Here is a 57671-nt window from a genome sequence, read left to right as displayed (position 1 = left end):
AAAAGACTACCTTATGCTAATCGCTTTTATTTGGTCTTTGCCAATAAGCCTGTATATGCTGGGAACACCAGCAATCTTCCATTGATTTTTTGCTCCATGTATTGATTATTTTATATGTTTTCTACTTTTGTAGTTTTCTAAGATAAAAGCAAGAACCAAGTTTGATATAAGATGATTTTAACGAATTGTTTGATTCGATTTGGGGAATTTCCGAATAAGGAGGATATAAAATGTCATTAATTACTCCAAAATGTATGAAATGCAATAAAGTAATAGAAGATGATGAAGAAGTATTAATACAACTTCGATATCCTAAGAGAAAAGGAATCACTGAAATTAAAGCGTATTTAAATCTTGAAGGCAAATTTATTTGCAGCAATTGTTCAAAGAAAATGAATATCTAAATCTGTGTGAGTTAAGGAAATTTAAGATATGAGAAGATTAAGAGATGTATTTTATATCAATGCCAATTTAGAAGAACAATATTTTATTTACTATGGAATGGAATTTCATGAATTTATTCAGTATTGCCCGGTAAACTTAGAAAATTTACTAATTACAGATGGGCAATATATTGCCAACGGTTTTAATGTTCATTGGTTTTTTGAAACGGCAGTGGGGAAAGAGGGAATTTTAGAGTTAGCAAGAGAAGATATTTACGGTTTAGGTAATTTTCATTGGATTGATTACAACAATGAAGAAGATTTAAACCAATGTACACCGGAAGAGAAAGCGGAAGTATTGTATTTGTCTCATTTTGGCAAGCCATTAAATTCGCCATTTTTTGATCGAATCAAAAATCAATTTGTTTATCTCGCCCACGATGATGGATGGTATTGCAAACTATATTGCAGAGATATTTTAGTGTTTAAGGAAATACTCGCAAATAAAATCATTGGAACTGTTTCCACAAATAAAAGAAGAAAAATCTATCCAATGGCTGAGGAAATAAAAAATCAACTATTTGAATTGACAAAAGAAGGTTTATTAATCGATTTTTCGAATATTTACCGGGATAGTCAATCAATTGGGCTAAGATTTTATGTAATAGGTCACTATGAAGATATGGATGAAATGTATAACAATCTTGAACGTAATAAGCGTAAAGCGAAATTCAGTCGGTTTTTAGAACATAAAAATAAGCAGTGGAAAATTTGTAATGGGTAACATTTTATAGCTGCAATGCTCCAAATCCTTTATGTGTTTTTATATTAAACATAGTAAAGGATTTTATATTTATAAAGAAAAAATAGATGATTCAGTAAATTTATAAATAACTGAAAAAATCACATATTTTGCTATTCTATCTGCATATCAATTATACTAATCCTGTAAGATTTATTGCATAGGAGGTATTTGTTATGGCAAAGGTTGCATTTTTACTAGCAAGTAATTTTGAGGATTCTGAGATGAAAAATCCATATGAGGCAATTAAAGAAGCTGGACACCAAGCAGTCATCATTGGTTTGGAAAAAGGAGCAGAGTGCAAAGGTAAAAAAGGAACAGTTTCATATACAGCAGAGATCAGTGCGAAAGATGCAAAAGCAGATGAATTTGATGCTGTTGTAATTCCAGGCGGAAGTTCTCCAGAAGCATTGCGCGTCAATGATGATATCGTTCGCTTTGTAAAAGAAGCCAATGAACAAGGCAAATTAATTGCGGGTATTTGCCACGGACCACAAGTGATGATTAGTGCGGACATTTTAAAAGGAAAAGCGGCAACATGCTATATCGGCATTCGAGATGATGTAAAGCTAGCTGGTGCAGACTATCGTGATGAAGAAGTCGTTGTGAGCGAAAACATCATCACATCCCGTACTCCGAAAGATGAACCTGCATTTATCCGGGAAATTTTAGAAAAACTGAAATAATTAATATGCTGGTAAGTGCAAGATTAAATTATAGTCTAATACTAGGTTGGATTCAAAATAAAAACCGAACGATACTGAATCTTTTTGTTATAGTAGAGATTCAAGTAATCGTTCGGTTTTTATTTTGGCAGTACACCTTTTCCAAACCCGTTTATTTTAAAAAGAAGAAGTCATAAAAAGCAAAATTAAAACATTTAGATAATATGTAAAAGACAATAATTCAATATTTATGGAACCCTGTTTATATTCAACTGAAAAGATATGTAAAAGTGCAATCTAAGAATAATCTTATTTTTTTCTACCCATAATGGGATTGTTAACAATCAATAGGAGGCAGTCTTATGATAATAAATTGTCCTTCGTGTAATAGAAAGATAAAAATTAAAAAAAATGGTCATGGCAGATGTAAATGTGGAGCACATGTAAAAATAATTAAGTGAATTATAAAGATAAAAAAATTGAAAAATACAAATAAAAGTAGAATTTTTAAAATTAAAATGTAAAAATATTAAAAAAGTTACATTTTCAGTGTCAAAAGGAGGTATGAATCATGAGATATTTATATAAGTTTTTCTATGAAGTAGAAAAAAATGAATTTGAAGATAAATATATACAAAGAATAAATTCAGATGCTGCCAAACGTTTAATGTTATTTATAAAACCAATGAATCAGCCAAAATCATTTCAACTATTCTATGTTCCAACTAATTATATAATTGATATTGTAGCTAAAATTTATAAATTATCCGGAGAATTAAATTTTATCTTTAATCAATTACCTAAAGTAGCAAAAGACCATTTCATTCTTGAATGTTTAGTTGAAGAATTATTTAATACCAATGAACTTGAAGGGGTAAAAAGTTCAAAAGAAGAAATTGCTAGAAGTGTTAAAAACATTAAAATGAATAAAAATGTTAATAATAGATTTAATAGTATGGTAAAGTCATATATGAATTTAATTAATGGAAATACGTCGCTCCCTGCCAGTCCAGTAAATATAAGGAAAATATATGATGAAATAACTGAAGGTGAAATTGAGGAAAGTGAATTACCAGATGGAGAAATTTTCAGAAAAGAAGTTACACATGTATTAAAAAAATCGGGTACCGGTAAAGTTATACATAGAGGGTTAACTCCGGAAGTAAAGATTATAAATGAAGTAGAAAAATTATTAGTTTTTATGAATCAGTCTGATGAAGTTCCAGAAATAATAAAAGTAGCAATAGGACATTACTTTTTTGGTTATATACATCCTTTTTATGATGGAAATGGGAGAACTTCAAGATTTATTAGTAGCTTATATTTATCAAAAACATTAGGCAATATCCCCTCACTTTCTTTATCAAGGGGTTGTAACAAATATAAGACAAACTATTTAAAAGCCTTCGAAATTACTAATAGTATTGCAAATAGAGGGGAAATGAATTATTTCATTGATACATTTTTAGAAATTATTTTAAAAACTTTAAAAGAAATGCTTTTTGAATTAAAAGAAAAAGTTCAATTAATTGAAAGCGCTTATGATAAATTAACAAAAGATACTAGGATTAAAAAAGAAAAAAAATCTTTTGAATTTATGTTTATTTTAGCACAAAATCATTTCTTTCATTTTAATAATGGTCTATCTGTTAAAGAACTGTCCAATGAAATGAATATTTCTGAAGTAACTGTTAGAAAAATTGCAAAAGATTTACTGGAAAAACAATTAATTAAACAAGTTGGAAAAAGGCCAGCATATTATATCATTGATCCTATTTATTTTGAAGAAACCTGAATAGGTTGCTTTAATGTCTGTTACCCTTAGTGATTAACCTGTAATTATAAGGCGAATTTTAGAAAAAATGTATGAAGATTTTTATAAGTAGAGGGAGATTCCGGCCACCCCTCTCCTTTTTTATGATAAAAAGTATCAGTGCATGTGAACTGTTTAACGTTTTTGATTAAGTATTAATTAAGCTTAAAAGCAGAGGGTTGCATTTTTCTATCCAATCCTTATTGGACCGGGATAGTGGATGGTCCCCATTATCATCGATGATGTGCGTTTATATGGCATAATAAAAAGATTATAAGATGGTGAAGTCTAATGATCAGAAAAATGAAAAAAGAGGATGCGGATATTTTCTATTATTTGGCGGAGCAATTTTATGCTTCTGATGCCGTACTGCATCCCATCCCGAAAAAACATCACATTGATGCGTTCAATGAAATCATGCGCTCCAGTGTGTATCTGGAAGGGTTTATTTTTGAATATAATGACCAGCCTGTCGGATATGCGATTACTTCAAAAATGTATTCCCAAGAAGCGGGAGGAATTATGCTCTGGATTGACGAAATTTATATTTTGGAGGAATATCGTTCAAAAGGATTGGGGAAAGAGTTTTTCCATTACCTCAAAACAACACTTGATTCTTCAATTGTAAGATTGAGGCTGGAAGTGGAAAAAGAGAATGAAAGGGCCATTGAATTATACAAAAGTTTGGGTTTCGGTCCATTGGCATATGATCAGATGATTTTGGATATAAAAGATGGGTCAAGGAAATAAAATAATGGAACATCTTGGATACATCTCCTCTGTTTTTATCTGGAGGTGTTCTTTTTATAAGGAAAGAATACATACGAAAAAATCCAGTAATCATGCGGGTTGCAACCGCCAGTTGACATATTTCCAATCCCGCTTTATAAAGTGCAACTGCACTTTTGAGTAGGATGTGATTGAACAAAGGAAAGACAATCAAAAAAATATAAAAAAGACTTTAGATTCATAATATAGGTGGATTTTAATAAAAATTCCTGGTCTTTTCGTAATATTATGTTTGTTATTACAACAAGATGTCAGTAAAGTTAAAAGGGTTGGTATCGTATGTCAATGAATTATGATTATTACGAAAGTAAAGTTGTATGCAATTTTTGCAAAAAGAAATATACAACGTATAAAGTGCGCCCCGGCCGTTATAAAGCCGCGGGGCAAGATTCGGATTTTATGCCGATTTACGAAGGGTTAAATCCACTTTTTTACGAAGTCGCCGTTTGTTCCCATAATGTGCTTTTTTCTTTATTCATAAATGAAAGAAATTGAATGAAGGCGATAAAATTCATAGAAAGGATGAAACGTCCGGGAAACTGCAACGTCTTAAATGTAAAGTTATTGGGAGGGTAGCGATGGGTAAATTTGGATTGCAAATGATCATAGGAATGGCACTTTTTGTTCTTTCCACATTTTCCGCCTGGTATGAAGGAAGCGGAATAGTGGAAAACCCGTTTGAATGGAAATATTCAACTCCGTTTCCACATTTAATGATGCAAGAAATTACGGATGGACGGAATATCAACCAATTGGATTATTTTGTTTATGCATTAAAATTTAGACCTTTATTTCCTGCCATGATGATTGTGAGTTTCATTTATATTTTAAGTGTGGCAGGCATTGTTCTGACAAAAATGAAATCGAATTGGGCAATCTGTTATTGGGGCAGCCTGGGATTGATTTTGTTATTTTTCAGTATTATCGTTTCCGATTCCTTCACTGTTGGTGGCAGTCCTTTCTTTTGGATTCCATTGATCACCGGACTTTTCTTCATGGCGGCTTCATTTTTGCAGTGGGTACGAAAAATGCAACAGCAGAATACGGAAATCACAAAGGTGATATGAAATGGGGAAAGGAGGATCTTGTAAAGCCATTTGGGTGTTTACAAGGTCCTCCTTCCTTTGACTGTTCATTCCTCATAGATCATTTTTCTTGTCATTCCACCATCCACAACAAGGTTAATGCCTGTCACGAAATCATTTTCCTTCGCTGTTAAATAGAGACAAGCGCGCGCAATATCGTCTGGTCTTCCGACACGTTTTGATAAATGCTGCTCGTGATCAATTTTACGTAATTTGGAATAATCGCCTGTTTCAATCCAACCTGGGGAAATCGCGTTCACGGTAATTCGATCTGCACTAAATGATGCTGCAAGCGCATGAGTTAATGCAACAATTCCACCTTTTGTTGCTGCATAGGCTTCTGAATTCGGTTCAGACATAATGGCCCGTGTGGAAGCAATATTAACGATGGAGCCGCCTTCTTTATTATTTCGCATATATTTTGCGGCTTCCCTTGATGCTAAGAAAACACTTCGTAAATTGGTGTTGATAATATCGTCCCATTCTTCGATTGACAATTCATAAGGGGACTTAAATACTGATTTCCCTGCATTATTGATTAAAATATCAATTTGACCGAATGTAAGGTTTGCAATTTCCATTAAGCGGATGATGTCATCCTCAACTTTTACATCGGTTTTTACAAAAAGCGCGTTTCCCTCTTTTTCTTTAATTACATCAACTGTTTTTGATCCGGCTATTTCATCAATATCCGCTATCACAACATTTGCACCTTTTTCTGCATAAAGCAAAGCGATTCCTTTTCCAATGCCCTGTCCAGCGCCGGTTACAATCACCGTCTTATTTAAAAAATCCATGTTTTTTACACATCCTTAATGAAAAATTCTCCATATTTAAGGTAGCACAAAAAGTGAACACCGTAGAACTCCCAATAATAAAAACAATTAGTCACATGTAGAATGCTTTAATTTAAACAAACATATTTAAATGAATGAGGCTTTTACAGAGGAGGGAAATATTGTCGATTGTCAATCCTCAATATGGATTTTTAAAGGCTGATTATCTAAATCCTAATTTAAGGCAAAGGAACAAGACTGTTGATGCTGCTTCATCGAAGACACAAATTAAAGATGAATCTGTATTAACAACGGATATAAATGCAAAGTTAATCTTTATTTATAATTGGTTGATGATTATATCAGCTGATTTATATTGTGCAATTATTTTTGTTTTAGCCAATTTCTTTTGAAACTTTTACATGGTTTAAAGAGTCCAATTTATAAAATGGCACTATTGGAATTTATTAACTTAAAGTTTCAAGTCCAAACGTGTGGATTTGAAGCTTTATTATTTTGAAATTCATCTAATACATAAGTTGGGGGTGGTCTTATGAAAAAAGAATGAGTTTTCGTGGTTAGATTTAAATTATAGCAAGGAAATATGGAGCTGTTTGAATGTGATTTTTTACCAGTTATTTTAAGGTGTTTAAGGAGGAAGCATTTTGAGACTATCTGAAATTCATCCATTTTTTTATCATGCAAGAATCGAGCAAAAAAGACTTTTTAGAACATTAACAGATTTAAAAGACAGAAATCGATTTGCAAAGCAAAGGGACTTAACGAATACATTTCCATTCACTTGTAAAAAACATCAATCCTTATTGAGAAGGAAATTAGGAAATAGCGATCCTCAGTTACAAGAAAATAAAATTACAAACTTAAAAATTGCAACAGGTGAAATTGATGGTGTGATTATTAAACCGGGTGAAATTTTTTCTTTTTGGAAACTAGTTGGTCGAACATCAAAAGAAAAGGGCTATATTGAAGGTATGCAGCTCAAAATGGGAGAAGTGAAAACGGGTATTGGCGGTGGAATTTGCCAGCTTGCTAATTTACTTTATTGGATGGTTTTACATACTCCTCTCGTTGTTATTGAAAGACATCACCATAGTTTTGACCCGTTTCCTGACTCCGGGAGGACACTGCCTTTTGGAAGCGGAGCAAGTGTTTTTTATAACTACGTAGATTTACGTTTTTATAATCCAACTAACCAATCTTTCCAAATAAAAGTATGGGTAACAGATAAACATTTAAAAGGTGCTATTTTTAGTAATGAAGAAATGCCATATTCCTACCATATCGAAGAAAGAAACCATCAATTTTTACAAAAGGACGGAAAAAACTATCGTCAAAATGAAATTTGGAAAAAGACATATGATAAAGTAACCGGACAAATGGTCAAAGAGGAACTACTAATCAAAAACTTTTCTGAGGTTAAGTATCCAATACCTATAAATAATGAAGAAATTTCAATGAATAACTAAGGAATTCAAAATAATAAATATATGGACATTGAAAACGATAATAAAACTGCATAACAATCCCCGCTGCGATATAATCTGACATAGTTAAAATTTCCCCTTCAATTTCATCGAAAATTTCGATATCCATTTGATAGTTTTTTTGAATCATCGTCACAGCTTCGTTTTTCGTTAACTTTAAATGAGAATAAAACATTTCTTGCAGAATTTCTTGAGAACAATGATTTTTAAAAAATATTAAAAAAATTTAACATTCTATCCACAGATAATCATAGGAATGTTTTGTAAAATATAATTACTACTTTTTGGTAGTAAATATTTGAATTGGAGTGTGATACTCGTGAAAGCGGCACTTTGGTACAATGCAAAAGACATTCGTGTAGAAGACATTAATGAACCTAAAGTAACACCAGGACGTGTAAAAATCCAAGTTGCGTGGACAGGCATTTGTGGAAGCGATCTTCATGAATATGTGGCGGGTCCAATTTTTATTCCTGTTGAAAAGCCTCACCCAATAAGTAAAGAAATGGCTCCAATTGTAATGGGGCATGAATTTTCTGGAACAGTTGTCGAAGTAGGTGAAGGGGTTACAAAGGTAAAAGTAGGAGACAAAGTAGTAGTAGAACCCATTTTAGCTTGTGGTCAATGTCCAGCATGTTTAAAAGGAAAATATAATATTTGTAAACATTTGGGGTTTCATGGTCTATCAGGAGGCGGCGGAGGCTTCTCGGAATATACTGTAGTGGATGAACGTTGGGTGCACAAAATGCCAGAAGGGTTATCACTTGAGCAAGGTGCTTTAGTAGAACCAGCTGCAGTGGCGTTACATGCAGTTCGCATGAGCAAATTGAAAGCGGGAGATAAAACGGTTGTATTTGGTGCAGGGCCAATTGGTTTATTAGTAATTGAAGCATTAAAAGTAGCAGGTGCATCAGAGATTTATGCAGTCGAACTTTCAAAAGAGCGCAGAGAGAAAGCTTTAGAACTTGGTGCAACTGCTGTAATGAATCCAGTTGAAGAAGAGGATGTAGTAGCTAAAATTAAAGAGCTTACAAATGGTGGGGTAGATGTTGCATTTGAAGTAACAGGTGTACCAGCAGTATTAAAACAAGCAATTGATTCAACAACATTTGAGGGTGAAACAGTAATTGTTTCTATTTGGGAAAAAGAAGCATCACTCCAACCAAATAATATTGTGTTATCAGAACGCACTGTAAAAGGAATTATCGCATATCGAGACATTTTCCCAGCGGTTATGAATTTAATGACAAAAGGATACTTCCCTGCTGAACAATTAGTTACAAAACGTATTAAAATTGATGATATCGTGAAAGAAGGATTCGAAACATTAGTTAACGATAAACAGCAAATAAAAATCCTTGTTTCTCCAAAATAAGACTAAAAAACATCATTTTCTCCTTTTGAGAAAATGATGTTTTTTTGATATGCACATCTTTATAAACGGAATTTACTACTATTTTTTTACAAAAAAAGCTGAATATATTCATAACTTATATAGTAAACATTTTCTATTGAAAGATTAATTGAGAATGATTTTCATTTGTTGTATATTTAAAATAGCAAACATTTTATGAGTAAGGAGAATTTAAATGCAAATTCATTGGATCAAAATTAAAAAAATCGTTGATGAAACACCTGATATAAAAACCTACTTCCTTGAAATTCCTGAAGGATATTCTTGGGAAGAAGGGGCTCATCTTCACTTAGCTCTTGAAGGTTTTAATGTCGGAGAAAAGCCAAACAAAAGTCTAGTCCGTCATATGTCAATATCTACTTTGCCGAATGAAAATGCGATTGGTATTACAACACGTATTAGACAACAGTGCTCAGAGTTTAAAGCGATTTTAAGAAATCTACAAGTTGGAGATCAAGTGGCGATTTTTAAAACTCATTCCAATGTGCCGCTTAGACGGGAAAATAAAAACATTTACCTATTGTCATCAGGGGTAGGTTTAGCAACTTTCAGACCAATCGTGTTGAAATATTTTGAGCAACCAGAAAATGTTCCGCAAATTCATTCCTTGAACATTGACTCTTCAAAAAACTATTTATTTACTAATATTTTTGAAACAAATCATGATAAAAATTTCACCGCTCATTTTGTAGATAACCGTGAAGAATATTATGATAGAATAAAAAATCTTTCTACAGATAAAAATGGCCTATACTATCTTGTCGGCAGTGATGATTTCCTTAAACAAAACATTCAGGTGTTGTTAGAGGAAGGTATTAAACCGGAACAGATTATGCTCGACAAACCTCCACGTAGATTGCCTGATTTTTTACCAATTGAATTATCGAATTAAATCGACTAAACGACGACTCTCCAAGCAGATTCGTCGTTATTATTTTTGGGGAAAAATGTATTATTAGGAAAAAAGAAGATTGGGAAAATTTAGAAGTTAGTAAAAATTGAAAATATAATATTATAACTAAATAATTTTATTGTTTTGTCGAAATAATGAGTGAGATTAATTTGAATAGGGTGTGCTAATTTTGGAGGCTACTGTTTACTAACTGTGACCTTATTTAAATTAATCTTTTTTTTTTGGTTCATTATAGGGATTTAAGTTAGATAACTTTATTGGAGGTTAAGCAAATGAAGAAAAATTTCTATCTTTATGTTGCTTTATTTGTAGCAGCTATTGTTGCATTCTCTGCTATTGCATCTAGTTTTTCTGCAAAAGCAAATAACGAAAATGTAACAGTCAATAATGAAAATAATAATGAACAAAAAGAAGAACTTCCAAATGTCGTGATTCTTGCAACTGGGGGAACGATTGCAGGTACAGGTTCTTCATCAACACAGACGACTGGATATAAATCTGGTGATTTAGGTATTGAAACTTTAATTGAAGCAGTTCCTGAAATGAAGGAGCTTGCAAATATTACAGGTGAACAAATTGTAAAAGTTGACAGCACAGATATCACAAATGAGATTCTTCTTAAATTAGGTAAGAGAGTGAATGAATTATTAGCTTCCGATGATGTAGATGGAATCGTAATTACGCATGGTACTGATACACTAGAAGAAACTGCTTACTTCTTAAACTTAGTAGTAAAAAGTGATAAACCAGTAGTTTTAACAGCTGCTATGCGTCCTGCAACAGCAATGAGTGCAGACGGTCCTTTCAACTTGTATAATGCTGTTTTATTAGCTAGTCATGAAAGTTCAAAAGGAAAAGGTGTTCTTGTAACACTTAACGATCGTATTGCTTCTGCAAGAAATATTACGAAAACAAATACGACAGCAACTGACGCATTTAAATCTTTTGAAAACGGATATTTAGGAGCAATCGTTGCTGGAAAACCTTATTACTATAATAATGTAGAACGTCTACATACAACTGAAACACCATTCGATGTTTCAAAAATTAAAAAATTGCCACAAGTTGATATTATTTATGGATATCAAAACAGCCCAACTTACATGTACAAAGCTGCTGTACAAAACGGAGCAAAAGGGATTATTGTTGCAGCACCTGGAGATGGAACATTATCAGCAAAGTCCGTTGAAGGTGTAAAATATGCAATGAATAAAGGTGTAAAAGTAGTACTATCTTCTCGTGTTGGTACAGGAACGGTTTCACCAAAAGAAGGATATATTACTTCTGACTCTTTAAATCCTCAAAAAGCACGTATTTTATTAATGCTTGCTTTAACTGTGACGAATGATCCTCAAGAGATTCAATCCTTCTTTGACAAATACTAATACGGTATTTGTAGGTTTTAATAAATCCAATTGAGCCAATATTTGCATTGGGACAAGGAACCATTACCTTGTCCCAGTTTACTATTTCGTTTATTTTTTTATTAAAAATATCCAATTTTTATAAAATTTGTTTACACATGGTAGATATCAAGAATTATTTTAATAAAATAATTTAATTATTACAGCTCTAAGTGATTATTTCCTCCCAGTTCTACTAAATGAGTTCATAATGTGATGGATAGCCTTGATAGGTTTAAATACATGGAATAAGTTTAGTGATTTCAAAACCTATTCTGCTTTCCTTATTTTTTTAAATAAATATAAAGGAGGTAGCAAAGTGAAAGATATTTCAAAAATAAGTAAGTTTAGTATTCGCAATTTTCATGTGAAATTACTTACTTCTTTTACTACAATATTAATCATTTCAGTCTTATTGATTGGATTATTTTCTTTTAAAACTGCTAAGGATGAGTTGGAACATCAAATATTAAATAGTGTGAATGAAAATGTAGAAATACTGAATAGTGCAATTGAAGATGCAATTCAACCGAAAATCCTTGATATCGAAGCATTGGCTGATCGCGTTACAGCTAATCAATACGGGGAAACAAGTAGTCCTGAAATTCAAAAGTTATTAAAATTTTATCAAGTGACACATCCAGAAGTAGATATTGTCTATACAGGTAATGAAGATGGAGTATATGTAATGGAGCCGGCTGAGCTAGGGGTGCCTGAAGGGTACGATGCTAGAGAAAGAGATTGGTATAAGCAGGCAATGGAACGGAAAGGGGAAGTAATAATTTCTGAACCATACGTTGCTGCAAGTACTGGTGAAATGGTAATCACTCTTTCAAAAACAATAGATGATGGTACCGGCGTTGTAGGGATTGATATTAACCTAAATAAACTGCAAGAAGTAGTGCAGAACATTCGAATTGGTAAAGAAGGATATGGATTTATATTAGACCAAAATAAAAAATATTTAGCACATCCTACCGCTGAATTAGGCAGCGTAGCAGAAGGCACACTGTATGACAACTTATACAAAGAAAGTAAAGGACAATTAAATGAAGTTTTTAATGGAAAATCCATTATTTTGGACTACATAACTAATGATTTGACTGGATGGAAAATAGGCGGAGTTATCTATACAGAAGAGATTAACGAAGCAAACTCACCTATTTTACATACGTCGTTGATTGTGGGGATTCTTTCCATATTATTTGGGCTAGTTGCTTTAATGTTGGTTATTAAATCAATTGCAAAACCGATTAAACAATTAGGCCAATTAGCTGTTAATGTTAGTCGCGGAGATTTAACACAGTACGCAGAAATACAAACCAATGATATTGTCGGAAAGTTAGGAAATGCTTTTAACGAAATGATAGATGGTCTTCGTACACTAACTCAAAAAATAGATGATACGGCTGGAAATGTTGCGGCCACTGCAGAACAACTATCTGCATGTTCACAAGAAACAAATGCAGCGTCTGAGCAAGTATCTGTTTCCATCCAAGATGTAGCAAAAAATGCGGAAGTACAGACAAATTCCGTTGATAAGGTATCCCTTATTTTTAAGGAAGTATCGAACGGAGTTAGTAACATTGCTGAACGTTCATCAAAAGTAACAGATCTTTCCCGCCAAGCAATTGTTGAGGCAGATGAAGGCGGTAAGGCGGTAGCGAAAACCGTTTCACAAATGAAATCGATTCATTCATCTGTAAGTGAATCACAAGATACAATTCAATCTTTATATGAAAGCTCGAAAGAAATAAGTGAAATTTTGAACGTCATTACAAATATTGCGGACCAAACGAATTTATTAGCATTAAATGCTGCCATTGAAGCGGCTCGTGCAGGTGAGCATGGTAAAGGATTTGCAGTTGTAGCGGAAGAAGTAAGGAGTCTTGCTGAACAGACACAAGCTTCAGCGAAGGAAATATATACAATTATTAAGAAGATTCAAGATGATACAGATAATACCGTAAAAATGATGGAGCGAATTACGACTGACGTAGAGAACGGAGTAGAGATTACAAGCGAAGCAGTTGAGAAATTTAATCATATACTCCAAACAACGAAAGATATTTCGCCACAAATGGAGGAAGTTTCTGTGGCAGTTGAAGAAATGTCAAGTGCTATACAAGATGTAACGGCACAATTAGATGATATTGTACTTGTGGCACAAAACAACACTGCAACATCAGAAGAAGTAGTAGCTTCAGTAGAAGAGCAATTGGCTTCAATGGAGGAAATTTCGGCTTCAGCCCAATCCCTTTCATCAATGGCAGAAGAATTAAAAAATGCTATATCTACATTTAAATATTAAAAATTAAGGGGAGTTTCTCGTAGTGTTGCACTATGAGAAGCTCTTTTTTCAATTGCTTTCAATGAAAGGTTAAATAGACCAAGACTTTTTTCTTTCATGTAATTTCACTAGCGTCGCATTAAAATAATTTAACACCTTCAAATAAACCGAATTTTCTGAAATATAATCTAAACACAAAAAAATCCTTTATAATGGTTGGGTGGTAGTAAACCATCCAAATCCAATACAAAGGATAAAACCATGGATAAGTATACACGAAAAACATCATTTGAACAATGGTTTTCACCGATTAATCGTCCATTATTTGACGACCTAGTGAAAACACATCAATTAAATCACTATACCAAGAAGCTTTATATGGCTTCATTTATGAAACTGCTTTTGTATGCCCAACTCCATGAAACCGAGAGTTTACGGGCGTTGAGTGACGCTGTCTTTTTAGAAGAATTACAACGAGCAACGGGATTGGAATCGATTAGTTTTTCACAGTTAGGGAGACGAATCAACGCCATTCCAACGGTTTTCTTTCAATCGATTTTTCTCGATTTAGTGGCACAAATTCATCGGAAAACCAATTTCCAAACAAGAAGAAAAGTGACAACGCCTTTGAAAATCATTGATTCGAGTACATTACCGCTTAATTTGACCAATCATAAGTGGGCAGAGTTTCGAAAAACAAAATCAGGAGTAAAGCTTCACTTACGACTTGTTTTTATGGAAAAAGGACTCTCCTATCCAGATAAAGCCGTACTCACGAATGCCAACGAACATGATCGTGGTCAACTAGAAGTATTCGTGGATGACAAAGAATGCATGTACGTGTTTGATCGTGGTTACTTGGATTATGGGCGCTTTGATCAAATGACGGAAGATGGCTATTTCTTTGTGACCCGTTTGCGTAAAAACGCTGTTGTCCGAGTGTTAGAATCCTTTTCGTTACCAGAAGATTCACCCATATTCTCTGATGAAATGGTTGTCATTGGGACACCACAAAATCGTTCTGAAAACGTGTTTCGCTTACTCAAATTGCATGATACAAAAGGAAATGAGCTTCATTTACTGACAAATCGTTTTGATTTAAGTGCAGTTGAAATCGCTGAAATCTACAAGTCACGCTGGGCGATTGAACTGTTCTTCAAATGGATGAAGCAGCACCTGAACATTAAAAAGTTTTTTGGTCACAGTGAACAAGCTGTACATAATCAAGTGTACGTAGCCATGATAGTGTACTGTCTGAATGTTTTAGCTCAGTTGAACACGAATAGCGAACGGAGTTACTTACAAATTAGTCGCTATTTGAAGGCTTCTTTGTGGAAATCCGCTCACATTTGGTTACGAAAAATCGAAGGAAACGGCGTCCCATAAAGGTTTGCCAGTCGTTGTTGCACAAGTCATAGGTTATAGTAAAAAAATGGATGTTTACTACCCTCGCTTAGGTGTTTTCGTTTTTTCTCTAAAGTCCAGAAAAAATAAAACTGAAAATTCAGACATCATTTATGCGACGGTAGTGATGTAATTTATATTATATTTATTTAACAGAGATGTATTAAGAGTTATATTTTTATATGAATCCATTTATATATTGAACGTTTAATAATATTCTTATGTTTGTTAAACAGTTTAAAATCATGATATAAGAGTAAATAAATGATTAAATAACTATTTAAAGATTATTCATCATGAGAGGAATTGAGTATTAAATGAAAGAAAATTTCTGGTTGGATTTACCTCGGCCATTTTTTGTGTTAGCGCCAATGGAAGATGTAACGGACGTTGTGTTTCGCCACGTTATTATTAAAGCAGGTAGACCGGATGTATTTTTCACAGAGTTTGCAAACACAGATAGCTATTGTCATCCAGATGGTCAAAAAAGCGTACGTGGGCGTTTATTATTCACCGAAGATGAGCAACCAATCGTAGCCCATATTTGGGGAGATAAGCCTGAATACTTCCGACAAATGAGTATAGGTATGGCGGAACAAGGATTTAAAGGTGTTGATATTAACATGGGATGTCCTGTCCCGAATGTAGCTTCCCGAGGAAAAGGAAGCGGACTGATTTTACGTCCAGATGTGGCGAGTCAGGTAATCGAAGCTGCTAAAGCGGGAGGACTTCCTGTTAGTGTTAAAACAAGACTAGGATATACAAATGTGAACGAGTGGGAAGAATGGCTAACTCATGTCCTCAAACAAAATATTGCAAACCTTTCGATTCATTTGCGGACAAGAAAGGAAATGAGTCAAGTTCCTGCCCATTGGGAGCTTATTCCTGAAATTAAGAAGCTTCGTGATCGCATTGCTCCTGAGACGCTCTTAACAATCAATGGAGATATTCCTGATCGTCAAACAGGCCTTGAACTCGTTGAACGCTACGGAGTAGACGGGGTGATGATTGGGAGAGGAGTCTTTAAAAATCCTTTTGCGTTTGAAAAAGAGCCGAGAGAGCATAGTGTTCAGGAATATTTAGATTTACTAAGATACCATTTAGATCTTCATGATCAATACATTGAAGAAATTCCGCGCTCCATTACTGCTCTTCATCGCTTCTTTAAAATTTATGTAAAAAGTTTCCGTGGAGCAAGTGAATTAAGAAATCGGTTAATGAACACGAAATCTTCAAATGAGGTGCGGCAATTGCTGGATGAATTTGAAAAACAAATTGATTTGACAGATATTGTAAAATAATTAGGGTTATGAATAGGTTTGGGCAATACAATCTCCTTCTGATGGGAATTTGTTGAAAGATGTATTGAAAATAAATAAACTGAAGTAAAGATGTAAAGAGGCAAGGATTCTATTCATTCTTGCCTTTTTCTTTTAGTGGAGAATGTCAGATTTATCTGTAAATTCTAGGTGTTTATATTATAAATGATTATGAGGAAGTGTTGGCTTTGTCTAAATGGAATTGTCCAAAATGCAATCATTCTAATAATAGTCATGCGACATATTGCCTTAAATGTGGTTTTTTTAAAAAGGATATCAAAAATTATAAAATGTATTGGATATGCCCTTCTTGTCATGAAGAAAATAGCAATCATGTTTTTTATTGTATAAAATGTGGCCATCGATACCAAGATAGTCAATCAACGACACTTAATATGAACAATAATGGTGCTTCTAAATGGAAGAAGTTTACTGAAAATGTAAAAGTTATTGTAATCCTAGAACTTATCATAATGGGAATTGCATGTTTTATTTCTATTGTAGGAGAGGAAGGAAGTGTCAATGGGGTCATCACAACCATCTTTTTGATTCATTTATTTTTTGGAATGTATTATATCATGTTGACATTTTCAAAAAGTGGTTTCGGAGAGGCAATGAAATCTATTTTAATTCAAGGTGGACTATTGATAGGGATGCTAATGATGATTGCATTGACGAATGAGTCGAGTGATCATACAGTTATTGATTCGTACTCTCTTAACTTTTTAAAAAATAATGCCATTGAAGTAGATTATGACAAGTTGTATCACATTGCTTTTGAACGTTATGGCAGCCAAAGGAATCAATTAGTTAAATTCTCTGGAAAAGTGTTTCTTTTAGATGGCAGTGATTATATTTTGATTGACATGTCACCGGAACCATACAAAAATCAAGTGGTTTATGTAAAAAGAAAAGAACAGGATCATATGGTCAGTATAAACGATCAGGTGGAGATTTACGGTAAAGTATTAGGTACTGCTTCAGTTGCAAAACATCTTGATAAACAATTAAATGTTCCAGTCATAGAAAGCTATTCACTCACATTGCGTTAATATATCAATTTGTTTTTCGGGTTTATCCCGATTTTTTTAATTTGAGGCAACAATTGATTTCTCTCAATCGTTGAAATAGTCATACTTATAGGTGTTGAAAGCATATCTATTATAAAATATAGCTTTTTCTATTAATAGAAAGTTTTAGATGAAAGAATGAAAAGCAGTTTTTTGGGGGGGATGAATATGGAAGTTTCCTTATTTGCTACTTGCCTTGTCGATATGTTTCAAGGAAATGTTGGGAAATCGACAGTGGAATTGTTAGAAAGACTTGGTTGTAAAGTAAAATTTCCGACTGAACAAGTATGCTGTGGTCAACCTGCTTATAATAGCGGTTATGTTGAACAATCCAAGAATGCAATGAAAAATATGATTAAAGCTTTTGAGCAAGCTGAGTATGTCGTTGCCCCATCCGGTTCGTGTGCATACATGTTTAAAGAGTATCCCCACATTTTTAAAGGAGATGAAGAGTGGGAAGAAAAAGCTCAACAATTAGCCAATAAAACCTTTGAATTAACGGAATTTATTGTCAATGTGTTAAAAGTTGAAAATGTCGGTGCACGATTGAAAGGTAAAGCTACATATCATACTTCTTGTCATATGACTCGATTGCTTGGTGTTAGAGAAGAACCTATCAAACTGTTAAAAAATGTAGAGGGATTGGAGTATATTGAGCTTTCTGGAAAAGAGCGATGTTGTGGTTTTGGCGGGACATTTTCAGTGAAAATGGGGAACATTTCTACACAAATGGTAGATGAAAAAGTACGTGACATTGAAGAAACAGAAGTAAATATATTAGTCGGTGCAGATGCTGGTTGCCTTATGAATATTGGTGGTCGTATGAGTCGCCTAGGAAAACCGATTCGCATTATGCACATAGCAGAAGTATTAAATAGTCGATAGGGGGATTTAGAAATGGCAACAAGCGCTGAACAATTTAAAGATCGGGTAGCAAACAATTTAAATGATTCATTTATGCGCGGGGCAATTTCATCTGCACAAAATAGATTTCAATCCCGTCGACAAGAACGAGTGAATGAATTAGAAAATTGGGAAGAATGGCGAGCTCATGGTGAAGAAATACGAAAACATGTGCTTGATAATTTAGATGCTTATCTATATGAATTAAGTGAAAATGTCTTGAAACTTGGTGGACATGTATTTTTTGCTCAAACAGCTGAAGAGGCATCCCAATATATAAAGAATATTGCAATTCAAAAACAGGCTAAAAAAATTGTAAAATCGAAATCCATGGTGACTGAGGAGATTCATTTAAATGCGGCACTTGAAGAAGCAGGTTGTGAAGTAATTGAAACGGATCTTGGAGAGTATATTATTCAATTAAATCATGAACCTCCTTCCCATATTATTGCGCCATCACTACACAAAAACCGATATCAAATTCGAGACATCTTTGCTGAAAAAATCGGTTATAAAAATTCCGAAAAACCTGAAGAAATGGCTCTTTACGTTCGTGAAAAGTTACGTAAAGAATTTTTAACTGCTGATATCGGGATCACCGGCTGCAATTTTGCAGTAGCGGAAAGTGGAACGGTGACCCTTGTGACAAATGAAGGGAATGCCGATTTAGTTACGGCTTTACCAAAAATCCAAATTACTGTTATGGGAATGGAAAGAATTGTACCTACTTTTGAAGAATTAGATGTGTTAGTCAGTTTATTAACAAGGAGTGCAGTTGGCCAAAAAATATCCAGTTATGTTACAATGATTACCGGCGTAAAAGGGGAAGAAGAATCTGATGGACCAGAAGAATTTCATTTGGTCATTGTTGATAATGGACGTTCCAAAATATTAGGTACAGATTTTCAACCGATTTTACAGTGCATTCGATGTGCAGCCTGTGTCAATGTTTGCCCTGTATATCGACATATTGGAGGGCATAGTTATGGTTCAATTTATTCAGGTCCAATTGGAGCTGTATTAACACCGCTTCTTGGAGGCTATGCCGATTTCAAAGAATTGCCATATGCTTCAACTCTTTGTGGAGCTTGTACGGAAGTATGTCCAGTAAAAATTCCATTACACAAACTATTGCATTTACATCGTCAGAAAATAGTGGAACAAGAAGGAAAGGCTCCCATCTCGGAACGATTATTAATGAGAGCGTTTGGTTTTGGTGCTTCTAGCCCTCATCTCTTTAGTACAGCAACAAAAATTGCATCGTCAATGATGTCTCCCTTTGTAAAGGAAGATAAAATTCCTAGCGGCCCTAGACCATTGAAAGCATGGACAGAAGATCGGGATTTTCCTGCACCAAATAAAGAAAGCTTTCGCAATTGGCTAAAAGAAAGACAAAAGGGGGAGCAAGGATGACTATAACTAATCGAAAATCATTTTTAATGAATATTGCTAAACATCTTGGCCGTCCTATGAAAACGAAAGTAGAACGGCCAGTATGGAAACACTTGCCACAATTTCAAATCTTAAATCATGCAACTCAAGAAGAACTAATAGACGTGTTAAAACAACAATGCCATAATATCCATACAGTTTGTTTGCAAACGACGACTGCGAATTTAGCAAGCACATTGCAGCAAGTAGTAGAGGATTATGGTGGTATTTCAGTAATGATCCCAAAAGATGACCGACTCAAATATTTTGGTTTAACAGAAGTGTTTAAGTCATGGCAGTCTAAGGGAATCGAAATATACGAATGGCATCCTCAAAATCGCGAACAAAATATCCAACTAGCAGAAAAAGCGAGTATAGCGATATTAATTAGTGAAATGACGTTAGCTGAAAGCGCATCTGTCGTACTATATAGTCATCCAAATAGAGGACGTTCATTAAATTTATTGCCAGAAAAAACAATCGTGCTTATACCAAAAAGTACAATTGTTCCACGGATAACACAAGCGGCACAAATTTTTCATAAACAAGTTGAACAGGGAGAACAAATTCCTTCGTGTATATTGTTTATGTCGGGCCCAAGCAATTCAGCCGATATTGAAATGGTGTTAATTGTTGGTGTACACGGACCTATAAAAGCAACTTATATCATAATTGAAGATCAGTAAACCCGTTTTTAACTTCACCCATTTGAAGTAAATTCTTTCTATTCACTTGCAATAAATAAGTGCAGCTTTTGCGGATGTTAGCAAAGTGCTGCACTTTCATTTTATAAATGTTTTATTTCATATTTAACTTTGCTACTTCCTTATTTTAGAAATTAGAGAACATCAATTCTTACTAGTAAAGCAATTAAAATTTGTAGTAATAATTGAATGTTAACAATTAAATCATTATCAGTAGTTGTAATTCTTACACCTCTAGAATTTTCAACATAAGTTTGTTGTCTATTGATTTGTTTTGATTTTACATTGGCAATTAATTCTTGTGTGATTCTTTCAGCATCTCTGCTGCTGCCACCTATTGAAATGCTAATAACTAAGCTAATTGCAGCTTGCAATGCAACTTGAAGAGATAATGCTGCTTGCGTATCTGTTGTAGTGATTTCTACATCAGCTGAATCAATGACAATAATTTGCTCATATGATTCTTGGATATTTTCGATTGCACCTTCCAAATTATTCATATCACGATCTAATGGATGTGCAGAGGAAGGGTCTAAAGCACTCCATCTTCTATGTTCATTTCTTCTCGTCATATCAATACCTTCAACAGAAGGCATATTTCCACGCCATACTTTGCTGTTACCCATTCATTCATTCATTCCTCCTTTTTGACAGTAGATTGCTATTTTTTAATTGTTTTTACTAGTTTGTTCACATTACTTTCTAAATCCATTAGTAAATTTTTTAACTTTCTTTTTTCTTGTGCGCTTAATCTTGGCTTTCTTAGTTTTACTCCGTGTCTTTTTAGGACACTATCTATTAAAAGATTCACACTCTGGTTAGTAATGGAGTCTAAACTTCGATTACGCCGACTCAAAAATACTCCTCCTTTCTATTTATCTGAAAATAGAATATGTAAGGAATTGATACTTGGGTAAATATTACGAGTTTTTGTTTATTTTCATAATTGAAAGTTAATTGACTTCTTATAGAAATTACTAGAAGAGAAAAAAACATCATTTTCTAAAAGAGAAAGGTTCTGCATCCAAAAGTTAGATTTTGACTCTAACTTTTAGGGGTCACTACCCTTCTCAAAAGAGAAAATGATGTTTTTAAGTTTTGTCCCAGCTTCTTTAATTAATTTGAATTTGTTTTGTCAGATTTACATGTTCTTTCATACAATAACATAACGCAAATCCTCAATAAATTAACGATGTTTAGGCGGATAACTAATTACCTTTTTACGTTTACACGTATAAATAATAATGAATTTTATAATGGGAGGAACAAGAATGAATAGGGAGTTAATGCTTTCTTTATTGAACAAAGTGGTTAGAGTAGATCGCGGTGGGCCTGAGTCTAGGGTTGGTAAAGTATTTTCTGCTCAATCTGATTATTTCGCATTGTTGACAGAAGAAGATGGAATAGTGTTTTACAAATATCAACATATCAAGAGTATTACTCAAGATTCAAGAAATGGCATGAAGTTGAATGTTGAAGTTCCTGAAGATTATCCATTTGCTAGTTTCATGGATTTCAGATCCGTATTAAATGAATTACGTCATAAATGGGTTAAAATTAACCGCGGTGGACCTGAGTCAGTGGAAGGTGTATTAGAAGAAGTATTTGATGATTTTATAACAATTGTAAAAAATGAAGAAGTAATCCGCGTGGCAATGTTCCATATTCGAAATGTGAGTTATGGACCAAAACCAGAAAAGAAACCTGAAAAGCAAGATGAAGAAAATAACTAATAACAAATTAAAAGGGGAGACTTCGTGCGGATTGCATTAAAAAGGAGGCCCTAATGTTGAATGCTGAATTTTTGTTAGATACAATAAAAGGTCTTGAAGGTTTAGAGATTGGCTTATTTTTAGCTGAAAATCAATCCATTCAAGGTACTTTATTAAGTGTTCAAGAAGACCATTTAATTGTTAAAGTCAACGAAAATGTAATATATTTCCCTATCACCCAAATCAAAGCATTATCGAAAAACGCAAAAGAATCAAGTGTCATAAATAAGGGATTTAGTAACACTTCACTTAACAGATTTAAGTTGGAAGAAATATTAAAAACAATGTATTTACAATGGATTACTGTTAATAGTTTTGGCAATAAAAGCTTTTCAGGAGTGCTCAGCAATGTTTATGAAGATTATATCGTGTTGATTAACGGAGAGAATCAATACTATATTTTAAAGTCACAGATTACAAGTATTCTCAATGAACAAATCGATGAAAACCAAATTATAAATCTAGAGGCTAATGGAATTGCCAATACAGCATTGACTAATTTACCAACATCCAATTTGACTTCAGAGGATGGGCAACTAACTGAGGAGCAAAAGAAAGCTATATCAGATGCAATTAAAGAAAAGGTAAAACAGCTTTTTCCAAAGACAAATGAAGATGAACAGCAAGATACAACATCAGATATGAATATAGACGATTTAACGGCGACAATAACACAAGAAAATCAACTTGAAGAATCATCTCCATCACAAAATGAAGAAACCCTCCAAGACGAAAGGTTAGCACAAATCACTGCAACATCGAAAAATATCCTCCAAGAACCACCATCAAAACTAGAAGCGACCCTCCAAAATATCGAAAACAATCCAACAAAACAGCAAGAAAACACATTAGCTATTTCAAGCAAAAACTCCAAAAAAACCAAAAAAAGACCATTCTTCCATGAGGTAAAATTCAATTCTCCAATACAAGAATGTACTTGGGAAGATATGACGATGGAATCGCATAGTCCAAGTAAAGAGAAGGAACAAACTGAATTATTTTATGAAGATCAAGAATTAAAAAAAACAGAAATGAGTTTAATCGAAAATACTGTAAAGATTGCAGAAAAAGAAGATTTCGAAATCAAAAATTTATTAGAACCGTCGGAAGAAATACAACAATTATCTGAAGATGTGTATGAAATTCAACCAGTATCCGGAAAGATAATTGCAGCCCAACAAATAGATGATGCAGAAGAAATCGTTGAAGAAATCATGGAACCAATTGAGTGTACATCTTCCAGTGAAGAATCAGAATTCATACACGAACCTGTAAAAATGTTAATGGAAGATAATAAGCGACTTTTAAAATATCAGTACTATGCATTAATGAAATTTGCAGAAAGAATGTATCACATCGAAAACCAATATCGAGCGATCATGAAACATGCTGAGAAGATGTATTTGCAGTTAAAGGAGAGAAGTTATTATTAAGGTTGATAGGAGAAGGAGGGAAAACGAATATGATGCTCCTTTACTTCTCAATTGTGGGTGTCTTATTTTATAAATTATTTTTGCAACCACCTTCGCCAGTAAAAGAAGAAACAGTGATAGAAACAGATCAATCAACTTATGAACAATCTAAGGCGGCTGTTTAAATGGTAGATTATTCTACAATATTAATGTTAACCATTTTTTTAATCTCCATAGGTATAATGCTATGGAGACCTAAAGGAATCAATGAAACGATTCCCATTACAATAGGGGCTGCGATTATTGTCATACTAGGATTTGTAAGCTATGAAGATCTTAAAAGTATACTAAGTATTGTAAGTGGCCCCTCACTTACAATACTTTCTACTATTATGATGTCCATTGTATTGGAGAGTATTGGTTTTTTTAAGTGGATTGCTCAAAATATCATATTAAAATCGAATAATTCAGGGCTTAGGCTTTATATATATACCAATTTGTTATGTTTTTTTATGACTATGTTATTTAATAATGATGGAAGCATACTCATAACAACTCCTATCATTATCCACATCATCAAGTATTTAGCACTTAAACCACCTCAGTATATCCCCTATTTAATTTCTGGGGCGCTGATTGCAACAGCATCTAGTGCGCCGATTGCTGTAAGCAATATTTCGAATTTAATCGCATTAAAAATAGTTGGTTTAGATTTAAATAGCTACGTAAAAATTATGTTTATTCCATCGATGATAGGCATTTTAACAATGAGTTTATTATTGTATTTACTTTTTAGAAACCATATTCCGAAACAATTAGGATTACTAACTTTCAATGATAAACCGTCGAATATCTTTACTCATCCCCTTGATCCATCAGCTCAATCTGAATTAGACAAAAATTTATTTAAAATATGCATTGCCGTAGTCGTCATTACAAGAGGGGCATTTTTTGTTCTTTCACCATTTGGAATTCCATTAGAGTTGATTGGATTATTTGGAGCATTCATATTAATTACGATTCGTTGGTTAAAAATGAGAGTCGGAATAAAAGATGTAATTATCAATTCTCCGTGGCATATATTAATTTTTGCCTTTAGCATGTATGTACTCGTATATGGATTGAAAAATGTAGGATTAAACACATTGATTATTTTAAATTTTAAAGAGTTTATTGAACAAGGTACATTTAATGCAACAATGATTATGGGATTATTAACTACTGCTCTTTCCAATATTTTTAATAATTTGCCTGCCGTGATGATTGGAACACTTTCGATTACAGAAATGGAATTGAATCCATTATTAATGCAAGTTGCATATCTAGCTAATGTTATGGGAAGCGACATTGGTGCATTATTAACTCCAATCGGTACATTAGCTACACTTCTTTGGATGTTTTTACTAAAAAAACATCGAATTAAAATAACTTGGGGAAAATATATTAGCGTTACAATTTTAATCATACCAGTTACACTCATGGTGAGCTTGCTCAGTTTATATTTGTGGATACTTCTTATCTTATAATAGCGTTCTGAATGAAATGATGAGGTGTAGGAAATTAAAAATTACACTCATATTCATGCTCCTCCTCTAGTTGCTAAGGAATTCATCCTAATTAGAGGAGGAGAAATGCTTATAATAGTGATTCAAGTTGGTCCGATAAAAATTGATTACGCTTTTCAATAAATTGTAGAATATATTCTTTTTCACTCATGAAAATTTTTTCGTTATGTTTTATATATGGATCTTTTTCGATATAGGGCAGAATTAGAGCTTGCAGTTGTTCAATTTGGGGTTTAATTGCAGAAGGAATAAATTGTTTGTGTAGTATGCTTTCTAAAATCCGACGATACTTTTGTTTAAAATGCTCGTTTTCTAATATACGAGCAGTTAATGTGTTGTATCCCCAAATTGGTACATATTCAAGTTCAAGGGGCTCTCCGTGTAAGTTCCTTCCCCATGAACCATCATAATCCCATGGGGAGATTTCAAATAGTTGAGTTTCACTATTATGATATAAAGCATAATTATGAATAAATCCATCAAAATTTTGCGTGCAAACTGCCCCAGCAAGCCACAGTAAATATTTTTCAATATCTAATACTTTCACTATTTCTTCATTAAATTTATCTTTAGGATAAGTGTTAATAATGACTAACATTTTTATTAGATGTTCTTCTTCCTGAAAGGAATATTTTGTTGTATAACCATCCATTAATGATTTTTTTATATATCCTTCAGGCGTATATAAAGAGAAATTGGCATCATCATTCGTAGCATAATAGATTGAACCATCCGGCAAATTTCTCTTCTTTAAGAAGTACTCATCAAAAGACTCAATGGCTAGATATACTCCTTCACTTTTCCCATTGATGAACAATTGAATATGGTTGGAATTTGGAGAGAGAACACCGATTTTTTGAAAGAAATCAAAAGATAATTTATTTCGAATCAAAGAAGGATCATTAAACTCCGCATTTAAATGGATTTCATGTTGACCGTCCATTAGATGGGGATGTTCAAATATGATATGATAAGACTTTTTTTTATGTTTTCGAAGTTGATTTCCTCTCAAACTAATTTGAATGTCATAACTTTGGCTATTGATTGTTAGTTGGGCAAAAAAATAATGTTCTGTCCAAATATTTTTATATAGTTTTTTCAAATCGCTTTTTGATATTTCAATAAAATAAGTTTCCACACAAATGCCTCCTGAAAATGCCTCTTTATATTGGTAAATCACCTAAAGTGTTTGAAATAAATTACATAAACTATAAAGAACAAATCATTGTGTTTGGAGGGGATTATCATTAGTACTTTAATTGTTGATGATGTTAGGAAACTAGTTGAAATTGCTAAAGAGAATGATTTAATTCAATATATGTATAACAATCCAATTGAAGACCCAGAGTTAATTCAAACAACAATCGCGGTAAAAAATAAGAAATCGAATGGCAGCAAAGGTGGATCCAAAGGAAATAAAAAAGGAAGTAAAGGTTCAAAAGGAAATAAAAGTGGAGGTTCTAAAGGAGATAAACAAAAAAGCAAAGGCTCAAAGGGGAATAAAAACGACTCTAAAGGAGATAAGCAAAGAGAGAAAGGTTCAAAGGGAAATAAACAACAAGGAAGCAAAGGCTCAAAAGGGAACAAAAGCGGCGGATCAAAAGGAGATAAGCAAAGAAAGAAAGGTTCAAAGGGAAATAAACAACAAGGAAGCAAAGGCTCAAAAGGGAACAAAAGCGGCGGATCAAAAGGAGATAAGCAAAGAGAGAAAGGTTCAAAAGGGAACAAAAAACAAGGAAGAAAAGGATCGAAGGGGAATAAAAACGGTTCTAAAGGAAAAAAGGAAGAAAATAATGCCCTTTCATCATTAGCAGAAGAAATCCAAGATAAAGTAAAGGAATTTGTTCAAAAACAACAAATGAATTAACAATCTAAATAGATTGCAAGGAAATGAAGAATGCCAGGCATGTACCTGGCATTTTTTAATAATGAAAACGATTAATTATGCGGCTAAGATGAATAGCTTCTTCCGCTAGTTTTGTAGCATTTTGAGCGAGTGCATTTATGCCTTCCACTTGAATATCTACGCTTTCATTTGTAGCTACAACCATATTTGTAAAATCTTCTGCAATTGTATTCACTTGCTGCATAATCTCCTGTAGTTTATTTCCGTCTTCATGAACAAGATCAACAAATTTTCTATTATTTAATACTAAATTTTTTGTTGAAAGCGTTGTTTGAATTAATTGTTCTATGACTTGATCTGTTTGAGAAACGGCTTCCATCCCTTCATGAATAGCCTTCACATTATCTTCAACTTGAGCTACAGTAGTTTCTAAATCTTTATATGTTTTTTCTAATAATGTCATAATTTCTTCTGCAAATTCATTCGTTCCTTCAGCGAGTTTTCGAACTTCATTCGCGACAACTGCAAAACCGCTCCCCGCTTCACCAGCCCGAGAAGCTTCAATGGAAGCGTTAAGTGCAAGTAAATTTGTCTGTTTGGCAATTCTTGTAATGGAGGCAACTTTATCCTTCACAGCATTTGCTTCTTGAGTGATTTTGCGGATTTTCGCTGCAGAGTTTGCAACTTCAGTTTGAATTTTTGCCATTTGGCTGTGGGCAATTTGAATGGCTTCTTGTCCCTTACTTGCATCTTGTAATGCATCATCTGCACCTACCACAGCTTTCTCAACTTCTTCTTGCATTTCTTGTACTTGATTCATCATCATTTCTACCATTTCGTTGGCGTTAGTGATTGAGTAACGTTGTGTTTCTGCACCACTACGGAAAGTTTGGACAGCTGCTGATAATTCTTCAAAAGTTGTCGAAATGCGTTGTGTTTCTTTTTCTTGTTCTTTACTAATTCGTTCCACAGTTTCCGCGGCATGTTTAAATTCATCAATTATCGCACGAATCCCTAAAATAATTTTATTGATTTCATAACCGATTTGGTGAAATTCATTGCGAAGACCTACCTTTTCAATTTGTGCACTCAAGTTGCCAGAGGATATTTTTTTTGTAACGCTATACCATTCTCGCAAATTTTTCATTATGATAGTATAAAAAATTAAACTAAAAATAACCGTAACAATTGCTGTTCCAATGAGGACACTTGTTGTCATAGATAAATCATTGCTTAAAAAATAAGCAATGATAGCAGGAACTATACTGGACAAAGTAATTAAACTTCCAAATATTGCCCCAATAAAAGGTCGTTGAACTAGTCTACCCATTCTCAGATTAAAGCGTTTCCCATTCTTATCTGTTAACAGTGGGCAAGATGCATCAATAAGTATTTCTCCCGTATCTCTTGGATAAATTTGCAATAGTCCTGTATTAGTTTTGGCAGCAGCCAAACCCACTTCATCGGTGAAGGATGAACCTTCTCTTAAGCGGTTCGTATGAATATAACCTAAACCATTTTCATCAACGATAACAAGGTATTCATCTCGGGCAAGTTCTTGATCCAATACAGTACGAATTTGATTTATTTGTTCTTCAATTGTTTTTTCATGGTCCCAGACGCTTCTAACTTTGGATGCGACATTTTGAACTTTCATCAGTGCCTTTTTTGCAACATTTGAACGTAATAATTTACTCATATTCACTCCCCCTGGATATATATCCTTGCATAATCCCCTTTGTATGTATTTAAAAATACCCTTTTTAGCATCTATACTTTGAACGAGTATAGATGTCATAAATTGTAATTCTATTATATCAGCAAATTAGACTAACTTTAAGGAAATATATGAAAAATTTTGGATAATCTGTATTATTAAATGAGTATTATTGCATTAAATCAATTTAAATTGCTATGGTTTATTTGTACCAGAAAATAGTCATCTTCTCATAAGAATCGTTTACATTTTTCCTTCATAAATTCATTGTAACCTTCGTTTAATCATGTCACAATGAGTGGTAGTATTATAGATTTGAAAAATTCAGTAAATTTTCTGGAGTGAATTTGTGTGGAGATAGTTGAAAAAGTAATAACCTAGTAGGAAGAAATTTATATTAATGAAACCTATAATTTTGACTAATAAAAATTGATTCAAAAACTTTCATCCTTCTAACGAATTAATAACTTTTCTATGTTCTGGTTCGTAAGTAGTGAATCATCCTAAACCGTTTTTTTGTCTTACACATAAAATGATAAGAGGAATACTTTAGAGGTTTTACTCTATTAACTTTCAATAAGAAGAGGGATGAAAGATGGATATTATTATATTAGAAAATTATATATATCCTGAGTCAGTTATTATCATTCCGGTACTTTATCTACTTGGATTGTTTTTGAATCGAACGCCAAAAGTTCCGCCATGGGTCACTCCTTGGGTACAAGTTGTTCTCGGAATTGCATTTTGTATCGGGTATTATGGATTTATTATTGAAGCGGTGATTCAAGGGATATTAGTAGCAGGAGCAGCTGCGATTGTAAAGGATTTATTCCATAAAGCCAATTATTTAACAAAGAGAGACCAAAACGGAAAAGAATAATCTATTTTATTAATATAAAGATGATTGGCTGAATCAATAAAGGTTCAGCTATTTTATTGCGGACAACTTGTAATGAAGGGACATGTTGGAAATTTATTGGTAGTAGACTGTTGAAAAAAAGTTAATGATTATACAAAAAGAGGAATCAACAATTGAATAATGCAAAAAATAAGCAAGAACTCACTAAGGTTTGATTATTTATTAGGAGAAAATTCCTTTTAATATTGTTCATTTTCTCTTAAATTATCCATTCAAAAGTTTATTTTTGTGTGATAAAATTCTAAACGAAATTGATAATCATTATCGTTTTTAATTTCACCCAGGAGGATACATAATGGAAACACACAATTTATATGATGTGACAATTATTGGGGGAGGACCTAGTGGTTTATTTTCCGCATTTTACTGCGGTTTAAGAGAAATGAAAACGAAAATCATTGAATCCCAAAACTACTTAGGGGGTAAAATAAATGTTTATCCTGAAAAACTAATTTGGGATGTTGGTGCATTAACGCCAATTACAGGTGAGAAATTAATTCAACAATTGATAGAACAAGCAACGACTTTTGATCCAACTGTTGTGATAGGAGAAAAAGCAACGGAAATTTCTAAAAATGAAGAAGGTATATTCGAAATAAAAACAGATAAAGGACATACTCATTTTTCAAAAACGGTAATCGTAGCAATTGGAGGTGGCATAATCAACCCTCAGAAGCTTGAAGTGGAAGGGGCTTCTAAATTTTATAGTTCCAATTTAAATTATACAATTAAATCTTTAAAAAAATTTAAAGATAAGATTGTAATCGTTTCAGGTGGAGGACATACAGCAGTTGATTGGTGCAATGAGTTGGAGCCGATTGCGAAAAAAGTTTATTTAACATATAGAAAAGGTCAATTGAATGCCCATGAAGCACAAGTATCACAATTATTGAACAGCTCGGTTGAATGTTATTTCTATACAGAAATCACTAAATTAATTCCAAGCCAAGATGGTATGTCCATTGAGAAAGTGGAATTAACGAATAATCAGACAGGAGAAATTACTTATTTAAATGTAGATGAAGTGGTTGTGAATCATGGATATGTAAGAGAAAAAACTTTACTTGAAAATAGTCCGTTACAGATTGAATTCGCAAATGAGCACTACATTAAAGCGAATATATATTGTGAAACGAACATCCCAGGGCTTTATGCAGTGGGGGATGCAGTTGATTATGAAGGAAAAGTTCACATGATCGCTGGTGCATTTCAAGATGCAATCAACGCAGTAAATAAGGCTAAAGTGTTTGTTCAACCGGATGCAGAAGCTATTGGCATGGTATCTTCGCATAATGAGGTCTTCTATAAACGAAATCGGGAACTAATTGAAAAACTGATTTAATTTTTTAACTTCTGACTCAATATCGTCCGTTAAATGCAATGCTTCAAGGAGATGAAGATGAAACAGCCATTTTCATTATGCGAGCGATAGGATTCATCTTCAGTCAAACAAGAGTAGAAATGGTTGATGAGTAGGAATTTGTCATCAAGCTGATGATATAAGGGAAAGAAGAGTTTTAGATTGTAAAGCCGAAACCTATTTATCCAGAACGTATGAAAGATAAGCTTCCTTCTGCTGTTGGAGGGGCGAAAAATTTTAACCAATTTATAGATATAGAATGCAATATCTTCAGCAGTATGGAAGAAATGGTGTAATGAGGAATAAAATTATACAGAGGGCTTAGCTTTTTTGGGCTATGTCCTTTTTTGTGATTATGATTGCGGTTTTGGTAATTGAGAAGGGTTAGCATTTTTGTAAAGTGACTTTCTAAAAAAATACTTACCACATCACCCCTAACGAATTGTAACAAATGCCTATAGAATTGAAAAATTAGCCTGTTCACATCATTTTACTCATTCATATACTAATATGAATTCTGTAAATGTGGAGGGTTGATGCATGGTTACAATAAGCTTGTGTATGATCGTCAAAAATGAAGAAAACGTACTAGAGCGTTGCTTAAATAGCGTAAAAGACCTTGTTGATGAGATCGTTATTGTTGATACGGGCTCGTCCGACAACACAAAGGAAATTGCAAAAAGATTCACTGATAAAGTATTAGATTTTGAGTGGATTGATGATTTTTCAGCAGCGAGAAATTTTTCTTTTAAACATGCCACAATGGATTATATATTTTGGCTAGATGCCGATGATGTCATGTTAGAAGAAGACCGACAAAAATTTAAAAAATTAAAAGAACAATTAACAAGCGATGTTGATGCGGTGTCAATGGTGTATCATCTTGCTTTTGATGAGTACAATAACCCTATCTATAGCTTTAGAAGATTTCGATTAGCCAAAAGAGAGAAAAATTTTGTTTGGAAAGGAGCTGTTCATGAATACTTAGAAGTTAGAGGGCGATTACTCCAATCTGATGTTGCGATTACTCATCGGAAAGAAAAAAAGGAAGAACGGAATGATCGGAATATAAAAATTTATGAAAAACTTTTAGAAAAAGGAGAAAAATTCACACCAAGAGATCTATTTTATTATAGCAATGAATTAAAAGATCACGGCCAGTATGAAAAAGCAATTGAATATTACGAAAGATTTATAAATCATGAAGATGGTTGGGAAGAAGAAAAAATCCGTGCATGTATTAATATGGCTTTTTGTTATAGAAGCTTAGGAAACATAGAAAAAGAAATCGAGACGTTAATCCGTTCGATACAATACGATGTACCAAGACCAGAAGTATCTTGTCGAATGGGTGATTTGTATCTAGAAAGAAAACTCTACGATAAAGCGATTATGTGGTATCAGTTTGCTTTAATGGTAGACACATCAAACATACAAGGTATTGTACAAAAACCATATTCTACTTGGTATCCATACTTACAGCTTTGCGTTTGTCATTGGCATAAAGGGGATAAAGAATTGGCAGTCGAATATAATAAAAAAGCAAAAGAATATCGTCCGAATGATCCATCAGTGCTTTATAATGAAGAATTTTTCAAGAAGTATTTCGAAGAACAAAACAATGAAAAATAAAACAGGCTGTATCAAATCGATACAGCCTAAATTTTTTATTTATTGTTTTTGAGACTGTCTTAATTTTTCTAAACAAAGTTGTTTATAATGTTCTGCTTTAAAGCTTCCAGTTCCTTTTAATATTAAATATTTAGAGTTATGTTCCCCAAGCTCGAGACATTTTTCAAAACATGCTAAAGCCTCTTCATAATTGTTGGTTTGATAAAATATTAATCCTCTTAAAAAATGTAAATCTACATAATCAGGATATAAAGCAATGGCTTTTTCTATTCCTTCTAATGCATTATCCAAACTATTTGTATCAACGAGAATCCCATATTTTAAACGGTAGAGAATAGATGGAGGCTTAATTCCGTTTAGTAAAAAACGAAAAATGGATTCATTTAAATAATCAAAAGCTTTATTATAATCTCCTCTACGATAATATTCATTTGCTAAATGGTATTCAATCCAGGGACTATGGTTTGGATTTTTATACTCCTCTTGAATAAGTTGTAGATTCCGTTCTGCTTTATTACGCTTGGTGGTTAATTTGTCAATATATCCATAATGATGAATTGGAATCTCTAAATAATCGGTTGTGTAACTGGAATCATGAGGATTAGGAAAAATAGGGGTTTCATGAATCCGATTATAGAATTGGATGCCTTTATGGTTTTGAAATAAACGTGGTTGATAATATATAAAAGCTTTTTCCCGATCAACTGGAAACGATTCACCGTAATAATTCATTACTGGCATTAAATACATTGTAGTAGTGGAATTCTTTAAAACTTCCATTAGCAATTGTTCATGGCCAGTTTCCAATTCCTCATCTGCATCGAGCCATAAAATCCAATTCCCTGTTGCCTTGGATAGGGCGAAGTTTCGCGCTTCTGCAAAATGATCATTCCATGCATATGAAAACACGGTCGCATTATATTTTTTACATATATCTATTGTCTTATCGGTTGAACCAGTATCAACAATAATTATTTCTTGCACAATCTTTTGAACACTTTTTAAACATTGTTCAATAAAATCCGCTTCATCTTTAACAATCATACAAAGGGAAATTGAAGGGGAAGACAATAAACCTACACTTCCTTTTTCCGAGGTATTTGCATATTGTTTGCCAACCAAGGTGGAGGTAAGGGTGACAAAATGATTGTTACGAGATTTGATTCGTCATCATTTGATTCTTCATAGGTTTCTTCATGAATACGAATGTAATAATAGTTCAAAATCTGAGCAACCGTTTTTTCTGAAATCATTTGATGTTCTTCAAGAAGAAAAGGATATTGTTGTAATAACATTTGCATTTTTTCAAATAGTTCTCTATTTGAGTCCGTAAACGAAGGTGTTATTACTTCGTAAGAAAAGTATGTTCGATAAATATAAAAGTGAAGAAAGAGCAGCATGTGTAATTTTTCAATTAATACTAATGATTGGATTACTTGTGTTTCACTTTGAAGTAGTTCTTCTTCCGATAGTTCTTGAGTTTGATTGCGACGTTCAAAATAGTTTATTAGGAATTGGGCAAAAGAATAAATGAATGTTGAAAAGTTTAGTGAAGATTGTAACAACTCAACTTGATGATTTTCTTGCATTGTTCACCCCCCTCGTAAAATGCATATCGATTAATGATCGTATTTTTTTTCGGATTTACACTTTGGACAATGACAATCCCTCTTCTTCTTGTTAGGGCAATAGCATAATGAAGAATCGAACGGGTCTTTACAATGATGATGTTTACATTTACAATCTTTCTCTTCCTTGCATTCTTTACATTTGTAATGTTTACGAGGATGACAGCAAGATTTTTGATTCAGTGTCACCACATCTTCAAGCTTGAATTGGAGCAAGATTTGCGATTTCACTACGGTGCGCAACGTTTGATTGACGCTCTCATTGATTTTTAAGTAGCCATGAAAATCGCAAGGAGACTTTTTTATAAACATTTGAAGTTTTTCGGCTTCAGCATTCAAAATATGGGAAAGACCAATTTCCTCCATTGCAATGGAAGAAAGCAATAAATTGATGGTCTTACATCGATCTAATGTAATCTCAGGAGTAATATCGGGAATGGTAGGCAAAGACATTCAAAGTGACCTCCTTAAATAGATAACCATCCATGTGGCTCAATGTACTCTCATACACCCTCTAGTTTATTGAAACGAAGCTGGATTTGTGCCTAATTTCAATGATTTCGTTCATTTTTGAATCATTAATTTCAGAGTGCCTGTCACTAGTTTCCAAATTAAAACTGAGTAAAATTGATGTTGTAATGAGTGATTTCAAAAAAAACTGCAGACCACTTGAATCATTCAAGTGAGTCTGCAGTTTAAATGGATTGGCTTAAGCAATTCGATGGATGGACCAAACGATTGGAGCGTCAGCACCGCCAAGGGTTATGCTAATTGTTAATCCATCATTTACATAGAATAGACCTATATTATCATTTGCAGTAAGTTCTACTTCTCCTGCTATTGTGACTGTTCCATTACCAAGAATAGCTCTTAAACCAACACCTAATGCAAGTTCAATGTTTAAAATTGGGAATAGTCCTACGATTAAATCATCGCCGGTAGTAATATTGCGTACTACAAATGCTGGGTCGCCACCAAAGATTCCTGTTAAAGTTGCAGTTGTACTATAGCTGATAGTTGCTGCGATTGAGTATCTTCCAGTAGCTGGAACTGTAAAGACACCAGTAGTAGGATCAAAGCTAGTTGTATTAAAGTATGGTGGAGCTACACTCCAGTTGCCAAGCTGAGTACCTGTGGATACACTAGCTGCTGTTCTAACTGCCGAGAATCCTTCATCTGCAAAGTTTGGTCCAGTCGGTCCCGTAGGTCCAGTCGGTCCAGTTGGTCCCGTAGGTCCCGTAGGTCCAGTTGGTCCCGTAGGTCCAGTCGGTCCAGTTGGTCCAGTTGGTCCAGTTGGTCCAGTTGGTCCAGTCGGCCCAGTCGGTCCAGTCGGCCCAGTCGGTCCCGTAGGTCCAGTTGGTCCAGTCGGTCCAATTGGTCCCGTAGGTCCAGTCGGCCCAGTCGGTCCAATCGGTCCAGTTGATCCAATTGGTCCAGTCGGTCCAGTCGGCCCAGTAGGTCCAATCGGTCCAATCGGTCCAGTTGGTCCTTGAGGTCCCGTAGGTCCAGTTGGTCCAGTAGGCCCTGTTGGTCCAGTCGGTCCTTGAGGTCCCGTAGGCCCAGTAGGTCCAGTCGGTCCTTGAGGTCCCGTAGGCCCAGTAGGTCCAGTAGCGCCCTGAGGTCCCATAGGTCCAGTTGGTCCAGTATCACCTTGAGGTCCCGTAGGTCCAGTAGCGCCTTGAGGTCCCGTAGGCCCAGTAGGTCCAGTAGCGCCCTGAGGTCCCGTCGGTCCTTGAGGTCCAGTAGGTCCAGTAGCGCCCTGAGGTCCTGTAGGTCCAGTCGGTCCCGTCGGTCCTTGAGGTCCAGTCGGTCCCGTCGGTCCTTGAGGTCCAGTAGGTCCAGTAGCACCTTGAGGTCCCGTAGGTCCAGTAGCGCCCTGAGGTCCAGTCGGTCCAGTCGGTCCCGTCGGTCCTTGAGGTCCAGTAGGTCCAGTAGCGCCCTGAGGTCCTGTAGGTCCAGTCGGTCCAGTCGGTCCTTGAGGTCCAGTAGGTCCAGTAGCGCCTTGAGGTCCCGTAGGCCCAGTAGGTCCAGTCGGTCCTTGAGGTCCCGTAGGTCCTGTTGGCCCTGTCGGAATTGAAGGTAAATTAATATCTACAATTGCAGAACCTTCAGTAACTTCAATATCCAATGTATCAGATCTAATAGTTAAGGTTTCACCTAAACGGATTGTGGCAATACCTGAATTACCTTGCACATAGAATAAGAACTGATTTGGATCAAATACTCCCGTAGGTCCAGTAGGTCCAGTAGCACCTTGAGGCCCAGTAGGTCCAGTAGCACCCTGAGGTCCAGTAGGTCCAGTCGGTCCTTGAGGTCCAGTAGGTCCAGTCGGTCCTTGAGGTCCAGTAGGTCCAGGCGGTCCTGTAGGTCCCTCAGTTGAAATTAACTTTGTAACTTGCTTTAGTTTATTGTCCAATAATAATTCTTTCTTAATTGACATTGCGATTGTATCATGAACACTGCTATTAACTTGTAACAGATCATCAAGCGTTGCTGCTGGTGATAGCCCAGAAATACCCGGAATTGTTCCTAACGCATATTGGATTTTTTCACCCTCAGCATTAAGAATATGAGCTAAACTTAATTCTTCCATTGCAATGGAAGCAAGCAATAAGTTTATGACATCAGCTCTGCTAATGGTTATATTGGGGGTAATGTTTGGTAGATTGGGCTGAGACATTCCATAACTCCTTTCCTTTAAAATGTAAATGTCTCACCATGGCATTAACTAAGAACCTTAAATAGTTAATGACCATTGGTAATACAGTCGTTAATAATCTATTCTTTCTTGAAAAGGAGATAAGGAATAAAAGCCTATTTGCGTTGAAAAACCCAATTCTTAATTCAATAAACAAATTTCATAGATTTTATTACAATAAAGTTGAAAAATTAATAACACCTATGCTTATTCTTCAGTAATTCGATTACTTGTTTTAATTTATTATCTAATAAAAGTTCCTTCTTGATTGCAGTAATTAAAGTATGATTAACACTGTCGTTAATTTTCAGGATTAATTCAGCAGTAGTTGGAAGATGAGAACATGATTCGTTCATCTTTTCAATTGCAAATTGAATTTTTTCACCTTCTGCATTAATGATGTGAGCTAAACCGATTTCTTCTAAAGCAATAGAAGCTAATAAAAGGTTGATGACATCTTCACGATCTATACGAATCTTAGGTGAGATGTCTGGAATGTTAGGCATTGACATAGAATACGCTCCCTCCACATAAACTCTAACGTACGTAAGATTAGGCATACATACAATAGTAATATATTCATGAATTGATTAGGGGTTCATTTGTCGATATTGATGGAGTAATCGATTTATACTCACGAATAAAGGGGAAGTGGTGAGGCGAAAAGGCGAGGACTGGGACATCTCTGCTTAATCAATATAGTAATCTAAGTAACAGAATAAAATTGTAGAAAAAAGTAAACTGATTTATCTTGACCTCAAATATCAGAAGATTCAAAATAAAGATATCAATGAAAAGGGGTGGAGAAATGAGGTATCTACAATACCGCCAAACAGAGGAGATTGGCTATATTACCATCGATAATATGCAGGAGTTTAACACCTTAACGATGGCATTATTAGAAGAATTGGACAATCTTTTGAAGCAAATTGCCAAAGCTCGTGAGGTGAAAGTGGTAGTTTTTGAAGGTTCAGACAAAGTTTTTTGTGCGGGTCATAGCTTGCGAGAGATTGAATCGATGACAGAGAATGAAGTACTCAAACTTTTCCAAACTTGTCAAACAGTTATGCGAACAATACGAGAGTTGCCGCAACTTGTTATTTCAAAGGTAAAAAAAGCAGCGGTTGCGGCTGGTTGTCAATTAGTTGCTGCAAGTGATATGGCTATCGCTAGTGAAGATGCTAAGTTTGCAACACCCGGAATAAATAGTGGACTATTTTGTAGTACCCCGGCAGTATTTTTAAGCCGCAATATTGGAAGGAAAAAAGCAGTGGAAATGTTGTTTACAGGAAACTCAATTTCTGCTGAAGAAGCGCTTCAACATGGGTTGGTTAATAAAGTGGTTCCCCCTGAATTACTAGATATCGAAACAGAAAAATTAGCAAAAGAAGTAACGAAGCAAAGCTTAAATATCATTGAACTTGGGAAACGACAATTTTATCAGCAAATTAATATGGAAGATTTCCAAGCACTTAATTATGCTACAGAGGTAATTGCTCTAAATAGTAAGCATCCAGATGCTCAAGAAGGAATTCGCGCTTTCTTTGAAAAGCGTCAACCAGTATGGACGGATTCCAAAACGGTTATATAGTAAAAATAAGTTTACATTTTTAAAAAGGAGAATTTGAACAAAAAACAAATTCTCCTTTTTTAGTGCGCCTGGCATGGGTGTAATCTATAGGGTGTAAGTCCCGAACTGTGAAGGCAGAAGTAACAGTTAACTTAACGCAAGGGTGTCCGTGGTGACGCGGAATCTGAAGGAAGCGAGCGGCAAACTTCCGGTCTGAGGAACACGAACTTCATATAAGGCTAGGTATCATTGGATGAGTTTGCTAAACAAAACAAAGTCCTTTCTGCCAAAGGTGGTACAGAGTAAATGAAGCAGATAGATGGAAGGAAAGATTACATTCTTACCCGGGGAGGTCTGGCGGATAGGTGAAGTACGCTTCATAACCTACTTAGTGATAAGTAGCTGAACCGTCAGAAGTCAGCAGAGGTCATAGTATTAGTTGGTTTAGAACTACTAAGAAGGACCGAACAATTAAGAGAGAATAGCCCTTGGCATTCAGTGAGTCATGATGAACACAGAAAACGTAGTACCTCACTTGAGGAAGGAAGCGGTGAATCCCGTGGGAGACCTCTTGGAGGGTGGAGTGACCACTGGCATAAAGAGAACAGCTATTCACGGAAGTTATAAAGACTTGCGTCAATCATCTTAATTGAACCGCCGTATACGGAACCGTACGTACGGTGGTGTGAGAGGACGGGAGTTAATCGCTCCCTCCTACTCGATTATCTTCATTAATTTGTTAAAAAACAGATGCTTATTATACTGATTATTCCAATCATGTTTGTTAAATCAATTTGAATTTGCTAAATATCCAATGAAGGTTCCGGTAAATTGAAAAGTTTACGTGTATTCTCTGTTGCATGTTTCGCAACCACTTCCGGTTTGACGCCCATAAATTTAGCGATTTCATTTACGATATGAGGCAAGAAGGAAGGTTCATTTCGCCGATTTTTTGGTCTATTTTCCATATTCCTAGGAAGAAGGTAAGGTGCGTCTGTTTCGATTAATAATCGGTCAAGTGGTATGTATTTTACTGCATCTTGCAAGGCTTGCCCTCTGCGCTCATCACAAATCCAGCCGGTGATTCCTATATAGAATCCCATCGATACGTATTTTTTCACTTGCTCTTTATTCCCTGTAAAACAATGGACCACCGATTTTTCGGTCATATCCATAAAGTTTGCAAAAATTTCGCAAAAACGATTGTGAGCATCACGTTCGTGCAAAAAGAGAGGCATCGAAAGTTTTCTTGCTAAATGTAGATGGGCTTCAAAACACTCTTCTTGAATATCTTGGGGAGAAAACATTCGATTGAAATCTAGACCGCATTCACCAATGGCAACGACTTCATCATACTGTGCTAATTGTTCCAACTCATCGATTGTGTTATTAGTAAAATTTTTGGCATCGTGGGGGTGAATACCGGCAGTTGAAAACAACACATTTGGATATTCTTTTGCAATTTCTAAACCCTGTTTACTGTTCCTTAAACTAGTGCCAGTAACAATCATTTGAACTACTCCATTTTGAAGTGCACGTTCAATAACTTCACTTCGATCATTTTGGAATTGTTTATCTAATAGATTAACTCCAATATCGATTAAATGCTGCATTAAATTTCCTCCACTATGTATTCAAAATTAATGTGAAAAGCATTATAAAAACAATATACTGACAAAAAGGTGATTTCAAGAATAATGAGTTAAATCTATGGATATTGTATGGAGTAAATAAAAGGAGAACTTGAGTAAACCCAAATTCCCCTGTCTCATTTTTTGTATTAGAATGCCCAATCGCCTTTGCGGAAAATAGGAACGATGGAGCCATCTCGTGTTATTCCATCAATATCCATTTCTGCAGAACCAATCATAAAGTCCACATGAACGTTTGAAATATTTAAACCTTGGGCACGCAATTCTTCTTCGCTCATTTTTGTACCACCTTCTATTGTAGAGGGGTAGGCGGAACCAATCGCGATGTGATTTGAAGCATTTTCATCAAATAATGTATTGAAGAATGTTACGCCCGATTGGGAAATTGGAGAAGGATCAGGTACAAGTGCAACTTCTCCCAAGCCGGTAGCTCCTTCATTTTCAAATACAAGTTTTTTAATAACTTCATCGCCTTTTTCTGCGGAAATATCCACAATCTTTCCGTCTTTAAAATAAGCTACAATGCCTTCAATTAATTGTCCTGCATAACTTAAAGGTTTCGTGCTGCGAACGACTCCGTCCATGCGGCGAGTATCGGGTGCTGTGAAAAGTTCTTCCGTTGGCATGTTGGCAATAAATTGCTCACCTTTTGGATTATAACTTTCTGCACTTGTCCAGATGTGATTTTTTGGCAACCCTAATTTAAAATCAGTTCCTGGCGCCTTGAAATGCAGGGCTTCAAATTGGTATTCATTTAATTTTGTTGCTTTTTCATTTAATAAACTTATATGTTTGTCCCATGCAGCAATTGGATCGTCCTCATATACCCGGCAAGTTTTAAAAATTTGATTCCATAAAGCATCGACTTGTGCTTCAGTAGTTTCTAAGTGAGGGAACATTTTATTTGCCCAAGCGCTGCCAGCTGCTGCTGCAACGGTCCATTTCAAATCGTTATTTTGTGTTGCTTTTCGTTGAACTTGGAAGGCTTGACTAGCAGCTTTTTGGAATGCAGCCACTTTGGCAGGATCTGCTGCGTCAAGCAAGCTTGGGTCACTGGAAAGAATGGAAAGTCTTGAAACGCGCTTATTTAACACATGGTCTTCGGATTCCTCAATTTCATATGGAGGAATATCCGTTAAAACATTTGTTGGTTGATGAATATAATGTAATTTTGTGATTTCATCATCGGTCCATTTAACAATCACTTTTTCTGCACCTAGTGCGTATGCTTCTTCGGTGATGAGACGTGCAAGTTGTGCTTGGTCAACGGAAATGGACATTTTAACCCAATCGCCCGGTTGTACATTGATTCCTTTTGCCACTAAAAGTTTGGCATATTTTTTTAATAACTCATGGAAATTTTGTAGCATATCTATTCCTCCACATGTGTTTTTTCCAATTTTATCATATTCATAATAGAATGATTCAAGGAATACATTGTATGGTTATTTCTTTGTAAAACGATTCGCATAGGTGCTTGCAACAAAGGAGTCTGGTTTAATCTTTGCTTCAATTCCAAGGGAGTTCATTCTCGCAATCATTTCATTGACAAAGACGCTTGTTTTGTTTCGATTTCCGCTTCCAATATCGATATGTCCTTCAATGGTGAAGCTAGCTCCTTTATATACATAAGGTAATACGATATTTATCAACTGCTCTATTTTTTCTTCTGTAAATAAAGAAACGACTTCTTCGGTTAAAGAGGTTTCGTAAGAAATACGTTCATGTAAGTTTGTCATTCTCCTTGGGACAATGACTTTTCGAAAACATGCCCAAACGCCCTTTCCTTTTTGCTGAATGACAATTCCGGTAATAAATTTTGTTTCTTTACTAAATACTTGTGAATCTGTTCCAAACATTAAAACAAAATTACCGGTTGGTTCTTTTCTCATAAACTGTACAATTGCGTCGAAAACTTGCTCGAAAGTCATGTTCTTTTGACTCAAATTTTGAAAGGTTCCGTCTGTTATTCGATCGCTCTCCATAGAGATCTTACCTTTCTTAAGTTGTTATTGAATTAGTACAGTTTATTCACTATTAGGACATAAATGTGCTTTTCCAATAGTACAAAAAAGACCCAATCATTTGGGTCTCTTATTTTATGCACGGTTCAATTTCATTACCTGTTTTGATATCGATAACTTTTTCATTATGAAGAGGAGCAGGAATCGTCTTGCTTTCTGGTGGTTGGATATTTTGTTCTACCCAATCCACCAACAAATTAAATGCTTGATGTGCATACGGCAACAATGGTTGAAGTTCTTTGTCTGGATCTGTTGCTGGATTCCAAACGAGTCCATCTACATGATTACCATTTTCTATAATATATAATCGATGTAAATGTTCTCTTTTCGCTCGTTTCACTAATTTTTCATATCCTTTTGCATGAATTTCTCGGAATATAAGCGTATCTAATGATCCTGTAATACTGATTAACGGGACTTCAATCTTACCTGTATTTTCGATTTCTTTTATATTATCTTTGATTAATTTTCGTCTTTGATTGTACTGATAGTTTTTGAAAATATGGTCAAAGGATCGATCACGTAAGCCGTTTTCGTCAAATCTTAAGTAATTTGGCCATTCTATCCGATTAGGTGCAGTTGGATCAAAATGGTCACGATAAATGTTTAAGGTGACAAACCAATATATTTGGTCATGATAAACCCATAATTTTTCAGATCCTTTTGGAACGCCTGCTTTATATAATTCTTTTATTGCTTGTTCCTTTGCTTTTCCGCTACCATAAAGGGCTTCTTCTGCATGGTTGACAACAGAAACTAACGAACTTATGAGATTAGGGGCTTTTTCTGTCCAAAGAACACCTTCCCAGTCTACACCGCCATCGAAAAGTCGCGGTTCTCCGGTTTTTTCAGGGTTATCATTTTCCAATGCGAAACGAACAACATAACCTCCATTTGAGATTCCAATGGCATATGTCGGCACTTTATGATCTGGCTGAATTAATTTGCTTGCAGGATTTGAAGCATCATTCGGGTTAATAAGTCGGTCGCTAAAATTGTTTATCAAATATTGATGTGAAGCTTTAGTAATTTGTCTAAAACGAAGATGCCATTCTCGAACAGAATCATCTTCATCAACTAAAGCATTTTTCACTTTTGCCAATGGATCACCTTCGACTTCAGTGCCTTGAGTTCCTTTATCAATCGCTGCAAAAGCATACCCTTTTTCAAGAACAAAATCGCTAAATAAAAGATCTGTTGAGGTTTCATTTCTTGTGGCTGGAATGCCTGAAACGACTAATTTGCCATTCCACTGGTCAGGTACTCGAATGACAAATTGTGCATCATCAAATGCACCGGTTACTTGAGTGCCTGTTATTTTTGCAGGTTTATACATTTGGAACCAACCTGTTTCCTTTTCTGGGTCACCCCAATAAATGGGAGCTATCATATTGTTGCCATAAAGGTTAGCTTTTTCAAGTTGTTCAGGATTCAATGTTGTGAGCCAACGATCATCTTGTCCATCAAAATAAGTAACTTTTACAGAATGTGCTCCAGGGATAATTTCTTCATTTGCATGGGCTGCTGCACCTCCACCAATTGAGTGAGCACCAAAGAAGAGCAATGGGGTTAATGTAATTCCAATTAGTTTTCGATACAAAGTAAGGACACCCCTTTATTAAACGAGTTTACTCTATTTCTATATTCAATTTTCTTGCAATTTATGAGATGTATTCAGATTTTCTGTAACTATTTAGGAAAATGGAGTTAAATGGTTATAACAAATTTGATATAATTTATTCATATTAAAGAAAATTCTTTTAATTACAGGTGAAAAAAATAAAAAAACATCATAAAATATAATTAAAAGGAAAATAGGAGGAATGCTGATGATAACCGGTCAGTTAGAGCGGGCATTTCAGTTAGCTGAAAAGCATCGTCTCGAAGTTAGTACCATTTTAGAATTAAACAAAATCATAAGGAAGGAAATTAATTCGACCCCTATGGTAGAAGAAAAAATCCTTCAACAAGTCATTAAGATATTGGAAAATAATAAAAGATTACTTAGGGAGGCAACTTAGGAATTGGAAAAACATGTTGAATTATATGGTGATATAGACGAATTTGATTAAAGGCACTGCTCTGTAATAAGAAATGAGAGCAGTGCCTTAATAATTTATACATATTCTATTATTAATTTGATTTACGCTCTTTTGCCCATTCAGCTGTTGCTGTAAATAATACGTCGGATGATGAATTTAATGCAGTTTCACAAGAATCTTGTAATACGCCAATAATGAATCCAACAGCTACAACTTGCATAGCAATATCATTGGAAATTCCAAAAAGACTACAAGCGACAGGAATTAAAAGCAATGATCCTCCAGCGACACCAGAAGCTCCTGCAGCAGAAAGTGCAGAAAGTACTACTAATATGATAGCGGTCATTACATCTACTTCAATTCCTAGTGTATGGCTTGCTGCAAGCGTTAATACAGAGATTGTAATTGCAGCTCCCGCCATATTAATTGTGGCACCTAATGGAATAGATACAGAATAAGTATCTTTATTTAAACCTAATTTTTCACATAATGCCAAATTGACCGGAATGTTTGCAGCAGAACTACGTGTAAAGAACGCAAAAATTGCACTTTCTTTTAATGTCATCCATACAAGCGGATATGGATTTTGCTTTGTAAAAATAAATGTGATGAGCGGGTTTATAACTAATGCAACAAAGAACATACAGCCAAGAAGAACAATTAGCAATTTTCCGTATTCAACTAATGTGGAAAGACCATTTGTTGCTATCGCATCAAAGACAAGCCCCATAATACCAATAGGTGCAAATTCAATTACCCATTTCACAATTGTTGAAATTGCTTCTGAAAGATTGTCAATCATGGTTTTTGTTGAATCTGCTGCTTTCTTAAGCGCAATTCCTAGAAGAACGGCCCAAGCCAATATGCCAATGTAATTTGCATTCATAAGAGCATTTACCGGATTACTAACAACATTAAAAAGCAACGTTTCAAAAACTTCTGCAATACCTTCTGGAGGAGACACATCTTCAGCACTCATTTTTAATGTCAGTGTCGTTGGGAAAATGAAGCTGGCAATGACACCGATTGCACCAGCGGAAAAAGTACCGATAGCATAAAGAATTAAAATCAATTTCATATTGGTTTTTGTTCCGCTTCGATGGTTTGCAATCGCTTGAATAACCAATACCAATACAAGTACTGGTGCCACGGCTTTTAATGCACCGACAAACAAGTTTCCGAAAATGGATACCCAACTGAAAGTATCAGGTATTGTAATAGCTAGAAGAATACCTAAAATTAAACCGATTAAAATTCGTTTGACTAAGCTAATTTGACTCCATGTATGAAATAGTTTTTTCATAAAAACCTCCAAAGATTAAAATCTTGCTTACAAATACAAATGTTTACACGAAAAGGACATTTAAGATAGATATAGTTTAGCACGAATTTTTAAAATCCAAAGAAATTTGTTATTTCGGAAAAATGTAAATAGTATTTATATTTAGATAAAATAAAAAATCTCCTCACCAGGAGATTTTTATAAATGGTTATTTATTTACTTCCCATAAACCTTCGCCATTTAAGATTCTTTGGATGCCTGCTTTACATACACCATAGGAACGCCATGTACAACTTTCACAAAGAATATCTATATCTTCAGGAGTTGCGAATTTTTGAATGCGAGACTCAATTTCTTCCCAAGTGAGAGTTTGACCAATCTGTATCCCTAACTTTTCCAAAATTTGTTTATCTCTTATGTAGATGTTTTCATCTTGACAATGATATTTTCCGCAGTTTGGGTATTTTTCACAAATTTGATCGATGCCCTCGATGATGTGAATTAAAGTCTTGGGGTTTTTCCTAAGTTCTTGGTGGATGCGCTTCATATTTTCCGCAAATTCTTTAGAATATCCCATACCTCTAAAACCAACAAGGCAAAATAGATGATGCCCTCGTATTTTATACATGAATTGCTCCTCCTAAAGTTAACGTTAACTAACTAACATATTAACATACTGATTAGGAGGAAAAAATTAGAATATATGACGCTATTGTAATATTGTTACAACTTAAATAATCTGTTTTTTCCAGTGAATCTCAATGTTCCCTACATTTCTAAAGTATTAAAAGCTATAGCTTGAGCATTCTAATGGCACAAGGAGGTGAACAACATGACAAATCGTAGTTCTAACAAACTAGTATTCCCAGGGGCAGAAGCTGCATTGAATCAAATGAAATATGAGATTGCACAAGAGTTTGGCGTAAACCTTTCACCAGATACTTCTTCCCGAGCTAATGGTTCAGTTGGTGGAGAAATTACGAAACGTCTTGTGCAAATGGCTCAACAACAATTGAAAGGAAACTCAGAATAATTGGCAATAATAAACACACCTAAGTTCAAATGTTCTTAGGTGTGTTATTATTGTAACCATTATAATTAAATTTTACTCATATAAAAATAAAGAATCAAAATAATAATAACGTCAAATATAAACCAACTAATGTGAAGAATAGTATTGGAAGTGTCAGGATAATCCCCATTTTAAAATAAGCTCCCCAAGAAATTTTAATCCCCTTGTTTGAGAGTACATGTAGCCACACAAGCGTAGCAAGTGAACCAATTGGTGTAATTTTGGGACCTAAATCTGAGCCGATTACATTGGCATAAATTAAAGAATCGCGAATTACACCTGACGTGGAAGTTTCCGCTATTGCTAATGAGTCAATCATAATTGTAGGTAAGTTATTCATAACTGAAGATAAGAAGGCTGCAATATACCCCATTCCAATCGTAGTAGTGAATAATCCTCCTTGCACTGTCCATTCAATAACATAGGCTAGTCCTTTCGTGAAACCTGCATTTCCTAATCCATAAACGACTAAATACATACCGATGGAGAAAAATACAATATTCCATGGCGCTCCTTTTATTACGGCTTTTGTATTGACTGCTGAACTTTTTCGAGCCATCGCCAATAAGAATATCGCCATAATCCAACCAATAATACTAACGGGTACATGAATCCATTCAGCTGAAAAATAACCGGTTAATAAAATTGCCATTACCGGCCACGCTAATTTAAACATCTTTTCATCCCGTATGACTTCCCGTGGATTTTTTAGCATCATTACATCATACTTTGATGGAATAGATTTCTGGAAGTATAAAAATAGAACGATAATGGTTGCTATTAATGAAAAGAAATTAGGAATAATCATTCGTAAAGAGTATTCCATAAAGCTGATTCCAAAAAAATCTGCTGCGATTACGTTTACTAAGTTACTTATTAAAAAAGGGAGGGAAGTAGTGTCAGCTATAAAACCACTAGCCATAATAAAAGGGAAAATCATTTTCTCATTAAAATTTAAATTTCGAACCATTGCAAGAACAATAGGGGTCAAAATTAATGCTGCACCATCATTTGAAAAGAAGGCTGAAACAAAAGCTCCAAGAACTGTAACGTAAATGAACATTCTAATACCGTTCCCTTTTGCTATGCGAGCCATGTGCAGTGCAGACCATTCAAATAAACCAATTTGATCCAATATTAAGGAAATGATTATAATCGCAATAAATAATAATGTCGCATTCCAAGTAATGTTAACAACTTCAAAGACGTCATTAATATCCACTACTCCAACAATCAATGCAACTATTGCGCCACAGCAGGCTGACCAACCGATATTGATATTTTTTGGTTGGCGAATTACGAGTATGAGCGTGATGATAAATATTAAAATGGCTAATAGTAAATTGAGCAAAATCATATCCTCCAACAAAGTTGAATTGTGACATATTGAAGATAAAAAAATAAGCACTTATGAATTTAGTTAAATGCCTAAAATTCACAAATGCTATTATATCACTATTCATTTTCCTATCGAATATTTTATTTACTTTTCCACCAAGTATTATTTATCAAAATAAAAACCTGCCATTTTCATGGCAGGAGAATATTTATGAAATCAATTGTAATTGTGTATTTCTTAATAAATAATCTAGCATTTTTTGTTGCTCTTCGTTTAATGGCACTAGTGGAAGACGAACACCACCAACTGTTATGCCTTTCATATTTAATGCTGCCTTAACAGGAGCAGGATTTGGTGCAATGAACATCGCTTTCATAATTGGTAACAGGTTTCGATGTTCTTTTGCAGCTTCTTGAATATTTCCAATGAAGAAATTTTTAATCATAGATTGCATTTCATTGCCGATAATATGAGAAGCAACGGAAATTACTCCTGTACCACCAATTGCTAATGTTGGTAATGTTAAGCTATCATCCCCGCTATATAGTGAGAAATGATTTGGCGTGTTTTCGATAATTTGTGCCATTGCATCTAAATTTCCACTTGCCTCTTTAATTGCAACAATATTCGGTATTTTCGCAAGACGAACTACCGTATCAACGGATAAATTGACGACACTACGGCCAGGAATGTTATAGAGTACAATTGGCAGTTTTGTATTTTGTGCAATTGCTTTAAAGTGTTCATACATTCCTTCTTGGTTTGGTTTATTGTAGTATGGAGTTACAAGCATGATGCCATCCACCCCGGCATCTTCTGCTTTTTTAGTAAGTTCAATGGAAGCTCTCGTATTATAAGAGCCCGTACCTGCAATTACAGGAACTCTACCATTTACAGTCTTCACAGTAAATTTAAACAGTTCTACTTTTTCTTCATCTGTTAAAGTAGGAGATTCTCCAGTTGTACCACATACCACTAATCCGTCTGTGCCGTTTTCAATTAAATGTTGAATTAGAATTTCCGTAGCCTCAAAATCTACGTCACCATTTTTGTCAAATGGCGTTACCATTGCTGTTAATACTCTTCCGAAATTCATTCTTCTCCACATCCTTTTCAATGTTATTTAATGGAGAAGGGCAATTTCTTTATAAACGCAAAAAGCAACAACGAAGAGCCTCGTTGTTGCAAAAAGGAAGATTTTTTGCGTAAGATAGCCCTCCATATAGTTTCCTATATGACAGTCCTACACTTATTCAATGCAGAACCAGCCCCTAGAAAAATGAGTTTCTAGGGACTTCGGCAAATCCCCCTTTCCACAATTATCATTGGACCTCATTATCCTCAAACTGTGTACTCTTGGTTTTTGCACCTCTATCCTTACTTCAAAGCAATATTGAAATAAGTCGATGGATAATTGTATATAATTGTAGCTCCTTTTATTTGGAAAAGCAATAACAATTAAGTATTTAAATATCATTTATGATTGAATTTTGTACAATATGCAGAAAAATTTTAAATTTTCAATCGAAAATTTTGTTAAATTGAAAATTTAAAAGGAATTCTAACTTCTTTGCAATAATATTGCTGTTGTTTTTATAAAAAGCATCCATACTACTGGTGAAATAGAATATATAAATTGCTGTCCCACAATGATTTAGATGGGGTTGGATGTGGCATTTCAGCGAAACTTGCCTTTGGACAAGATGTAAAAGTAGGATATAATTCAATTGCTTCACTTGAACGGGAAATTGAATACTTTTTAGAAAATGATTTGCCTGATACTTTTTTATTTATTACAGATTTATCACCTAGTGAAGAAAATGACACAAGATTAAATGCACATTTTAAACAATATAAAAATATTCAACTTATTGATCATCATAAAACAGCGTTGCATTTTAATGAATATGATTGGGGAACGGTATTAGTCGAAAATGAGGAAGGGAAGCTAGAAAGTGCAACTTCATTATTTTATCAGTTTTTAGTTGCAAACGAGTTATTAAAGCCAACAGAGGCAATTGATGAATTTGTGGAGCACGTAAGACAATATGATACTTGGGAGTGGGAAAAACGATAATGATAAAGCCCATTTCTTAAATTCATTGTTTTTCTTAGTGTCCATCGATGAATTTGAAGAAACGATGATTGACAGACTAACTTCTTCTGAACACTTCGATTTTGATGAATTAAGAAGATCGGATAGAACGATATATTCGTCGCAAAAAAAGAGAGGTAGTGCAAATAAAAAATGATGAGTATTTTGCTGGAGTTGTATATGCAGAATCTTATCATTCAGAATTAGGAAACGAATTAAGTAAAGAACATCCTCATCTTGACTATATCGCTATATTGAATATGGGAAGTAAAAAAATTTCTTTCCGCACTATTCATGACCATGTGGATGTTTCGGAAATCGCAGCAGTGTATGGCGGAGGAGGACATCAAAAGGCAGCGGTTTGTAACTTAACAGAGGAAACATATCAAATATTTGTACAAAATACTTTTCAGCTTGATCCAATGCCTCAAGATGCGAAATATAATCGGTATAATGTAAAGGAATCTTCTTTTGGTACGATGTATGCTGATGCCGATGATAACAATTATTTTATATTACAAAAAGATGGCGTTTGGATGATTGAAAAATCCAGAACAATTAATAGAAACAACTTTTGCAAGTTTTGAAGAAGCAGAAAAATATTTAAAGAGGATGTATGAAGCCTATCTAGTACGTGATGAAGTGTTTGTTGAGTATTTAATGAATCGAGTAAAAAAAGAACATTAGAAGTAGATGATTGAAATATTTTTTATGAATGCAAAATTCGCTAGCTCCTTTCAATTTAGCTAGCGAATTCTTATTATTATTTATGTTGTGATAAATATAATGCGGTTTGGAAAACGAACTTTTTATTTTCATCCTGCATCATATTTATTAATTCATCGTGATCAATTAAAAGTATATGGTTTAAGGAAGAAAACTTTTTGGCAGATGGTGTAAAAGATTGATTTGTAATAATCATTGCGCCATCTGCACTGTATGTTTTTATATTGACAGCAACTTGTTGAACCTTTCGGATGTCAACTGCATTTGCCCCTTTTATAATCTGTATTATATATTTTCTCGTACCTTTCCATAAAATAAGATCCACATTGAAAGTTTCAATGTCCTTTGTAATAAGTGCTACGTAACGATGTTTTTCAAAAAGTTTTTTTAATAGATGGATGTACTCCGTTTCTAGCAAATTATTCAATTGTATAAGTTCTTTCTGTAAAAGATCGTTGTCAGTGTGAACGGTTTTTATTAAATGCAATGTACGATTAATTAAATAAAAAATAAAACGAAAACTTGAAGTTCTAAAAGGCTTGTAGAATATCACCAAAGTAATGAAAATCATGAAATACAATTTAATATCATATACATTTAGTTCAATAGAAATCAAACTGAATAATGTGATAACAATACCAAAACTGAACATCAAAATCATTAAAAATTCAATTACTTTGCTTTCAAATTTTTCTTTCTTTCATCTACATTCATTCCTTGTTTTTTATATTATTTTTTAACTTTTGGAGCTGAATATATTCTAAAAAAGGATGAGAATTAAAAACAGAATATTTGATAATCATCCTAATATTTGTGTATGATTACAAAGAAAAATATTTCAATTTCGAGATAATATGTTTTGTATGTGGAGGGAATGAGGATGGAAATAGGGTTAACGACATTTGTAGAAACGACGCCAGATGTAAGAACGGGAAAAGTGATAAGTCATGCGGAGCGACTTCGAGAAGTTGTAGAAGAAATTCAACTAGCTGATGAAGTGGGATTAGATGTTTATGGAGTAGGTGAGCATCATCGAAAAGATTATGCTTGTTCATCACCTGCTGTATTGCTTGCTGCGGCCACAACGAAAACAAAAAATATTAAATTAACGAGCGCAGTAACTGTATTATCTTCAGATGATCCAGTGAGAGTGTATCAGCAATTTGCTACATTGGATGCAATTTCGAACGGGCGTGCAGAAATTATGGCAGGCCGGGGTTCTTTCATAGAATCTTTTCCGTTATTTGGTTATGACTTACAGGATTATGATGAATTATTCGAGGAAAAGTTAGATTTATTACTACAAATACAGAAACAAGAAATCATTCATTGGAACGGTAAACATCGTCCAAGTATTAATGGTCGAGGAGTATACCCAAGACCAGAAAATGAAGTTCCGATTTGGATTGCTAGTGGTGGAACGCCTCAATCGGTAGCTCGAGCAGGTGCGTTAGGCTTACCTTTATGTTTAGCGATTATCGGCGGCAGTCCATTACAATTTGCTCCTTTAGTGAAGTTATATTATCGTGCAGCAAAAGAAGCAGGACATGATATTTCCAAACTAAAAGTAGCATCTCACTCCCATGGATTTGTTGCGGAAACGACAGAAGAGGCGGTTGAAAAGTTCTTCCCTCCAACCCAATACGCAATGAATGTTTTAGGTAGAGAACGAGGATGGGGACCATATACGCAAGCGACATTTGATTATGCTAGAAGTTTAGAAGGAGCATTGTACTGTGGCGATGTAAAAACGGTAGCAGATAAAATTATTTTCTTGCGTAAAAATGTTGGAGTTACTCGCTTTATGCTCCACTGCCCAGTTGGTTCAATGGCTCATGAAGATGTGATGAGATGCATCGAATTGTTAGGGAAAGAAGTTGCACCAATTGTACGTGAAGAAGTAGCGAAATGGGAAGCGGAAGGTAATGGGCAAATCATAGTCTAGTAATAACTATCGATATTGGCTATTATTTTGCAAACTTTGACTATTATCTTTTTAGCTTGACTATAAAGTGATCGATTTTGGCTATTATCGGTCTTTCCCGAATCGAAATTGAAACGATTGGCAATTAAGTTCGCACATTTGACTATTATCCATTTTAGTTTGACTATTAAGTGATCGATTTTGGCTATTATCGGTCTTTCCCGAATCGAAATTTAATCGATTGGCAATTAAGTTCGCACATTTGACTATAATCCAATTTAGTTTGACTATTAAGTGATCGATTTTGGCTATTATCGGTCTTTCCCGAATCGAAATTTAATCGATTGGCAATTAAGGTCGCACATTTGACTATTATCCATTTTAGTTTGACTATTAAGTGATCGATTTTGGCTATTATCGGTTTTCCCTAAATCGAAATTAAAACGATTGGCAATTAAGTTCGCACATTTGACTATTATCCATTTTAGTTTGACTATTAAGTGATCGATTTTGGCTATTATCGGTTTTCCCTAAATCGAAATTAAAACGATTGGCAATTAAGTTCGCACATTTGACTATTATCCATTTTAGTTTGACTATTAAGTGATTGATTTTGGCTATTATCAGTTTCCATGAATCGAAAATGTTATAGCTAAGCCTTATTTCAAATGAGAAATGATAAAGAGAGGACTGTCATCAACTTTTGCACAGTCCTCTCTCTTATAACACGAATATTTCTAATCAATAAACGTATTCAGATTCAATTTCTTTAATCTTTTCATACAGCATTTTATTTACCGGTGTATCAATTCCGTACTTTTTGCCAAGTTTTAATACAGTTCCAGCAAACAATTCAACTTCGCTTAGTCGTTTTGCATCGACATCTTGTGCCATTGATGGTTTTCCTTCTGGACTGAGAGTATCTAATACATCAAGCCAGTAATTTAAATCATCTTCTGTCAATGGAACACCAGCTTTATCTGAAATAGCAATAACTTCTCGCATAGCAGCAATCATCGTATTTCTTGCTTCACCTTCATTTTGTACTTCCCCATAATTGCTATTGTAAACGGCAACCGTTTGATTGACTCCAACGTTTAGCATGAATTTGCCCCAAATTCGATGGGGCATGTTTGTATCCACTTGATGTGGAAGTTCAACAGATTTGAAAAATTCGCTTAATCTTTTTGTTTTTTCACTAAGGATTCCTGGTTTTCTATCACCAAAGACGAGCATTCCTTTATGTTCAAATGTTAATTTGTTATCAATTTTTACTGCATCCATTCCTTGAGCGACACAATAAAGTACCTTTTCAAAGCCGTAAACTTGTCCAATCATTTCTTGCTGATGATGCCATTTAATGCCGAAATGATTATATCGTATGTTCACCTGGTGCTTAACAGATTGAATGGCTTCTTCTAAACCGTTAACAGTAAAAATAAGTAAATCTGCAGGTTCTACATCATCAGGTGTTACAAAGTGGAATTCACATCGTTCTCCGTTGCAAAATACCCCTTCAGTTTGATATTTTTCAATACGTTTTTTATCGGCTATGATTCGTACATTTTCTTTCGGAAGTTTTTGAGAAAAATGTTGACCATACATAATGCCTAATGCACCTAAACCGATAATTGATACCTTCTTTATACTCACAACCATCCCTCTTTCATTAACTTACAAACGAAATCATTTCATTTAGTTTATCAAATTATTTGGCAAAAGGAATTCTTATTAAGGGTTATAAAAGCTAGAAAAAAAGAGATGCGGGTTATTCTCGCACCTTATAGATAAGAAAGGGGTTGTGAATATTTTGAACATGTTTAAAAAACATGAGCAACTAAGCGGGATAGTTGAGTCATTCATCAGCTAAAGCTTTTCATTTCTTTATTAAGATTGTACTTCCAAAAAACATAAAATAAAAGGCATTAGAAAGTAGTTCAAAGATATTTCAAAACTTTTTGAACAGATAAAGAACAAATAAGAGTTCAGTGGAATGTCGATGATCATTTCTCAATGATTTTTTTCTAATATAGAATTATGTTATAATTGAAGAAATTTTGTTGGGATTATGAAAATAGAGGTGAGCCGTATGATTAAAATAACAGCCGATAGCACTTGCGATTTATCTCCTGAAATTATTGAGCAGTTAGATATTTCATTAATGCCATTACATGTGTTAATTAACGAGGAAGATTTTCGCGATGGAATTGATATTACGCCAAAAGATATCTTTCGTTATGTAAGTGAAGAAGGAAAAACTTGTAAAACGGCTGCGGTAAATGTATTTGATGAAAATTTATTCAAGGAGCTATCACCGCATTACGATGCTGTGATACATATTAGTTTAGGTTCTGGTTTTCCTCTTGCTATCAAATGCCCAAATTGCATCGGAACAATTTGATAATGTGTTCGTTGTAGATTCAAGCAACCTTTCTACTGGAAGTGGGCATGTTTGTCTACGAAGCGGCACTTTTGGCAAAAAAAGCACAACCAGAAGAAATCATAAAACATTTAAGAGATTATTCCTAGGTAGATGCAAATGTGTGATTGATGATTGAATACTTACGAAAAGGCGGACGCTGTCCGGAATTGAAGCTTTCGGTGCTACATTGTTAAGAATTAAACCTTCCATTGAAGTTGTAGATGGTAAAATGATTGTTGGAAAAAAATATCGTGGGAACTTCGATCGCTGTATCGTTAATTATGTAAAGACCGTTTTGAAAATAATGATGACATCGATTATTCAAGAGTGTTTATTACTCATTCCTATTTCATCCGAAACGGTTCTAAAAGTAAGAGAGGCAATTGAACAATATGCATCATTTGAAGAGATTATTGAGACAACGCCGGATGTACCATTTCGACTCACTGCGGACCAAACACATTAGGAATCTTATATATAAGAAAAAGTAAAAAGTAGTTTTTGTGGGCTGTCTAGAAAAGTTAAAAACTAGACGGCTTTTTCTTATTTATTTCCTTTTATTGTTTTAAAAAATTGAAGTTAGTTTCATTAGTATTCTGAACAAATATGTTCTGAAATGTGGAAAAAATATTGCTAATGTTTGTATAATTTGAATTAGAAAAAAAGATCATAGGAGGGGTTGGAATGGATCCAAAAGCAAAAAGAACTGCGCTAAGAGGCATCACATATGGACTGTATATTATTGGAACGAAAGATGACTCAGGAGTTAACGGCTTCGCAGGAAACTTTTTAACACAAACTTTCTTTTGAACCTCCTCTCGTTGCCATCGCTGCCAAAGAAGGTACACGCTCTCAAAAACAAATTGCTGAAAGTGGGGTATTTAGTGTAAATATTTTAGAAACTGGGTCAAAGATATGGTAACGGCTTTCTTTAAATCATTACAACCTGAAGGCAATAAACTAGCGGGTTACGAATTTTACACTGAAGAAACAGGGTGTCCAATCTTTAAAGATGCATTAAGCTTTTTGAATGTAAAGTGGTGGACAAGATTGAAAAAGGTGACCACTATATTTACGTTGGTGAAGTGATTAATGCTGGTGTGAGGAAGGAATCCGCTAACAATGAAAGAAACAGGTTTCTATTATGGCGGATAATAAAATTTATTCATATTTATAATGCAACAACATAACATGATTATTGAACAATCTTCAAAAGCTTTCCTAAAGCAGTAGTGCTCTTAGGAGAGCTTTTTTCTATCTCATTATGTTCGTTTCCAAAACTAGCTAAATTAAAAATCAGTGGTATCATAAACAAAACGTAATCATACTATGTTATAAATTAGCCCTGAATGGAGGGAAGGCGCTATCGACATTTTAAAGAAAGTGAAAGAGTACAGAGAAGAAGAAGAAAAGCTGAAGTGGGAAGGTACCTTTGCTGAGTATTTAGAAATAGTGAAAAAACGCCCAGAAGTTGCACAAACTGCTCATTCCAGAGTTTACAATATGATAAAAAGTGCAGGGATTGAGGAAAAAAATGGACAAAAAATCTATAAGTTTTTAGCAATGAAATCTTTGGATTAGAATCAGCAATTGAACGTTTAGTGGAAGAATATTTCCATCCGGCAGCCAAAAGACTTGACGTGCGAAAACGGATTTTGCTTTTAATGGGCCCTGTCAGCGGTGGTAAATCAACAATTGTTACTTTGTTAAAAACGCGGATTGGAAAAAATATTTCCCGCACCGATGAAGGAGCGGTATATGCAATTAAGGGTTGTCCTATGCATGAAGATCCACTGCATTTAATCCCTCATCACTTGCGAGAAGATTTTTATAAAGAATACGGGTATACGTATTGAAGGAAGTTTATCGCCATTAAATCAATTACGTTTGGAACAAGAATATGGTGGCCGCATTGAAGATGTAATGGTGGAGCGAATCTTCTTCTCAGAAGATAAACGTGTAGGAATTGGAACGTTTACTCCATCCGATCCAAAGTCACAAGACATCGCTGATCTAACAGGTAGCATCGATTTTTCAACAATTGCTGAATACGGTTCGGAATCCGATCCACGTGCATATCGATTTGACGGAGAACTAAACAAAGCAAACCGAGGAATTATGGAGTTTCAAGAAAATGTTGAAACTCGATGAGAAGTTTTCTATGGCACTTATTATCATTTATCTCAAGAAGGAAACTTCAAAGCTGGCCGGTTTGCGTTAATCAGCGCAGATGAATTGATTGTTGCTCACACGAACGAAACGGAATATCGTTCATTTCATTGCAAATAAAAAAGAATGAAGCTCT

General features: G+C 34.5%; 55 protein-coding genes, 3 pseudogenes and 1 riboswitch. Of the genes and pseudogenes, 39 read left to right on the top strand and 19 right to left on the bottom strand.

What is annotated here, in order from left to right; genetic code table 11:
* Positions 1-230 precede the first annotated feature (230 nt).
* The 7 genes from UtA1_RS00275 to UtA1_RS00245 all read left to right on the top strand — a co-directional run bounded on the left by UtA1_RS00275 (position 231) and on the right by UtA1_RS00245 (position 5519).
* Positions 231-404: a Fe3+-hydroxamate ABC transporter substrate-binding protein gene (locus tag UtA1_RS00275; RefSeq protein WP_016839459.1), complete on the top strand. Its 174-nt coding sequence runs from the start codon at positions 231-233 to the stop codon at positions 402-404.
* A gap of 28 nt (positions 405-432) precedes the next feature.
* Positions 433-1167 (top strand): hypothetical protein, encoded by a 735-nt coding sequence (locus UtA1_RS00270; protein ID WP_096549670.1) that lies wholly within the window; start codon positions 433-435, stop codon positions 1165-1167.
* A 194-nt stretch (positions 1168-1361) separates the two neighbouring features.
* Positions 1362-1871 (top strand): type 1 glutamine amidotransferase domain-containing protein, encoded by a 510-nt coding sequence (locus UtA1_RS00265; protein ID WP_096549669.1) that lies wholly within the window; start codon positions 1362-1364, stop codon positions 1869-1871.
* A 550-nt stretch (positions 1872-2421) separates the two neighbouring features.
* Positions 2422-3645 carry a Fic family protein gene (locus UtA1_RS00260; protein ID WP_096549668.1) on the top strand — a complete coding sequence of 408 codons (1224 nt, stop codon included), beginning with the start codon at positions 2422-2424 and terminating at the stop codon, positions 3643-3645.
* Between the two features lie 309 nt (positions 3646-3954).
* On the top strand, positions 3955-4413 hold the full coding sequence (locus UtA1_RS00255; RefSeq protein ID WP_096549667.1) for a GNAT family N-acetyltransferase: 459 nt from the start codon (positions 3955-3957) through the stop codon (positions 4411-4413).
* Between the two features lie 318 nt (positions 4414-4731).
* Positions 4732-4947: a DUF2225 domain-containing protein gene (locus tag UtA1_RS00250; protein ID WP_096549666.1), complete on the top strand. Its 216-nt coding sequence runs from the start codon at positions 4732-4734 to the stop codon at positions 4945-4947.
* Positions 4944-5519 carry a YjdJ family protein gene (locus tag UtA1_RS00245; protein ID WP_232019876.1) on the top strand — a complete coding sequence of 192 codons (576 nt, stop codon included), beginning with the start codon at positions 4944-4946 and terminating at the stop codon, positions 5517-5519. Before UtA1_RS00250 ends, UtA1_RS00245 begins: the two co-directional genes overlap by 4 nt.
* Before the next feature lie 65 nt (positions 5520-5584).
* On the opposite strand, the gene UtA1_RS00240 is transcribed toward UtA1_RS00245, so the two are convergent.
* A complete protein-coding gene (locus UtA1_RS00240) occupies positions 5585-6334 on the bottom strand; it encodes a glucose 1-dehydrogenase (protein WP_096549664.1) in 750 nt (249 codons plus the stop codon).
* Positions 6335-6495: 161 nt separating this feature from the next.
* Here UtA1_RS00240 and UtA1_RS00235 point away from each other — a divergent pair, with 161 nt between their 5' ends.
* The 12 genes from UtA1_RS00235 to UtA1_RS00175 all read left to right on the top strand — a co-directional run bounded on the left by UtA1_RS00235 (position 6496) and on the right by UtA1_RS00175 (position 20651).
* Entirely contained in the window at positions 6496-6726 is a 231-nt protein-coding gene (locus tag UtA1_RS00235; protein WP_016839149.1) for a hypothetical protein, read from the top strand.
* Positions 6727-6978: 252 nt separating this feature from the next.
* Positions 6979-7800, top strand: coding sequence for a VanW family protein (locus UtA1_RS00230; protein WP_096549663.1), 822 nt, complete (start codon positions 6979-6981; stop codon positions 7798-7800).
* A 337-nt stretch (positions 7801-8137) separates the two neighbouring features.
* The gene (locus UtA1_RS00220) at positions 8138-9193 is read left to right on the top strand and encodes a 2,3-butanediol dehydrogenase (protein ID WP_096549662.1); all 1056 of its coding nucleotides are present in this window, start codon (positions 8138-8140) and stop codon (positions 9191-9193) included.
* A gap of 214 nt (positions 9194-9407) precedes the next feature.
* Positions 9408-10124 carry a dihydropteridine reductase gene (locus UtA1_RS00215; RefSeq protein ID WP_096549661.1) on the top strand — a complete coding sequence of 239 codons (717 nt, stop codon included), beginning with the start codon at positions 9408-9410 and terminating at the stop codon, positions 10122-10124.
* Between the two features lie 293 nt (positions 10125-10417).
* The gene (locus tag UtA1_RS00210; protein WP_096549660.1) at positions 10418-11530 is read left to right on the top strand and encodes a type II asparaginase; all 1113 of its coding nucleotides are present in this window, start codon (positions 10418-10420) and stop codon (positions 11528-11530) included.
* A gap of 337 nt (positions 11531-11867) precedes the next feature.
* Positions 11868-13859 (top strand): methyl-accepting chemotaxis protein, encoded by a 1992-nt coding sequence (locus UtA1_RS00205; RefSeq protein WP_096549659.1) that lies wholly within the window; start codon positions 11868-11870, stop codon positions 13857-13859.
* Positions 13860-14099: 240 nt separating this feature from the next.
* The gene (locus tag UtA1_RS00200) at positions 14100-15224 is read left to right on the top strand and encodes an IS4 family transposase (protein WP_096549658.1); all 1125 of its coding nucleotides are present in this window, start codon (positions 14100-14102) and stop codon (positions 15222-15224) included.
* Between the two features lie 335 nt (positions 15225-15559).
* Entirely contained in the window at positions 15560-16543 is a 984-nt protein-coding gene (locus tag UtA1_RS00195; protein WP_096549657.1) for a tRNA dihydrouridine synthase, read from the top strand.
* 308 nt (positions 16544-16851) lie between these two features.
* On the top strand, positions 16852-17613 hold the full coding sequence (locus UtA1_RS00190) for a zinc ribbon domain-containing protein (protein WP_232019875.1): 762 nt from the start codon (positions 16852-16854) through the stop codon (positions 17611-17613).
* A gap of 186 nt (positions 17614-17799) precedes the next feature.
* A complete protein-coding gene (locus tag UtA1_RS00185) occupies positions 17800-18516 on the top strand; it encodes a (Fe-S)-binding protein (RefSeq protein ID WP_016839159.1) in 717 nt (238 codons plus the stop codon).
* Positions 18517-18528: 12 nt separating this feature from the next.
* Positions 18529-19947 (top strand): LutB/LldF family L-lactate oxidation iron-sulfur protein, encoded by a 1419-nt coding sequence (locus UtA1_RS00180; RefSeq protein ID WP_096549655.1) that lies wholly within the window; start codon positions 18529-18531, stop codon positions 19945-19947.
* On the top strand, positions 19944-20651 hold the full coding sequence (locus UtA1_RS00175; RefSeq protein WP_096549654.1) for a LutC/YkgG family protein: 708 nt from the start codon (positions 19944-19946) through the stop codon (positions 20649-20651). Before UtA1_RS00180 ends, UtA1_RS00175 begins: the two co-directional genes overlap by 4 nt.
* Positions 20652-20803: 152 nt before the next feature.
* On the opposite strand, the gene UtA1_RS00170 is transcribed toward UtA1_RS00175, so the two are convergent.
* Positions 20804-21247 (bottom strand): spore coat protein, encoded by a 444-nt coding sequence (locus tag UtA1_RS00170; protein ID WP_408647331.1) that lies wholly within the window; start codon positions 21245-21247, stop codon positions 20804-20806.
* A gap of 693 nt (positions 21248-21940) precedes the next feature.
* Here UtA1_RS00170 and UtA1_RS00165 point away from each other — a divergent pair.
* The 4 genes from UtA1_RS00165 to UtA1_RS00155 are packed head-to-tail and all read left to right on the top strand — an operon-like array spanning position 21941 to position 25379.
* Positions 21941-22402, top strand: coding sequence for a hypothetical protein (locus UtA1_RS00165; RefSeq protein WP_016839164.1), 462 nt, complete (start codon positions 21941-21943; stop codon positions 22400-22402).
* 53 nt (positions 22403-22455) lie between these two features.
* A complete protein-coding gene (locus UtA1_RS00160) occupies positions 22456-23874 on the top strand; it encodes a hypothetical protein (protein ID WP_096549652.1) in 1419 nt (472 codons plus the stop codon).
* A 29-nt stretch (positions 23875-23903) separates the two neighbouring features.
* On the top strand, positions 23904-24038 hold the full coding sequence (locus UtA1_RS17760; protein ID WP_016839166.1) for a hypothetical protein: 135 nt from the start codon (positions 23904-23906) through the stop codon (positions 24036-24038).
* Positions 24039-25379 (top strand): ArsB/NhaD family transporter, encoded by a 1341-nt coding sequence (locus UtA1_RS00155; protein WP_016839167.1) that lies wholly within the window; start codon positions 24039-24041, stop codon positions 25377-25379. It begins immediately after the preceding gene.
* 109 nt (positions 25380-25488) lie between these two features.
* Here UtA1_RS00155 and UtA1_RS00150 read toward each other — a convergent pair whose 3' ends face one another.
* Positions 25489-26556, bottom strand: coding sequence for a CotH kinase family protein (locus tag UtA1_RS00150; protein WP_096549651.1), 1068 nt, complete (start codon positions 26554-26556; stop codon positions 25489-25491).
* A gap of 250 nt (positions 26557-26806) precedes the next feature.
* Here UtA1_RS00150 and UtA1_RS00145 point away from each other — a divergent pair, with 250 nt between their 5' ends.
* Entirely contained in the window at positions 26807-27229 is a 423-nt protein-coding gene (locus UtA1_RS00145) for a hypothetical protein (RefSeq protein WP_145986151.1), read from the top strand.
* Positions 27230-27340: 111 nt separating this feature from the next.
* Here UtA1_RS00145 and UtA1_RS00140 read toward each other — a convergent pair whose 3' ends face one another.
* Positions 27341-28963: a methyl-accepting chemotaxis protein gene (locus UtA1_RS00140; protein ID WP_096549649.1), complete on the bottom strand. Its 1623-nt coding sequence runs from the start codon at positions 28961-28963 to the stop codon at positions 27341-27343.
* Positions 28964-29576: 613 nt separating this feature from the next.
* Here UtA1_RS00140 and UtA1_RS00135 point away from each other — a divergent pair.
* The 3 genes from UtA1_RS00135 (at position 29577) to UtA1_RS00125 (ending at position 32892) form a co-directional block, all read left to right on the top strand.
* Positions 29577-29861, top strand: a complete 285-nt coding sequence (locus UtA1_RS00135) for a phage holin family protein (RefSeq protein WP_016839171.1) — start codon at positions 29577-29579, stop codon at positions 29859-29861.
* A gap of 334 nt (positions 29862-30195) precedes the next feature.
* On the top strand, positions 30196-31242 hold the full coding sequence (locus UtA1_RS00130) for an NAD(P)/FAD-dependent oxidoreductase (protein ID WP_016839172.1): 1047 nt from the start codon (positions 30196-30198) through the stop codon (positions 31240-31242).
* Between the two features lie 558 nt (positions 31243-31800).
* On the top strand, positions 31801-32892 hold the full coding sequence (locus tag UtA1_RS00125; RefSeq protein ID WP_016839173.1) for a tetratricopeptide repeat-containing glycosyltransferase family 2 protein: 1092 nt from the start codon (positions 31801-31803) through the stop codon (positions 32890-32892).
* Between the two features lie 39 nt (positions 32893-32931).
* Here UtA1_RS00125 and UtA1_RS00120 read toward each other — a convergent pair whose 3' ends face one another.
* The 5 genes from UtA1_RS00120 to UtA1_RS00100 form a co-directional block, all read right to left on the bottom strand.
* Positions 32932-33963, bottom strand: a complete 1032-nt coding sequence (locus UtA1_RS00120) for a glycosyltransferase family 2 protein (protein ID WP_016839174.1) — start codon at positions 33961-33963, stop codon at positions 32932-32934.
* 5 nt (positions 33964-33968) lie between these two features.
* Positions 33969-34481 carry a hypothetical protein gene (locus tag UtA1_RS00115; protein WP_096549648.1) on the bottom strand — a complete coding sequence of 171 codons (513 nt, stop codon included), beginning with the start codon at positions 34479-34481 and terminating at the stop codon, positions 33969-33971.
* A 30-nt stretch (positions 34482-34511) separates the two neighbouring features.
* Positions 34512-34973 carry a hypothetical protein gene (locus tag UtA1_RS00110; RefSeq protein ID WP_096549647.1) on the bottom strand — a complete coding sequence of 154 codons (462 nt, stop codon included), beginning with the start codon at positions 34971-34973 and terminating at the stop codon, positions 34512-34514.
* A gap of 256 nt (positions 34974-35229) precedes the next feature.
* The gene (locus UtA1_RS17540) at positions 35230-37200 is read right to left on the bottom strand and encodes a collagen-like protein (protein ID WP_126434369.1); all 1971 of its coding nucleotides are present in this window, start codon (positions 37198-37200) and stop codon (positions 35230-35232) included.
* Positions 37201-37409: 209 nt separating this feature from the next.
* On the bottom strand, positions 37410-37730 hold the full coding sequence (locus UtA1_RS00100; protein WP_016839178.1) for a hypothetical protein: 321 nt from the start codon (positions 37728-37730) through the stop codon (positions 37410-37412).
* A gap of 296 nt (positions 37731-38026) precedes the next feature.
* Here UtA1_RS00100 and UtA1_RS00095 point away from each other — a divergent pair, with 296 nt between their 5' ends.
* On the top strand, positions 38027-38809 hold the full coding sequence (locus UtA1_RS00095) for an enoyl-CoA hydratase-related protein (RefSeq protein ID WP_096549646.1): 783 nt from the start codon (positions 38027-38029) through the stop codon (positions 38807-38809).
* Positions 38810-39293: 484 nt separating this feature from the next.
* Positions 39294-39437 (top strand): hypothetical protein, encoded by a 144-nt coding sequence (locus UtA1_RS16880; protein ID WP_172597779.1) that lies wholly within the window; start codon positions 39294-39296, stop codon positions 39435-39437.
* Positions 39438-39591: 154 nt separating this feature from the next.
* Here UtA1_RS16880 and UtA1_RS00085 read toward each other — a convergent pair whose 3' ends face one another.
* The 4 genes from UtA1_RS00085 to UtA1_RS00070 all read right to left on the bottom strand — a co-directional run bounded on the left by UtA1_RS00085 (position 39592) and on the right by UtA1_RS00070 (position 44064).
* Positions 39592-40401, bottom strand: a complete 810-nt coding sequence (locus UtA1_RS00085) for a TatD family hydrolase (protein ID WP_096549645.1) — start codon at positions 40399-40401, stop codon at positions 39592-39594.
* A 167-nt stretch (positions 40402-40568) separates the two neighbouring features.
* The gene (locus tag UtA1_RS00080) at positions 40569-41810 is read right to left on the bottom strand and encodes an aminopeptidase (protein ID WP_096549644.1); all 1242 of its coding nucleotides are present in this window, start codon (positions 41808-41810) and stop codon (positions 40569-40571) included.
* Positions 41811-41885: 75 nt separating this feature from the next.
* Entirely contained in the window at positions 41886-42425 is a 540-nt protein-coding gene (locus UtA1_RS00075) for a ribonuclease H-like YkuK family protein (RefSeq protein WP_016837942.1), read from the bottom strand.
* A 109-nt stretch (positions 42426-42534) separates the two neighbouring features.
* Positions 42535-44064, bottom strand: coding sequence for an alpha/beta hydrolase (locus UtA1_RS00070; RefSeq protein WP_096549643.1), 1530 nt, complete (start codon positions 44062-44064; stop codon positions 42535-42537).
* Positions 44065-44293: 229 nt separating this feature from the next.
* Between UtA1_RS00070 and UtA1_RS00065 the strand changes: the two genes are divergently transcribed.
* A complete protein-coding gene (locus tag UtA1_RS00065; protein ID WP_016837940.1) occupies positions 44294-44485 on the top strand; it encodes a hypothetical protein in 192 nt (63 codons plus the stop codon).
* 112 nt (positions 44486-44597) lie between these two features.
* Here the strand turns inward: UtA1_RS00065 and sstT are convergent, their stop codons facing one another.
* On the bottom strand, positions 44598-45809 hold the full coding sequence (gene sstT, locus UtA1_RS00060; RefSeq protein ID WP_096549642.1) for a serine/threonine transporter SstT: 1212 nt from the start codon (positions 45807-45809) through the stop codon (positions 44598-44600).
* A gap of 187 nt (positions 45810-45996) precedes the next feature.
* Positions 45997-46416, bottom strand: coding sequence for a DUF1284 domain-containing protein (locus tag UtA1_RS00055; RefSeq protein WP_016837938.1), 420 nt, complete (start codon positions 46414-46416; stop codon positions 45997-45999).
* Between the two features lie 204 nt (positions 46417-46620).
* On the opposite strand from UtA1_RS00055, the gene UtA1_RS00050 reads away from it, so the two are divergent.
* Positions 46621-46821, top strand: coding sequence for an alpha/beta-type small acid-soluble spore protein (locus UtA1_RS00050; RefSeq protein ID WP_016837937.1), 201 nt, complete (start codon positions 46621-46623; stop codon positions 46819-46821).
* A gap of 94 nt (positions 46822-46915) precedes the next feature.
* Here UtA1_RS00050 and UtA1_RS00045 read toward each other — a convergent pair whose 3' ends face one another.
* Together UtA1_RS00045 and dapA are read right to left on the bottom strand one after the other, a co-directional pair.
* Positions 46916-48217 carry an arsenic transporter gene (locus UtA1_RS00045; protein ID WP_168412208.1) on the bottom strand — a complete coding sequence of 434 codons (1302 nt, stop codon included), beginning with the start codon at positions 48215-48217 and terminating at the stop codon, positions 46916-46918.
* Between the two features lie 190 nt (positions 48218-48407).
* On the bottom strand, positions 48408-49295 hold the full coding sequence (gene dapA / locus UtA1_RS00040; protein ID WP_096549641.1) for a 4-hydroxy-tetrahydrodipicolinate synthase: 888 nt from the start codon (positions 49293-49295) through the stop codon (positions 48408-48410).
* 107 nt (positions 49296-49402) lie between these two features.
* A riboswitch (Lysine riboswitch) is annotated at positions 49403-49581 on the bottom strand.
* A gap of 245 nt (positions 49582-49826) precedes the next feature.
* Between dapA and UtA1_RS00035 the strand changes: the two are divergent.
* A pseudogene (locus tag UtA1_RS00035) lies at positions 49827-50981 on the top strand (DHH family phosphoesterase).
* 76 nt (positions 50982-51057) lie between these two features.
* Here the strand turns inward: UtA1_RS00035 and UtA1_RS16875 are convergent.
* Positions 51058-51447: a restriction endonuclease gene (locus UtA1_RS16875; RefSeq protein WP_172597790.1), complete on the bottom strand. Its 390-nt coding sequence runs from the start codon at positions 51445-51447 to the stop codon at positions 51058-51060.
* A 453-nt stretch (positions 51448-51900) separates the two neighbouring features.
* On the opposite strand from UtA1_RS16875, the gene UtA1_RS00025 reads away from it, so the two are divergent.
* Positions 51901-52965 (top strand): LLM class flavin-dependent oxidoreductase, encoded by a 1065-nt coding sequence (locus UtA1_RS00025; RefSeq protein WP_096549639.1) that lies wholly within the window; start codon positions 51901-51903, stop codon positions 52963-52965.
* Between the two features lie 720 nt (positions 52966-53685).
* Here the strand turns inward: UtA1_RS00025 and UtA1_RS00020 are convergent.
* Positions 53686-54597 (bottom strand): ketopantoate reductase family protein, encoded by a 912-nt coding sequence (locus tag UtA1_RS00020; protein WP_408647307.1) that lies wholly within the window; start codon positions 54595-54597, stop codon positions 53686-53688.
* A 436-nt stretch (positions 54598-55033) separates the two neighbouring features.
* Between UtA1_RS00020 and UtA1_RS17395 the strand changes: the two genes are divergently transcribed.
* The 6 genes and pseudogenes from UtA1_RS17395 (at position 55034) to UtA1_RS17945 (ending at position 57655) form a co-directional block, all read left to right on the top strand.
* A complete protein-coding gene (locus tag UtA1_RS17395) occupies positions 55034-55345 on the top strand; it encodes a DegV family protein (protein WP_197722731.1) in 312 nt (103 codons plus the stop codon).
* Positions 55346-55553: 208 nt separating this feature from the next.
* Entirely contained in the window at positions 55554-55832 is a 279-nt protein-coding gene (locus UtA1_RS17390; protein ID WP_197722730.1) for a hypothetical protein, read from the top strand.
* 218 nt (positions 55833-56050) lie between these two features.
* A pseudogene (locus tag UtA1_RS17875) lies at positions 56051-56521 on the top strand (flavin reductase family protein).
* A 228-nt stretch (positions 56522-56749) separates the two neighbouring features.
* Entirely contained in the window at positions 56750-56947 is a 198-nt protein-coding gene (locus UtA1_RS17955) for a hypothetical protein (protein WP_408647306.1), read from the top strand.
* Between the two features lie 20 nt (positions 56948-56967).
* Positions 56968-57222, top strand: a complete 255-nt coding sequence (locus tag UtA1_RS17950) for a P-loop NTPase family protein (protein WP_408647305.1) — start codon at positions 56968-56970, stop codon at positions 57220-57222.
* A gap of 31 nt (positions 57223-57253) precedes the next feature.
* Positions 57254-57655: pseudogene (locus tag UtA1_RS17945) on the top strand (hypothetical protein).
* Positions 57656-57671 lie beyond the last annotated feature (16 nt).

Source organism: Ureibacillus thermosphaericus (genome assembly GCF_002370195.2).
Taxonomy (GTDB): domain Bacteria; phylum Bacillota; class Bacilli; order Bacillales_A; family Planococcaceae; genus Ureibacillus; species Ureibacillus thermosphaericus.
This window is presented reverse-complemented; position numbering and strand designations above follow the sequence as displayed.

Bases quoted from the DNA above. Each gene is read 5' to 3' on its own strand.
- UtA1_RS00175 (WP_096549654.1), top strand. From the start codon at position 19,944: ATGACTATAACTAATCGAAAATCATTTTTAATGAATATTGCTAAACAT.
- UtA1_RS00095 (WP_096549646.1), top strand. From the start codon at position 38,027: ATGAGGTATCTACAATACCGCCAAACAGAGGAGATTGGCTATATTACC.
- UtA1_RS00055 (WP_016837938.1), bottom strand. From the start codon at position 46,416: ATGTATAAAATACGAGGGCATCATCTATTTTGCCTTGTTGGTTTTAGA.
- UtA1_RS00255 (WP_096549667.1), top strand. From the start codon at position 3,955: ATGATCAGAAAAATGAAAAAAGAGGATGCGGATATTTTCTATTATTTG.
- sstT (WP_096549642.1), bottom strand. From the start codon at position 45,809: ATGAAAAAACTATTTCATACATGGAGTCAAATTAGCTTAGTCAAACGA.
- UtA1_RS00145 (WP_145986151.1), top strand. From the start codon at position 26,807: ATGGCAGCAAAGGTGGATCCAAAGGAAATAAAAAAGGAAGTAAAGGTT.
- UtA1_RS00125 (WP_016839173.1), top strand. From the start codon at position 31,801: ATGGTTACAATAAGCTTGTGTATGATCGTCAAAAATGAAGAAAACGTA.
- UtA1_RS00215 (WP_096549661.1), top strand. From the start codon at position 9,408: ATGCAAATTCATTGGATCAAAATTAAAAAAATCGTTGATGAAACACCT.
- UtA1_RS17395 (WP_197722731.1), top strand. From the start codon at position 55,034: ATGATTAAAATAACAGCCGATAGCACTTGCGATTTATCTCCTGAAATT.
- UtA1_RS00240 (WP_096549664.1), bottom strand. From the start codon at position 6,334: ATGGATTTTTTAAATAAGACGGTGATTGTAACCGGCGCTGGACAGGGC.
- UtA1_RS00065 (WP_016837940.1), top strand. From the start codon at position 44,294: ATGATAACCGGTCAGTTAGAGCGGGCATTTCAGTTAGCTGAAAAGCAT.
- UtA1_RS00190 (WP_232019875.1), top strand. From the start codon at position 16,852: ATGTATTGGATATGCCCTTCTTGTCATGAAGAAAATAGCAATCATGTT.
- UtA1_RS00195 (WP_096549657.1), top strand. From the start codon at position 15,560: ATGAAAGAAAATTTCTGGTTGGATTTACCTCGGCCATTTTTTGTGTTA.
- UtA1_RS00085 (WP_096549645.1), bottom strand. From the start codon at position 40,401: ATGCAGCATTTAATCGATATTGGAGTTAATCTATTAGATAAACAATTC.
- UtA1_RS00180 (WP_096549655.1), top strand. From the start codon at position 18,529: ATGGCAACAAGCGCTGAACAATTTAAAGATCGGGTAGCAAACAATTTA.
- UtA1_RS00135 (WP_016839171.1), top strand. From the start codon at position 29,577: ATGGATATTATTATATTAGAAAATTATATATATCCTGAGTCAGTTATT.
- UtA1_RS00265 (WP_096549669.1), top strand. From the start codon at position 1,362: ATGGCAAAGGTTGCATTTTTACTAGCAAGTAATTTTGAGGATTCTGAG.
- UtA1_RS00130 (WP_016839172.1), top strand. From the start codon at position 30,196: ATGGAAACACACAATTTATATGATGTGACAATTATTGGGGGAGGACCT.
- UtA1_RS00200 (WP_096549658.1), top strand. From the start codon at position 14,100: ATGGATAAGTATACACGAAAAACATCATTTGAACAATGGTTTTCACCG.
- UtA1_RS00080 (WP_096549644.1), bottom strand. From the start codon at position 41,810: ATGCTACAAAATTTCCATGAGTTATTAAAAAAATATGCCAAACTTTTA.
- UtA1_RS00260 (WP_096549668.1), top strand. From the start codon at position 2,422: ATGAGATATTTATATAAGTTTTTCTATGAAGTAGAAAAAAATGAATTT.
- UtA1_RS00115 (WP_096549648.1), bottom strand. From the start codon at position 34,481: ATGCAAGAAAATCATCAAGTTGAGTTGTTACAATCTTCACTAAACTTT.
- UtA1_RS00185 (WP_016839159.1), top strand. From the start codon at position 17,800: ATGGAAGTTTCCTTATTTGCTACTTGCCTTGTCGATATGTTTCAAGGA.
- UtA1_RS00250 (WP_096549666.1), top strand. From the start codon at position 4,732: ATGTCAATGAATTATGATTATTACGAAAGTAAAGTTGTATGCAATTTT.
- UtA1_RS00165 (WP_016839164.1), top strand. From the start codon at position 21,941: ATGAATAGGGAGTTAATGCTTTCTTTATTGAACAAAGTGGTTAGAGTA.
- UtA1_RS17540 (WP_126434369.1), bottom strand. From the start codon at position 37,200: ATGTCTCAGCCCAATCTACCAAACATTACCCCCAATATAACCATTAGC.
- UtA1_RS00270 (WP_096549670.1), top strand. From the start codon at position 433: ATGAGAAGATTAAGAGATGTATTTTATATCAATGCCAATTTAGAAGAA.
- UtA1_RS00155 (WP_016839167.1), top strand. From the start codon at position 24,039: ATGGTAGATTATTCTACAATATTAATGTTAACCATTTTTTTAATCTCC.
- UtA1_RS00275 (WP_016839459.1), top strand. From the start codon at position 231: ATGTCATTAATTACTCCAAAATGTATGAAATGCAATAAAGTAATAGAA.
- UtA1_RS16880 (WP_172597779.1), top strand. From the start codon at position 39,294: ATGATGAACACAGAAAACGTAGTACCTCACTTGAGGAAGGAAGCGGTG.
- UtA1_RS00050 (WP_016837937.1), top strand. From the start codon at position 46,621: ATGACAAATCGTAGTTCTAACAAACTAGTATTCCCAGGGGCAGAAGCT.
- UtA1_RS00100 (WP_016839178.1), bottom strand. From the start codon at position 37,730: ATGTCAATGCCTAACATTCCAGACATCTCACCTAAGATTCGTATAGAT.
- UtA1_RS00160 (WP_096549652.1), top strand. From the start codon at position 22,456: ATGTTGAATGCTGAATTTTTGTTAGATACAATAAAAGGTCTTGAAGGT.
- dapA (WP_096549641.1), bottom strand. From the start codon at position 49,295: ATGAATTTCGGAAGAGTATTAACAGCAATGGTAACGCCATTTGACAAA.
- UtA1_RS00075 (WP_016837942.1), bottom strand. From the start codon at position 42,425: ATGGAGAGCGATCGAATAACAGACGGAACCTTTCAAAATTTGAGTCAA.
- UtA1_RS00025 (WP_096549639.1), top strand. From the start codon at position 51,901: ATGGAAATAGGGTTAACGACATTTGTAGAAACGACGCCAGATGTAAGA.
- UtA1_RS00110 (WP_096549647.1), bottom strand. From the start codon at position 34,973: ATGTCTTTGCCTACCATTCCCGATATTACTCCTGAGATTACATTAGAT.
- UtA1_RS17760 (WP_016839166.1), top strand. From the start codon at position 23,904: ATGATGCTCCTTTACTTCTCAATTGTGGGTGTCTTATTTTATAAATTA.
- UtA1_RS00140 (WP_096549649.1), bottom strand. From the start codon at position 28,963: ATGAGTAAATTATTACGTTCAAATGTTGCAAAAAAGGCACTGATGAAA.
- UtA1_RS00210 (WP_096549660.1), top strand. From the start codon at position 10,418: ATGAAGAAAAATTTCTATCTTTATGTTGCTTTATTTGTAGCAGCTATT.
- UtA1_RS00045 (WP_168412208.1), bottom strand. From the start codon at position 48,217: ATGATTTTGCTCAATTTACTATTAGCCATTTTAATATTTATCATCACG.